Here is a 57214-nt window from a genome sequence, read left to right as displayed (position 1 = left end):
ACCGGCTATCGCACCGAGGCGGAGAAGCCCGGCGGCGGCGCCTTCGTGTTCGTGCCGCCCAAGACCGCGATCGAGGAACCCGATCCGCGCCGCTGGTGGCGCTTCGTGCCCGGCGCGAACTGGCGCCGGCCCGACGGGCCGGGCAGCAGCATCGCCGGCCATGAGGAAGAGCCGGTGGTAGCGGTGAGCTTCGCCGATGCCCAGGCCTATGCCCGCTGGACCGGTCGCGCGCTGCCGAGCGAGGAGCAGTTCGAAGCCGCAGCGCGGGTGGGCATCGCCGATCCCGATGCCGAGCCCAATCCCGATCGGGCCAACACCTGGCAGGGCAGCTTTCCCAACGTCAACGCCAAGCGCGACGGCTATGCCGGCCGCGCGCCCGCCGGCTGCTTCAAGCCCAATGGCGCCGGTGCCTATGACCTGATCGGCAATGTCTGGGAGTGGACCGAGAGCTGGTACCTGCCCAGCCACGCCCCCTTCGCGATCGGCGACGGATCGCCGGGCAACCCAAGCTTCGATCCCCGCCAGCCCGACGCCAGGGCGCGGGTGATCAAGGGCGGATCCTATCTCTGCGCCAGCAACTATTGCGCCCGCTACCGCCCTGCCGCCCGCCACGCCCAGGAGGAAACGCTCGCCGCTTCGCATCTCGGCTTTCGCACCGTCAGCCGATAACCCTCTGCGTGGAAAGGTTTTCGCAAGCCCGCGAAGGCCTGCTTTGCCGTGCCCAAGCAAAAGCTTATTTTCCCATTTCATTGATAGGAATTACGGACCTCCCCGACATAATTGGAGGATCGGATGGGGCGCATGTACGGATGGGTAGCGGCGGGTCTGCTGGCGGGCGTGGCACAACCCGCGCTCGCGCAGGAGGCTGACGCGCCGTCGAAGGATTCGGGCGACATCGTCGTCACCGCGCGCTTTCGTAACGAGAATTTGCAGGACGTGCCGATCGCCGTATCGGTGGTGAACGGCGACGTTGCCGCATCGCGCAACCTCAACACGCTGCAGGACCTGTCGACCGTTATTCCCACGGTCGATTTCCGCAACGGCCAGTCGAACAAGGATCGCACCGTGTTCATCCGCGGCGTCGGCACGATCACCACGTCGCCGGGCGTCGAAAGCTCGGTCTCGACGGTGATCGACGGCGTCGTGCTGGTGCGTCCGGGCCAGGCGACGCTGGACCTGCTCGATCTCGACCATCTCGAAGTGCTGCGCGGGCCCCAGGGCACGCTGTTCGGCAAGAACGCCTCGGCGGGCGTGATCAACCTCGTCACCAAGGCGCCGAGCAAGGTCCAGACCGAGACACTGGAGGCCGGCTATTACGAAGGCGGCGAGGGCCGCATCAAGGCCAGCGTCTCCGGCCCGATCACCAGCACTATCGGCTATGCGCTGAGCGGGCTCTACGCCTCGTACAAGGGCAATGTGTTCAACGCCGGCACCGGCCACAAGGTGAACGGCTATGACCGCTGGGGCCTACGCGGCAAGATCGTCGCCCGGCCCAATGACGATGTGACGATCACCTTCGCCGGCGACTATCTCTACAATCGCGACAACACGCCGCAGGGCGTCTATGTGAGTTCGTCGCGCATCGCATATCCCACCGGCGTGGTGACGCCGAACGCCACGCTGGCCGGGTTGCTCGCGCAGGAAGGCATCACGCCGTCGGCAAACAACAAGCGCGTGAACACCAACTTCGACAGCGAAGTGCGCGACCGCAACTATGGCGGATCGATCACGCTCGATTGGCGGCTGGGCGGCGGCTACACGCTGACCTCGATCACCGCCTATCGCGAATGGAAGAACCACCAGACGCCGGACTGGGACACGCGCGCGATCCTCGCCACCGGCTTCCCGCAGGGCCGCGACGACGGCACGGTCGACTTCGACCAGTTCTCGCAGGAAATCCGCCTCGCCTCGCCGCAGGGCGGGCTGGTCGACTATGTCGTCGGCGCCTATCTGCTCGCCGCCGATACCTATGAGCGCTACCAGCGCAGCGTCACCCAGTTGATCGGCGGCGCGCCGGTGACCAACAACGGCGTCGCCAATTACGGCATCAGCGCCCAGAACCACGCGCTGTTCGGCGAGGCGAACCTGCACGCCACCGACGCGCTGACCTTCATCGCCGGCGGCCGGCTGATCCACGATTCGCTCAGCTATTTCCACCAGCGCGTCTCGGACACCGCGACCGGCGTTTCGGGCATCCGCCCCAGCTTCGCCAGCAGCGGCAAGACCGATCGGGTGGATTACAGCGCGCGGGCCGGCGTGCAGTACAAGCTGGCGTCCAACGCCAATACCTATTTCACCTTCTCGCGCGGCTATAAGGGCCCGGCCTACAACGTCTTCTTCAACATGCAGGCGTTCGACACCCAGCCGCTCGCCCCCGAAACCTCGACCAGCTACGAAATCGGCCTGAAGGGCAGCCTGTTCGGCGGGCGGGTGAGCGGCGGGATCGCGGCATATGTCACCAACTATGACGGCTACCAGGCGAACTTCGCCGATACCTATCTTGGCGCGATCGTTACCCGGCTGATCAATGCCGGCAAGGTGCAGACCAAGGGCATCGAGGCCGATCTGAATGCGCGGCCCACGGACCGGCTGACACTCAACTTCGCGGTCGCGCGCACCGACGCCCGGATCAAGCATTTCAACTGCCCGGCCGCGACCACCTGCACCTCGATCGACAACCAGCCCCTGCCCTTCGCGCCCGACTGGAAGCTGAGCGGCGGTGCGGCATGGAAGCTGCCGATCACCGACGGCCTGGCGATCGAGCTGCAGACCGATGCCAGCTACAAGAGCAGGACCCAGTACGCGATCACCCAGACGCCGGACACCATCCAGCCCGCCTATGGCATCTGGAACGCCAGCATCGCGCTGATCGGCGACGAGCACTGGGAACTGCGCGCGCTGGTGAAGAACATCCTCGACCAGCACTATGCCAACACCCTGGCCTATGGCACCACGGCGGGCGTGGTCCGTTACGTGCCCCGGGACAATGATCGCTATGTCGGCCTGAATGCGCGCATCCGCTACTGACACCACCGCCGGGGCGCAGGGTCGCTGGGCGATCCTGGCCCTCGTGTTCGGCGCGGTGATGCTGAACTATGTCGACCGGCAGATCCTCGCGCTGCTGAAACCCATGCTGCAGGGCGAGTTCCACTGGTCCGACCGCGACTATGCGCACATGGCCTCGGCCTTTCAGTTCGCGGCGGCCCTGGCCTTTCTCGGCACCGGCTGGTTCCTCGATCGGGTGGGGCTACGGCGCGGCTTCGCGCTGGGCGTGGCGCTGTGGAGCCTCGCCGGCATGGCGCATGCCTTCGCCACCACGGTCGCCCAGTTCGTCGCAGCCCGCGCCGTGCTGGGCGCGGCGGAGTCGATCGGCACCCCGGCGGCGGTGAAGTCCGCCGCCACCTTCTTCCCGCCCGCCGAGCGCTCCCGCGCGCTCGGCATCGGCAACACCGCGCCCAATTTCGGTGCGATCCTGACGCCGCTGCTGATCCCGGCGCTTGCGCTGGTGGTCGGCTGGAAGGGCAGTTTCCTGATCGCGGGCGGGCTGGGCCTGGTCTGGGTCGCGGTGTGGCTGCGCTACGTGCCCGCCGCCGCCAGCGTGCGGGGGCCCCGTTCCGAGGTACCCTGGCTCCATCTGCTCCGCAGCCGGCGGACGCTCGCCATCGCCGTTGCCAAGGTGCTGAGCGACCAGGTGTGGTGGTTCCTGCTGTTCTGGACGCCCGACCTGTTCCACCGCCAGTTCGGACTGGAGCAAGGCGCGCTGGGGCTCCCCGTGGCGCTGGCCTACAGCCTCGCAGCGCTGGGCGCGATCAGCGGCGGCTGGGTGCCGGGCTGGCTGCTCGCGCGCGGTTGGCCGCCGGAGAAGGTCCGGCACGCGACGCTGCTCGGCTATGCGTTGCTCGTGCTGCCGATCCCGCTGGTGCTGGTGGCGAGCAACCCCTGGATTGCCGCCCTCCTCCTCGGCCTCGCGCTGTTCGCGCACCAGGGCTTTTCGACCAACGTGTTCGGGCTGGCGACCGATATCATCCCCGCCAATCGCGTCGGATCGGTGATCGGCATCGGCGCCTTTGCCGGCAACCTCGCCGGCATGGCCATTCTCGAGCTGGCCGGCTGGTCGCTCGACCATGGCCATGGCTATGCGCCGATGTTCTGGATCGCGGCCTTCTCGTACCTCGCAGGCGCGCTGCTCGTCCGCTGGATCCTGCCGCGCACCGCCTATGCGGACGCGGACTGACCCAGCAGCTCGGCCATGTCGACCACCCGATGCTCGCGAAGACTGATCTCCGCCGCCATGCCGATGGCGACGGCCTTCAGCCCGTCCTCGGCAGTTACCTCCACCGGCCCCTCGCCCCGCACCGCACGCGCGAAGGCCTGATGCTGGTAGAAGGTCGAGCCATGGTGCGAGCCCGCCGCCAGCGCCGCCGCGTCCACGTCGATGCGCCGCTTCTCGGGCGCCTTGGGATTGCCGAAGCCGGTACGCGGCGAACGGGTGAGCACGCTGCCGGGGATGCTCACGTCGAGCCGGGCGATGTCGCCGGTCGCGACGATCTCCTCCTGCTCCTCCGCCCCGTCGGCGAACATGCACAGGTCGAGCAGCGCGCGGGTGCCGTCGGCGAAATCCACGGTGGTGAAGCTGTTGTCGACGATGTCGGGGGTTTGCCCGTCATAACGCTCGTCGAGATGGTTCACGTCCTGCGCCCCGGAGCAATAGACCCGCACCGGCTCGCTGCGGACGATGAAGCGCATCAGGTCAAAGAAATGGCAGCATTTCTCGACCATCGTGCCGCCGGTATTGCGCGCGAAGCGGTTCCAGTCGCCCACCTTGACCAGGAAGGGAAAGCGGTGCTCGCGCATCGCCAGCATGCGCAACCGGCCGATCTCGCCGCCATGCACGCCCGCGATCAGCGCGGCGACGGGCGGCATGTAGCGATATTCCATCGCCGTCCAGAACACCGCGTCGTGGCGCGCCGCGCGCTCGGCGATCCAGCGGGCATCCTCGATCGTCGTCGCCAGCGGCTTCTCACACAGGATGTGGAGGCCGGCATCGAACAGCGGTTCCACGGTGTCGCGGTGGGTGAAGTTAGGGCTGGCGACGATCACTGCATCGAGCCCGTCATGCTGGGCCAGCGCCTCCGCATCGCGATAGGTCGCCACATCCTGCGCCTTGCCGCCCAGCGCCGCGCGCGCCCAGCCGAGCGAGGTTTCGACCGGATCGGCGATCGCCACCAGCTCCGCGCCGGGCGTGATCGCGAGATTGCGGATATGCTCCACGCCCATCATCCCGCACCCGACCAGACCGTACCGAATTCGCGACGCCATACTCTTCTCCAGAGGCTTTGAACGATGAGCACCCATCCCCACGCAGCCGCATCCGGCAAGCAAGAACAACTTCCCCGCTGCGAAGTGAGCTGGTTTTCCGCCCTGTGCGATGATGACTACGAGTTCCTGGGCCAGCCCGATCCGCGCCTGCTCTCCAGCTGGGAGCATTGCCGCGACATCGTGCTGGCGGCGGAGAGCGCCGGGTTCGACAATATCCTGCTGCCTTCGGGCTATGCGCTGGGGATCGACACCACCGCCTTCGCCGCCGCGATCGCCACGCTGGTCCGCCGCATCCGGCTGCTGATGGCGGTGCGGGTGGGCGAGAGCTGGCCGCCCCAGCTCGCCCGCCAGATCGCGACGATCGACCGCATCCTCGGCGGTCGCCTGGCGGTGAACATCATCTCCTCGGACCTGCCGGGCGAGACGCTGGCCTCCGCGCCCCGCTACCGCCGCACGATCGAGGCGATGCACATCCTGAAGACGCTGCTCAACGGCCAGCCGCTCGATCACCAGGGCGAGTTCTGGCAGCTCAAGGTCGAGCCGCCGCGCATCGCCACCGTCTCGGGCCGCGCGCCGCAGCTCTATTTCGGCGGGCTGTCCGAGGATGCGCGCGAGGCCGCGGCGGAGGGCGCCGACGTCTATCTGATGTGGCCGGACCGGCTGGAGGCGGTCGCCGCCACGCTGGACGACCTGCGCGCCCGCGCCGCCAAGCGCGGCCGGACGCTGCGCTTCGGCTACCGCGTCCATGTCGTGGTCCGCGAGACCGAGGCCGAGGCGCGTATCGCCGCCGACCGGCTGCTCTCGCATCTCGACGCGGCGCAGGGCGAAGCGATCCGCGCCCGCTCGCTCGACGCCCAGTCCGCCGGCGTCCGCCGCCAGGCCGAGCTGCGCGAGGCTTCGGCCGGCGACGGTTATGTCGAAGACAATCTCTGGACCGGCATCGGCCGCGCCCGCTCGGGCTGCGGCGCCGCGATCGTCGGCGATCCGGACCAGGTTCTCGCCAAGCTCAACGCCTATCGCGCGCTGGGGATCGAGGCGTTCATCCTTTCCGGCTACCCGCACGCCGCCGAGGCCGACCTGTTCGCACGGCACGTGCTGCCGAAGCTGGAGCATGGCCCGCTGGTCGAGCGCGATACGACCGCGCATCCCGCATAGCGCGGCATCCCCTTTCGGGGAGACGGCTCAGGATGCTTACGGCCCATGGCTCGCCCACGCTTATCGGTGGACCGAACTTTATGAGATTTTGACGGAAATACATTGACTTCGATCTCGACGTTTAACGCGCCACTTCGTAGCTTTCAGTCGCTGACTATCGGCTTGCCAGCGCCTGTAAGGTGTATGTTCGCGTGGTGTCTGACGTCATCGAGGAGCCCGATCAACGCACCACCATTCTATGGGTGGGTCAGGGCGCCGCGGGGCATTGGCCCGTTCAACAAAATCATGGTCTGATGGAGGGACGCTTCGTCTCGCGTGACGCCGCCATTGCCGATCGGGCAATCGCCGTGCAGTTCGATCTCGGCGCGATGGAGCCGACACTGCGGGAAGAGGCGGCGTTTCCGGCTGGCATCCTGCTCTATGCGGCGGACCTTGCAGACATGGCGCACCTCGCGCCGCTGGCTCGGCGTGCCGCACAGATCGCGCTGGTCGCGCCCGTTCGGGCGTCGGCCAGATGAAGCGGCGATATGATCGCTTGTGGCGGGGAGCCGGCGTGGTCCTGCTGATCGCGGGGGGTGTCTCCGGCGCACTTACCAACATGGTCGACCTGCAGGGGACCGAAATACTGCTTCTGGGCTTTCCGATTGCCATCCTTGGGCTGGTCCTGGCGGTGCAGGGCAAACGCGCGCCGCTTGCGATCCGCGTGGAGTGCAGCCGGCACCGCCATCTGCCCGAAAGGCTGCAGAGGCAGCGCAATGGACGCTCGCCCCAACGCTGATGCCTGCCCACGCACGAACAAGGACCACCAATGTCTTTCAAGATGCTCGATGGCGAGTTGCACGCCGATCGCGTTCCGCTAGCGACAATAGGAAAAGCGGCCGGCACGCACGCCTATGTCTATTCTGCGACGCAACTCCGAGCCAAGGCGCAACAGTTCAAAGCCGCCCTTGCGCCGATCGAGCAGAAGCAATTGATGTTCGCGGTGAAGGCCAATCCGCGTCCCGCTGTCTTGCGGACGCTGGCAGATCTCGGCTTCGGGGCCGACATCGTCTCGGGCGGGATGGCGATCGCTTTGACATCGTGTCGGCGCCCGTACCCGCGAACACAGTTCAGTCACACCGCCTGCCGCGATGGATGGTTGCAGCAGATTGAAATGCCCGACGACGTTCGCGCCCACAAGGCCCCAGGCAAACCCAAGCCTTCAGCTGGCCGAAGGAAAAGTTTCTTTAATCCCTACTGAAATAGAGGTCATTGGGCCGCCTCAGGGTGGCAAGAGTGACGATATTGAAGAGCAGACTGACCAGAGCGCTGCGGCTGCGCAGCCAGCGGCGCTGGGTTCTGGCGACCATTGCTGTGGCGAGTGCGACATTGACAAGCGCGGCGGAGAGTCGTGCTCAGGCGCAGGTCGATGATCGTCGCCATTGGATTAAGACGGCTACCACCGATGATCCAAGACGCATTCCGATCAAGTCCGACGGAACCAACCAACCCGTAACCGTGCTGACGGGCGGGCTCGTCTTCGACGCGAAACTGGCGCGGACGACGCCCGGAACCGTGATCATCGAAGGCAACAAGATCGCGGCGATCTGGCCAGCGGGAAAACGCGATTGGCCCGACCATGCCCGAGTCATCGATATTGCCGGCAAGACGATCCTCCCCGGGCTGATCGACCTGCACGTCCACCTGACCTATCCGGACGGCGACACGCCGATCGACCGTCAGGCCAGCGAAGGCGACGGCGTCCTGCGCGGCGCCAGGAACCTGCGCTGGATGCTGGAGGCCGGGATCACCTCCGTCCGGGACCTCAACGGCGTCGCCGATGCCCCGTACATCCTTGCCGACTGGAGCGCCGCGAACCGCATCCCGGCGCCGCGCGTCTTCACGGCCGGCCATATCATCACCGGCACCGGCGGCCATGCGACGGAGCGTCCGGTCTCCCCCAGCCATGGCCCCGATTATGCCTGGGAGCGCGATGGGGCAGATGCCTGGCGCGGCGCGGTGCGCGAGACGTTCAAGCGCGGCGCCAGCGTCATCAAGGTCGCAAGCCATTTCTCGCCCGACGAGATTGCCGCCGCCGTCGACGAGGCGCACCGCCTGGGGCTGAAGGTCACGTGCGACTGCGAGACGGTCTATACAGCGCTCGCCGTCGATGCCGGTGTCGACATCATCGAACATCCCCTGCCCCGGACCGATGCAACGATCCGCGCCATGGCAACGCACCATACCGCCGCGGTGCCGACCTTGCAGGTCTACCAGAATGTCCTGGACCGCGCCGGCGGCTTCTATGGATCGACATCGCGTCGCTTCACCCTGACGGCGCAGGCCGATTTCGTCGTCTTCCGCAAGATGAAGGCGGCGGGGATCGTGATGGGCGTCGGCACCGACACGATCGGCGACGCCAACCAGCTCGTCCCCAATGTCTATCTGGCCGAGCTGCAATGGTTCATCCGGGGCGGATATTCCGCGGCCGAAGCGCTACGGGCTGCGACGCTGACCAATGCCGAGATCCTCGACATGGACGACAAGCTCGGCAGCATCGCGCCGGGCAAGCTTGCCGACATCCTCATCGTTGATGGTCGCCCCGACCTCGACATCGAAGCATTGCGCAAGGTCGACAAGGTCTTCCGCGACGGCATCCTGCTGGTCGATGGCGGCCAGATCGTCGTTCCGCGCCACCAATCCCGCCCATTGGCCAAAGCGCCGCCCTTCGACGCCGTTCGCTGACAGCCCTGCCCGCTTCTCGCAATTTTTCCCATCACGCTTTCCGGCGGAGACCCCCAATGCATATCGTACCCAGCCTCCTGGCCCTGTCTGTCGCCTTGCTCACACCGGTGGTGGCCCAAGCGCAGCAGGCCGATGCGCCCCCTGCCGAACCAGATGCGAGCGAGGGCAATGCCATCGTCGTGACGGGCTCGCGCGGGCAGCCCCGCACCGTTGCGTCCAGCCCTACCCCGATCGACGTGATCAGCGGAGACGACATCGCACGGCTGGGCGGCGCCCTGCAATTGCGCGACGTGCTGACCCAACTCGTGCCGTCATTCCAGGCGCAGCAGGTCGGCAGTTCGTCATTCGACAGCGTCGCCCGGCCCGCCGGGCTTCGCGGCCTGTCGGGCGTCCATGTGCTGGTGCTGGTGAACGGCAAGCGACGGCACAATTCGGCGCTCATCAACCTCAATTCGGGCAACGTCTCCGCCGGCGGCAACCCGGTCGACCTCGACCAGATTCCGGCCAGCGCGATCGAGCGTATCGAGGTGCTGCGCGACGGTGCCGCCGCGCAATATGGCTCCGATGCCATTGCAGGTGTGATCAACATCATCCTGAAATCCAATGCGCGCGGCGGCACGGCGAACATCGAGGCGGGGCAGCGCTATCGCGACGGCGTCAACGGCAGCGATGGCGAGACGGTCAGTGCGCAGCTGTCGCAGGGCTTTGCGCTGGGCGATCGCGGTTCGCTGGCGCTGGCGATCGACGGGAAATACCAGAACGCGACAGTGCGCAATTCGGACGTCACCGGCAGCTTCTATTTTCCGGTCAGCGGCCAGCCCGATCCGCGCGAGGCGACCGTTAATCGCCGCACCTATCAGGGCGGCCTGCCCCAGCTTCGCCAAATCCAGGGCGCGCTGAATGGCACCTATGACCTCGGCAATGTCGCGGCCTATGCCACGGCGACATTGGGTTATCGGGAGGCCCGCGTCGGCCAGGCGGGGCGCAAGCCGAACTCGACCAGCAATATCCTCGCAATCTATCCGGACGGCTTCACGCCCTATTACACCCTCCAGGAGACCGATGGGCAGTTCACCGGCGGACTCCGCGGCGCGATCGGCGGCTGGAAGCTGGATCTCAGCAGCACCTATGGCCGGGATTATGCGCGCAGCGGGGCGGAAAACTCGCTCAATGCCTCGCTCGGTGCCAGCAGCCCGACCGCGTTCGGCACCTTCAGCGCGGCATTCGACCAGTGGACGAACAATCTCGATCTGACGCGCAGCTACGCTGTTTTCGGAGGCCGCAATCTCCAGGTGTCGGCGGGGGCGGAGTATCGGTACGAAAGCTATGTCACCAAGGCGCTCGATCCGGCAGCATATGTCAATGGCGGCTATGTGTACCCGGCAGGCACGCCGCTCGCACGGCAGCCCGGCGCGGTCGGCGCCCAGGGCGCGATCATCGTCACGCCCGCCGACGCAGCCGACATCGCGCGCAACATCTGGGCTGGCTATGCCGATCTCGCGCTGGACGTCACCGATCGCCTGCTGGTGACCGGCGCGGTGCGATACGAAAGCTATGACGACAGCGCCGGGGAAGTGTGGAGCGGCAAGGTATCGGCACGCTACAAGGTCGCGGACTGGCTCAACCTGCGGGGCGCCTTCTCCAACGGCTTCCGCGCGCCCAGCCTGGCGCAGCAGGCCTATGCCCAGACCTCGACCCAGTTCAACCTGGTGAACGGCGCCTATCAGCTGATCGAATCGAAGATCGTCCGCACCGGATCGCCGGTTGCTGCCGCGCTCGGCGCCACGCCGCTACGGCCCGAAAAGTCCCGCAACTACAGCCTCGGCTTCGCGCTGACGCCGCTTGCGGGCCTGTCGGTGACGGTCGATGCCTATCAGATCGACATCGACGATCGCATCACGCTGACCGGCCTGCTCTCCAGCACGGGCGTCCGTGCCATCCTGCGGGCCAACGGCTTTTCGGGCGATCAATATGTCCGCTTCTTCACCAACGCGATCGACACGCGGACCCGCGGCCTCGACATCGTCGGCGCGTACAATCTGGGGCTGGGAAGCCTGGGCCGTCTGCGCACCACGATCGGCTATAATCACAATGTGACGAACATCCGGAGTATCGCGCCCACGCCGACGCAATTGGCCGGATTGGGCCTGACGCTGTTCGACCGTCAGACGCAGGGCTATTTCACCGTCAGCACACCGAAAGACAAGCTGATCCTCGGCCTGGACTGGAACCTCGACCGCATCGGCATCAACGTGAAGCAGACCCGGTACGGAAAGTGGGCTTCGCTGAACAACACGCCCGGTTTGGACCAGTTTTACGGCGCGAAGTGGATAACCGACGTCGAGATCGGCTATGACATCACTCAAACCGCACGCCTAGCTGTAGGCGCCTATAACATCTTCGACACCTATCCCGACAGGAACACGGTGACGAATACGATCGGCAGTTCGATCTACGGCGCCAACTCTCCTTTCGGTGCCTATGGCGGTTATTACTATGCACGGCTTGCTCTACGCTACTGAGGCGAGCTCGCTTTCGTCGTTGAAGCACTGGGCGCAAGCGGCGTCCGAGCCGCGCTGACGCCGTATCGCGTCGCGTTCAGTGCCGTTCGGTGCTCCGACTGTTGGTGTCGGAGCACCGACATAACAATTACAATGGCGAAGGCGTTTGGCGTCAGAGCCTGTGCCAGACAGCCCGAATGCGCTGCATCAGCGTCTCTTCCGGGCCCATCCCGGACCGGCGCTGCTCGACGTGGTGACCAACACCCAGGAGCTGGCAATGCCGCCGACAATCCAGGCCGAACAGGCGAAGGGCTTCAGCCTTTGGGCGCTGAAGGCGGTGCTCAACGGCGACGTCAGCGAGGTTATCGACCTTGCCCGCACCAACCCGCTTCGGTGAGGCTGGCCGCCGCCCTAGCGCAACCCTGCGTGTCGGCCTCCGAACGAAGCGTTCGAATCGTTCAAAGCGACACGCAATCGCGCAAGAGGGCACGCCCCACGCGCGGCATACCCCCTTGGACGCTTTCCGGGGATCACGTTCATGGTAACCCTTCGCCGTGTCACGCAAAGCAGATTGCGGTGGGTGATGGCGCTGCTGCTGCTCGGACTGGCCGGTGCGCTGATCGCACTTGCCCTCAGCTGGCGCCCGGCGATCGCGCCGATCACGCCCCCTGCCCGGAGCAGCTTTGCGCCGGCGCTGGTCGCGCGCGGTGCGATGCTCGCCAAGCTCGGCGACTGCGCCGTCTGCCATACGCGCGACGGCGGCGCGCCGCTCGCCGGCGGTCGCGCCCTCGCGACGCCGTTCGGCACGCTGTATTCGGATAACCTCACGCCCGATCCGGAGACCGGCATCGGCACCTGGTCTGCCAGCGCGTTTCGCCGCGCCATGAAGGACGGCGTCAGCCGCACCGGCGCCCACCTCTACCCCGCCCTTCCCTACGAGCATTTCACCCACGTCCGCGATGCGGACCTCGACGCGATCTACGCCTTCCTGATGACGCGCCGCCCGGTCCACGCGGCGGCACCCGCCAACCGGCTGATCTTCCCCCTCGGCTTTCGCCCGCTGCTCGCCGGATGGAAGCTGTTGTTCCTCCACCGCGGCGAGACGCCGATCGACCCCGGCCGCTCCGCCGCGTGGAATCGCGGCGCCTATATCGTCGAGGGTCTTGGCCATTGCGGCGGCTGCCATACCCCGCGCAACCTCGCAGGCGGCGAGATCCGCTCCCAGGCCTATGCCGGCGGCATTGCCGAGGGTTGGCGGGCGCCGGCGCTCAACGCCGCCAATCCGGCCGCGCGGAAATGGACGCAGGACGCCCTCGTCACCTATCTGCGCACCGGCATCTCGCCCGATCACAGCGCGGCGGCCGGCCCGATGGGTCCGGTGGTGGAAAGCCTATCCCAGGTGCCGGAGAGCGAGGTCCGCGCAATCGCCGCCTATATCGGCGCGAAGATGGGCGGCGGCACCGCCCCGGCGCAGGCGCGGCTGCCCGACCATGCCGGGGCCGCCGCCCGCCGCTTCCCGGAAGGCGCGGTGCTGTTTGCCGGCGCCTGTGCCGGATGCCACGGCCCGGGCGCGCCGATGATGGGACAGGACCGTCCCTCGCTCGCGCTCGCCACCACGGTGCGCGACGGCAGCGCGACCAGCGCCGCGCAGGCGGTGCTGCAAGGAATCGAACCGCCCGTCGCCGGTCGCGGCCCGAAGATGCCCGGCTTCGCCGATGCCCTGACCAACGAACAGATCGCCGCGGTGCTCGGCTATCTTCGCGCCCGCTACACCGATCAGCCCGACTGGAAGAAGCTGCCCGCCACCGTCGCGAAGGCGCGCAAGGAAGGTGCCCAGCCATGAACCTCGCCATCACCGTGAACGGCGCTCGACATCAGGTCGATGCGCGCCCGGAAACACCGCTGCTCTATGTGCTGCGGGACGATCTCGGCCTCAACGGCCCGAAATATGGGTGCGGCCTGGGCCAGTGCGGGGCCTGCACCGTGCAGCTCGACGGCAAGGCGATCTTCTCCTGCGTGACGCCGGTCGGGGCCGTCGGCGATCGCCCGGTGCGCACCGTGGAAGGTCTGGGGACGTCCGACCGGATGAGCCCGCTGCAACAGGCATTCCTTGACGAGCAGGCCGCGCAATGCGGCTATTGTATCGCCGGCATGATCATGCGCGCCCAGGCCCTTCTCGACGCCGATCCGCATCCCACCGAGCAGAAGATCCGCGCGCACATGCAGACCAACCTCTGCCGGTGCGGCACCCATATGCGCATCCTTCGCGCCATTCGACGGGTGGCGGGCATCGCCAGTGACGGAGCGGCCGCATGAACGCGACCCGACGCCAGCTGCTGGCGGGCGGCGGGCTGCTCGTCGCCTTCAGCATGGCAGGCCATGGACTGGCCCAGCTCGCAGGCGGCGGCGAAGGGGGTGCGGCACCCCCGCCGCTCCGCCCGGACCTGCCCGGCAGCCTGAAGAACCACCCGGTGCTGGACAGCTGGGTCCACGTCCCGCCCGAGGGCAGGATCACCGTCTATTCCGGCAAGGCCGAACTCGGCCAGGGCATTCGTACCGCGCTGCTGCAGGTCGCGGCGGAAGAGCTGGACGTGCCGCCTGCCGCGATCGACCTCGTCACCGCCGATACGGCTCGCACGCCCGACGAGGGGCTCACGGCGGGCAGCCATTCGATGCAGGATGGCGGCACGGCAATCCTCAACGCCTGCGCCAATGTCCGCATGTTGCTCACCCGCGCCGCGGCCAGGCGTTGGGGTGTCGAACCCGAACGCCTCGCGACCAACGGCAAGGCGCAGGTGGTCGCGCCCGATGGCCGCAGCCTGGACTATGGCGCGCTGGCGGCGGAGCTTTCGCTGCATGTCGAGGCGATCCCGAATGCGCCGCGCCGCGATCCGCGCCACTATCGCACGCTGGGCCGCGACCTGCCGCGCGTCGACATTCCGGCGAAGCTGACCGGCGGTGCCGCCTATGTGCAGGACCTGCGCCTGCCCGGCATGCTGCATGCCCGCGTCGTGCGCGGCCCGAGCTACGGCACGCGTCTGGCCACGCCGCAGATCGAGCGCGCGCGCAGGATGCCCGGCGTCGTCGCGGTGATCCAGAACGGGCAATTTCTCGCCGTGGTGGCGGAACGGGAATGGCTGGCGATCCAGGCGATGCGCGTAGCCCAGGACAGCGACTATATCCGCGACAAGCCGCCACTGCCGGTCGACGACGGGCCGCACCGCCTGGAGAAGCTGCCCGCGCGCGAGATCAGCGTGCTGAATACACACGATGGCGCCAGAGAGGTGTGGAAGACGGTGCGCGGCAGCTTCAGCCGGCCCTGGTACAGCCATGGCTCGATCGGCCCGTCCTGCGCCGTGGCGCTTGCCGAGGGGGGCGGCCTTACCCTCTGGTCGCATAGCCAGGGCGTGTTCGACATGCACCGCGCCGTCGCGGAACTGGTCGGCCTGCCGCCCGAGAAGGTGCGCTGCATCCATACGCCCTCCGCCGGCTGCTACGGCCAGAACGGTGCCGACGACGTCACCGCCGAGGCCGGGCTGATCGCCATGGCGCTGCCCGGGCGCCCGATCCGGCTGCAATGGATGCGCGAGCAGGAATTCGGCTGGGAACCCTGCGGCTGCGGCATGGTGACACGGGTCGAGGCGGCGATCGGACCGGACAAACGGATCGCGCACTGGAACTATGAGGTGTGGAGCAATTCGCATAACAACCGCCCCGTCGGCGCCGGCGGCTATGCGGTGGCGCAGGAAATCCGCCCGGGCTTTCCCGCGCCGGAACCCAAGCCGATCCCGATGCCCGAAGGCGACGGCGACCGGAACGCGAACCCGCTTTACGTCTTCCCCAACATGAACGTGCGCTATCATTTCGTGCCCAAGATGCCCCTCCGCGTTTCGGCGCTGCGTTCGCTCGGCGCACATCTCAACATCTTTACGATCGAAAGCGTGCTCGACGAACTCGCGCTCGCGGGCGGCGTCGATCCGCTCGCCTTTCGTCTCGCGCACATGCAGGACGCGCGCGCACGCGCGGTGATGATCGAGGCGACGACGCGGTTCGGCTGGAAGACGCGCCCACGCGGTGACGGACGTCGCGGCTGCGGGATGGCCTTTGCCCGCTATAAGAATATCGGCGCCTATTGCGCGATCGCGATGGAGATAGAGGTCGAGCGCGAGACCGGGGCGATCATCGTGCACCGCGTACAGGCGGCGGTCGATGCCGGCCAGCCCGCTTCCCCCGACGGGATCCGCAACCAGGTGGAAGGCGGCATCCTCCAGTCGCTGAGCTGGGCAACGCGCGAAGCGGTGACCTACGACGCCACCCGCCGCACCAGCTTCGACTGGGGCAGCTACCCGATCCTGCGCTTCGAGGAGGTGCCGGGCTCGATCGCCGTGCACGTCATGGACCGGCCGGGCGACCCTTTCCTCGGCGCCGGCGAGACGGCGCAGGGCCCGACCTCCGCCGCGCTCGCCAATGCGATCGCCGACGCGACCGGCGCGCGGCTGCGCGACATGCCGCTCACTCCCGCCGTGGTGAAAGCGGCCATCGGCGTGTGAGAGCATGGCCATCGTGGCGAGGCGCACGCCGCTCGCTCATCGCGATCGACCGGCCGAAACCTATGTATGATACTTGCCTGGCTGCCCCCACCCTACCTTCAACATCGACTTCCAGAGAAGGAACGAGACATGGGCATCGAGGCGCACTCCCCAACCCTCACCGTCGTTTCCGATACGATCTGCCCCTGGTGCTTCGTCGGCAAGCGAAAGCTCGAAGCGGCGCTGCAAATCTTGGCCGACCGGGGCCTCGCCATCGACGTCGAGTGGCGCCCGTATCAACTCAACCCTGACATGCCGGACAAGGGCATGGATCGCAGGGAATATCGTGCCGCGAAGTTCGGCAGCATCGTCACCAGCGACGAGATGGACGCGCGCGTGAAAGCGGCGGGCGTCGAGTTGCTGTTTCGCGCCTATTTCATCGAAGGGCGGGACATCGGCCGCGAGGAGGTTCTGCGCGAGATCGCATTCGCGGCCGGGTTCGATCATGGTCCCTCGGTCAGCGCCGAACTTTGGGAGCTGGTCGAGCAGGAGGCGATGGACGCGAGGCGCTCCGGGGTGCGCGCAGTGCCGACTTTCCTGCTCGACGACCACCTCCTCTTCGCTGGCGCGCAGCCGGTGCAGGCGATCGCGCTGGCGCTCCTTCGCGCAGCGGAAAGCCGCGATCCTTCCCGGATAGCTGCAGCACGGTGATGGACGGTCCCCCATCGGCCGAAGCGCACCTACGCGTCGTCGTCTCCGGCGGCTCCATCGCAGGGCTCGGCACTGGCCTTGAACTGCATCGCGCGGGCATCGATGTGCATGTCTTCGAGCAAGACGGTGGCGCGATGCACTCGGCTGGCGCCGGCCTGGTGGTCCAGCCGGAGCTCGCAGCCTTGTTCCACCCTTCCGATGGCGCGCACCTGCCGACGACGCAGTGTCGCGGTCGTCGAACCCTCGGCTTCGGCGGCGAATTCGGACCGCTGCAGCGCATGCCACAGCAGTTCACGAGCTGGAACGCGGTCCATGCCACATTGATGCGGCTGTTTCCCGGAGAGCGCTATCACCGGGGCGCAACCGTACAGCGCTTCGCGTGCAACGAGCAGGGGCTCCAGATCGATATCGGCGGGGTTGGCGCCATTGCCGCCGACCTGCGCGTCGCCGCAGACGGCGCGCAGTCCCCGCTGCGCCGCGGACCGTTTTCGGCCGGACCGTGCTGATCGGGGACACGGCCCTCATCGTACGCCCACATACCGCAGGCGGTGCCGCCAAGGCTGCGCGAGACGCCCGAGCGCTCGCCGAGGCTCTGGTCGCGCCCAGCCCGACGATCGACCAGAAGCTGGCGCTTTTCCAGCGCGAGCAACTGCACTACGGCCAAACCCTGCTCGACTATGGCGTGCAGCTCGGGCGACGCTGGGCGAGGCTATGATCCGATCGCCCTAAGGGGACTGCTCACGCTACCGAGGCGTCGCCGCCGTGGCGCTTCTGCAGAATGGCCAGCCACGGGTTCGGCCGTGCAGGGCCGACACGGTGCAACATGTTGCGGTCCTGGTGCTTGAACGGAAGTTGCTGCCCCTCGACCAAGAGCTCCGTGTCCGTGACGTAGCTCCACGATCCGTACGCATGGAAGCGGATGGTGATGCGGTAGCTGTCGGTCCGGAACGCCTGGTCGAGAAACGTCGTCGAGCAGATGCCGTTCTCGGTTGCGCCGCGAACGGAAGATGCCACGATCTCGTCCGCATCCGCCGCGGCAGAGCCCGATGCGAGGGCCACCTGCCCGCGCGGAATCGCCAGCGTCTGCACCAGCCCCGTGGCGGGCTCCCAAAGCCAATATCCCACCTGATCGTGGAAGGTGATGTCCTCTTCCTCCGTGGTGATGTGGATATGGTAGCGGAGGCCGTAGAAGAGTTGCGGGCCATTGGCCTGGCGTCGCCGATGGGCTACAGACATCGCTGCCCTTGCCGGCCCTCCTGCGAACTGACGCAGTTGCCGCGCGCGCCCTGCATGAACGTCGTCAGCCCCGGCCACGCCCGAGCACGATGGTCCGCCGCCCGAAAATGACTGCGTCGGAGGAGTAGGCACCCGATCCCATCAACAGGATTGCCGCCATCTCCAATGAAGGTGCGACGGCCCCGATCGGAACTACGCCAGTGACCAGGCACGAGAGCAACAGTGCCAGGCACCCGATCGCCATCATTCTGGTCCAAAGCCCGAAAATGAGACCGACCGCGAGCAGCATGACGATCCAAGGGCGGGCAGCCGCAGGCGTCAGCATCGGCGTAGCGAGTATCGACATCGCAACCGAGAGGCGCAGCAGCAGGAGTCCGATGCCAATGCGGCCGTCCGGATAGTTTGGGAGAATGCCTGGCATGCGCCCAGCAATACTGGTCGCATGGGCTGCCCGGCAGCACGAAATAGGCTATCGTCTGCTTGGTCTTTAGGGGAATGGCTGTAGGGCGCAATCGAGTTAGCCTGCCCCTCGCAAGGCGAGATGAGGCGAGGCATTCGATGCGGCGTGGCAAGCGGCGATGTCGGGATACAGCATTTGAGGCGATGGTAGCTTTGCGTTTGTGCTTTCTGTTGGGCATCTTGCTGGCTGGCTTCGCGCATGCTCCGGCCTACGCCCTCGACCCGACCCGCGACCTGAACCAATACAAGCACACGCGCTGGACGATAACCGAAGGGGCGCCGCAGGGTATTTATGGGCTCGTCCAAGGCCCCGACGGCTATCTGTGGATCGGTGGCTCGGAAGGGGTGTACCGCTTCGATGGCGTCACCTTCGAACACATCCCGCTGGGCGTCCCGCGCGCCGAGAGCTGGCGCGTCACGGCGATGCTCGCGGCGCAAGACGGTACCATATGGGTCGGCTACGATAATGGGGCGCTGGCGACCTATCGCGACGGTGCGTTGCGATTGGATCGGTCGGTCCCCAAGACCGTGGCGTTCACCTTGCGCCTTGCGCAGACGCGCGACGGCGCGATCTGGCTTGCCGCCGGCTTGCAGCGGCGCGCGCTTCTGCGGCGAGCAGGCGGGCGCTGGCAGGAAATCGGCACCGACTGGGGATTGCCCGACGACTGGATAACCGACATCACCGCGACGCGGGACGGATCGCTCTGGGTGACCACCAGCAAGGCGATCCTGCTTCTCAGAAAAGGCGCGCGCCGCTTCGAAAAGGTCGGAGCGCCTGCCGGCCTGGCTGCGGTGAGCGACGATGCAGCGGGGCGCGTCTGGTTCTCGGACCGACGCGGAACCCGTAGGCTTTCGGCATCGCTCGCTCCCGGCGGCCCCGTCGTGGCGACGCCTGCAGCGCAAACCGCATTCGACACGCGCTTCGACCGCGACGGGAACCTGTGGGGAATCACCGGCGCCGGTCTGTTTCGCATGCGCGCTCCGGACGCCTGGCGCGGTCGGCCGGTTTCGGATCGGGTCGAAACCTTCACGGCAAAGGACGGGCTGACCTCGGACGTCGCCAATGCCTTTCTCGAAGACCGTGAAGGCAATATCTGGATCGGCACCAGTTTGGGGCTTGATCGATTTCGCGCCGCAAATGTTGTGACAACCCCGTCGATAGGATCCAGGGCCGTATGGGGCTACGTCCTGCTGGGTGCGCGAAATGGCACCGTCTATGTTGGCGCCAACGACGGCGTGTTCCAGATTCCGCCCGGAGGCAGGCCGACACGCATCCCGGGCGCTGGCGGAGAAACGCACGATCTGTGCGAAGCGCACGACGGAAGCATCTGGGCCCTCCAGACGGGAAAAGTGCTGCGCATCCGGGCAGGCCGCATTGCACGGCGCGACGTCCCTCTGGGCCGCGACAGACAATATTGCACCGTGGACAATGCCGATACCCTCCTGATCGGCAGCCCGGGTATCCCAGGCGAGCTGCACTCCCTTCGCTCGGGCCGATGGTACCGGCGGTCCTTCGCGACATTGGCCGAAACCCCGCAATACCTTATCATCAGGGCGCAGCAGCCATCGCTTGCCTTGCTTCAATCAGGCGCGCTCGTACGGCTGGACGACTTGGGAAGGAATGCGGCTCCAATCCTCGGCGATCGTCTGACCGACGTCAGCACGGTCTATGTCGGGACGGAGCAGGTCCTGTTCGGGCGGCAATCCGGAATCAGCAGGCTGCGCGGAGGGCCCCTGCAAACCATTGGCACCAATCGTTTCCCTTGGCTGGTAGGCCCGTCCGGGTTTGTCGAAACGCCCAACGGCCAGACCTGGCTGATCGCGAGGGCCGGGATCATCCGCGTGTCGTCCGGGGCACTGGACCAGGCGTTCGCCGATCCCGCGGCGCCGCTTGCAGCAATGATCCTCGACATGGAGGACGGTCTTCCCAATGTTCAGTTCCGCGATGGCGACCGGAACGCCGTGCGCGGCGGCGACGGTCGGCTGTGGTTCACGACGACGGGTGGCGTCGTGTCGGTCGATCCGGCCCGGCTGGTGCGCAACGCGTTGCCGCCGCCGGTTTCGATCCGCGCGATGACGGTGGCGGGCGTGCGCTATCGCAATCCTTCCAGCATGACCCTCGCGGCGGGAACGTCGCAGCTGGCCATTGAATATGCGGGCCTCAGTCTGTCGATACCAAGCCGGGTCCGTTTTCAATATCGCCTCGAAGGCATCGACGAGGATTGGATCGACGCCGCGACGCGACGCGACGCCTATTACACCAACCTCGGACCCGGCACGTATCGCTTCCGAGTTATCGCTGCCAACAATGACGGGGTTTGGAACCGCGAGGGCGCGACGCTCGAATTCACCATCCCGCCCACCTTCGTGCAGTCGGCCTGGTTCAAGCTGCTGGTCGGACTCTGGGTGATCGGCATGCTCGCCGCTTGTTATCTGTGGCGGCTCCAGCAACTTACTGCGCGGCTGCAACATCGCTTCGATATCCGCATTGCCGAGCGCGAACGTATCGCACGCGAGTTGCATGATACGTTGCTGCAAGGATTCCAGGGGCTGATGCTGCAGATCAAGGCGGGGGTGAACCGGTTGCCCGACGCGGCAACGCGGAAGCCGCTGGACGAGGCGCTGAAGCAGGCACAGGCCGTGCTCATTGAGGGTCGCGATCGCGTGCAGGAGCTTCGCACCCGCGATCGTGCCGGCGATCTTGCACAAGCGCTGATCGATAGCGCTTCGATGACCGCAAGCAGGACGGGACCTACCGTGCAGGTGACGACCGAAGGCGAACCCCGCGCGTTGCGCCCGCTGGTTCTGGAGGAAGTGCATCGGATCGGCGAGGAGGCCGTACGCAATGCCCAAAAGCACGCCAATGCAGCCTCGATTGCCGTCTTGCTGATTTGGGGTCGGCGGAGCTTGCGGCTGTCGGTTTGCGACGACGGCGTAGGCATGCCTGCAGACATCCTCGCGCATGGTGAGCGGCCAGGCCATTTCGGACTGCGCGGCATGCGTGAGCGCGCCGAGCGCATCGGCGGCCGGCTTGTGGTCATCAGCAGAGGAAGCGGCGGCCGATCGGGCGGCGGCACCGAAGTAGGGCTCGTCGTACCGGCACGCGCGGCGTACCGTGCCCAACCGGGTCGTCGCCTAAATCGCTGTCGCACGATGCTGCGCGGCATGTGGCCCGGGCGACGCCGCTGAGTGCGTCGCCACGCCGGACCGGGTGATCGATGATCCTGTCCTGCTGCGCCTCGACCGCCCTAGCCGGCCGCGCGCAGGCCGGCGGGCAGTTCCCGGATCGGGCAATAGCGATAGGCCGTGTTTCCTTGAGACCGTATCGTGAAGTTGAGTGCATCGGGAATGTCGATCGTCTGCCGCTCGACAACGCGCTTCGCGGGCCCGGCACCCGCATCGATGCAGGACTGGCGTACCCTGTAGAGACTGCCATATCCGCTGCGCCGCTTAGACAGGATCCGCGCGATGCACGCGCGGCTATGCGCCGAGCTGATGCCTTTGCCGTCATAGCGCCTGATCGCGGCGTTCGGCGGATTGCCGCACGACACGCCCTTCGCGACGAATATACCCGGCTTCAACTTGTACACGCCGCCCGGCGGGGGGGAGCGATCCGGATCGGCGGCCGCCGGGGTAGCAGCTAGCGCAGCAACCGTCAGGAGCGCGAAGGAAGCAAGGACATGGCGAACGGTTGTCTGGTACATGGCAGCCTCTTCAACGCGACAGGGATATTGTGGTTTTCCATCGGACTGGCCGGCTTCAATGCGGACAGGCAAGATCACCCTCTTCACAAGCCGTAATCCTCTCAAGCTGCCGGGTACGCTGCTGGCTGAGTTCCTTCAGACAGCGTGCCTGGATCACCGTGTGGGCGGAACCACCCTGCACGCCCGAGGTCTCGAACGTGCACTGGGCGTCGCGAAACGCGATCCAGTTTCGCTGGGCATTGCGAAGCAGCAGACGGGATGCGGGCGACAACCGCGCATTTGCGGCCCTGAATTGGGCATTCAAAGCCTGATCGGCAGCACGCGCCTCGCGCGCGGCCGAAGCGTTCGTCGTGGACTGCGTCTGGGCCGCCAGCGGGGCGGCAGCCAGCCCAAATGCCATCGCTACGAAGAGACCGCGAAAACCGTAGGTGCGCATGACTATCGATACTCCTCGTGAATCACCGCGGCGTCGAATTCGGCATCAACGCACCAGGTTCGTGAAACGATCAGCGCGCAAGCGCCCGCATATAGCCTCGGCCAAGCCGATGCGGGGTTGCCGTCACGCCGTCGCGGCCGCGTGGATGAGGCCGACACCCAACAGTACGAAGATGCCCCCGGTCACCCGGTCGATCGCCAGGGTGGTGCGCGGGTTGGACAGCAGCGGCCGGACGCCGCCTGCAAAGGCCGACAGGCCGAGAAACCAGAAGGTGGCGATCGCCACATGGACGAGTGCGAGCAGCCACGCGATTTCCACGTCGCCGTCCTGCGGGGCAAATTGCGGCAGCAAGGTCAAATAGAAAATGCCGACCTTGGGGTTGAGGATGTTGGTCGTGAAGCCGCGAAGCACGGACGTGCGCAGCCTGGGAGCCGGCCCGCCGGATCCGTCGACGATCATGCGGGAACGCCGCCGCAGCAGCAACGCGATGCCTGCATAGCCGAGATAGAGGGCGCCCGCCACGCGCAGGCAGCCGCCTGCTACCGGTGCATCCCGGAATAATTGCGCCAGTCCAAAGGCGGCGGCGCTGCCCCAGCAGAAGCAGCCGATGGCCACGCCCGCCGTCGTCGCCGCCCCATGGGCAGCACCTTCGACCATCGCCGAACGCAGCACGGTGGCCGTGTCGAGCCCAGGTGCCATCGTCAGCAGCGCCGCGGTGATGATATAGGTTATGAAGAGATCGGCGGTCACCGCTGGTTCGCATCCTTGAAGGGCTGCGCCGAAGCGCGTGCCCGCCATGTTGCCGATCTTCGTTTCTCCGCCGCTTCATGCGCGGCGAAACCGGTTTCGAACGTAGCGTTAGCGCTGCGCCATAGTTGGCAACCGAGGCCTGGCGGATCTCCTCGATCATCGCCCGCGACACGGATCGAGCGAGATACGCCGGTGAACTGCCATTTCGTTTCGGCCGTAGTTCGATTCACGGCGTTCCGGAACTACGCTCCGACCGGCTGCTTCGCCTCTGCGACGTGCGCCACGGCGGCGAGGGCAGCGTCGATCGCGGCACGCCGCGGTTCGTCGCCCATCGCGACGCCCTCCGCAACGATGATCTGCGGCCGATCGATTCCGATAAACCCCAGCATGGCGCGAAGATGCGTCTCCGCATGCTCCATTGGGGCTGCCGGCCCTTCCGAGTAGACACCCCCGCGCGACAGCACAACCACCGCCTTCTTCGCGGCGGCGAGGCCCTCGACGCCGCCGGCGCCGTAGCGGAACGTCTTGCCGGCAACCAGGATGTGGTCGAACCAGCTCTTCAACTGGCTGGGGATGCCGAAATTGTACATCGGGACGCCCAGCACCAGGACGTCGGCGGCCAGAAATTCGGCGAGAACGGCCTCCGCCGCGTCGGTGCCGAAACGGGGCAAGGTGATGTGCGGAAGCGGCGCTGCGGCGAGATCGCGATAGTCGACGGCGATCCCGTCGACGCGCTGCCGATACCGCTCGACCACGGCGGCGGAAAGCAACCGGGTGACCGACGTCTCGCCCTGAATCGACGAGTCGAGATGAAGAAGCTGCATCGCTGACTATCCTGCTGTTGGTGGAATGCAGGATCCGTACGGGCGGGTTGAACGTCGGCCAAGAACGCATATTTTCCTGACATGGTCAGATCCATATGACTTTGCTGGACCCAGGATCACACCGCTGCGTCGAGCTTTCGCATCATCTGCGATGGATCGGCGATCGCTGGACCTTGCCGATCGTCGTGACGCTGCAGTCAGGCGCATTACGCTTCAATGCGCTGCGACGCGCGGTGCCCGGCATTTCGCAACAGATGCTGACCCGCACCTTGCGCGCACTGGAGCGCGACGGCCTGGTGTGCCGCGATGTCTATCCCACCACGCCGCCCAAGGTGGAATATCGGCTGACCCCGATGGGCGCCTCGCTCGCCGCGCAGGGCCGCGAATTGGGCGGCTGGGTGGAAAACCATCTGGCCAGCCTGGCCGCGAGCCGCGCCGCGTTCGACGCCAAGATAGAGGAAGAAGGCTGAACGACGTGGCGATCCGCAGGCAGCGGGTCGCGTCAGTCGTCGATGGCGACGCGGATCTCCGCCCCCGCGCGCGCTAAGTGCGAATAGGGGCAGATCTGGTCCGCCTCCTCCACCAGCTTGGCGGCCAGGCCCGGTTCCAGCCCCGGCAGGCTGACCGACAATGCCACCTGCAGCCCGAACCCTGCCCCATCCTCGCGCATCCCGATCCCCACCGCGGCGACCACCGCGCTGTCGTCGGTGAGGGCGAGCCGGCGTCGATTTGCCACGAAGCGGAGGGCGCTGAGGAAGCAGGCCGCGAAGCTGGTTGCGAAGAGCTGCTCCGGATTGGTCCCGCTCTCCTCGCCGCCGCCCAGCGCCCGCGGCGTGGCGAGCGTCAGCGCCAGGGCACCGTCTTCCACCGTCGCATGGCCCGCCCGACCGCCGACCACCCGCGCGCGCGTTTCGTACAGGATGTTCATCACGGACTTCTCTCTTCATCTGCAGGCGGATGCCACCGCCCCCGCCTTTCCGGCACCGGGACGGCCACCATGTTTCGAGGAAGCAGCGGCACGTGCCAACCTGTCCTCACTTAGAGGGTTACCTATGCCTGGATAATCGGCCTATGGCGGGACGTGGCCTTCGGAAAAGCGGGACAGTGAGCAAGGACGGTCTCATCGAACTGGAAGCGGTGATGGCGATCGCGCGACGCGGCTCCTTCCGCCAGGCCGCGCTGGAACTCGGCATGTCGACCAGCGCACTGAGCAGCAGCATCGGCAAGATCGAGCGCCAGCTGGGCGTGCAACTGTTCAACCGCACGACCAGAAGCGTTTCGCTGACCGATGCCGGGCGCCGCTTCGTCGAGCAGGTGGGGCCCGCGCTCGAAGACATCCAGGAGGCGATGCGGACCGCGCGGTCGCAACAGGCGACCCCGTCGGGCACCATCCGGATCAATGCCTTCGCCACCGCCGCGCAGGAGGTCTTCGCCCCGCTGATCCTCGAATATCTGCGTCGCTATCCGCAAGTGCATATCGACCTCGTGACCGAGGGGAAGCTGATCGACGTGGTCGACAGCGGCTTCGATCTCGGCATCCGCACCGCCGAGCTGGTGCCGACCGATATGATCGCTCTCCCGCTCGGGCCGGCGCGCCGGTTTGCCGTCGTCGCCACGCCGGACTATCTGGCGACGCACGAAGCGCCCAAGACACCTTCCGACCTGCTGGGGCATCCCTGTATCCGCATCCGCCTTCCCAACGGCGCACGCTATCGCTGGCAGTTCACGCGAGATGGGGAAACCCTCCATGTCGACGTCGCCGGGCCGGTCACGCTCGACGAACCGCATCTGGCGCGCATGGCAGTGCTGGACGGCATCGGCATCGGCTTCTTCATGGAGTCCAACGTCCTCGAGGACATCGCAGCCGGCCGGCTGGTCCGCTTGCTGGAAGACTGGACGCCACCCGGCGCGCCGCTCGCCCTTTATTATCCCGGGCGTCGCAACCAGTCCGCAGCGCTGAAGGCCTTCATCGCGCTGGCACGCGCAATGTCCGCCAACGCCTGAACCGATCGGGGCCGCGGCAACGCTGCGCCGCGGCCCCGGCGCATCAGAAGAAGAAGCGGAAGCCCGCGGTCGCGACCACGTTGCTGTACCGCGCCGAAAGCACCGAATCGAGCGTGCCCGCGGTTGCGTTGAATCGCTCCACCTGGTGCCGGGCGATGCGCGAATAGCGCACGTCGGTGGTCAGTTCGAGTCCGCCGCCCAGTGCGACCGAGGCGCCGGCGATACCCTGAAGCGCGATCTTGCCCGAGACGCTGGTCGGGATGTTGATCTCCGGACCCGCCGCGGCGACCAGATAGCGCGTGTCATAGTCGATCGCGCCATGCCCGACGCCGGCACCCAGCGTGAAGCGCAGGCGTTCGGCGATGCGCGGCGTATCGTAGAGGATGTTGACCATCTCGGTGGTCACCGAGCGGCTGCCCTCCAGCAGCGTGCGCTGCTGGCCGTTGAGGTTCAGCCGCTTGAGCGTGTTGCGGCTGGCCGAGAACTCGGCCTCGACACGCGCCCGCCCCCAGTCACCCGTGGCGGCGACGGCACCGAGCACCAGGCCGCCCGTGAGACCGTCCTTGGCGTCGGTTTCGATCACCCGGGGCAGACCGGCCGGCGTCGCACCGCGCAGGGTTTGTTCGCGACCGAACCGGTCGCCCAGAAAGCCGGCTACATAGATCGATCCGGCGCGGGGCTCGTCGGCAGTTGCGCCATCCTGCGCAAGGGCGGGCATCGCGGTCAGCAGGGCGCCAGCAGCAGCGGCAACAGAAATCAAGATACGCACAAATCCTCCAGGAAACACTTATCGTCAAATGCATGCATTGACCTGACCAAATTAATCTCCGAAGGCGCTTTAGAGAAGAAATAACCAACTTCATTGGTAATAATCTGGTCACATAGGAAATATGCGGCCCGCAACGCGCGCCGACATCGACCCGTTCACCCTGTCAAGAAAATACAAAATGATACCACCATCCAAGCGATCGAAAGTCGAACGATAAAGAATATCGTCAGCGTTGTTACAACTGTATCCTTGGAGCGCTGTATTGTAGCCGCAACGACATCCAGCCAGGCGCAGGACGGCGTTGCGACCCGACGCCTTCTTCTGCGAAGGCACCGTCCTGGCCCGGCGGCCCCCTGCCGCCCGGCCCTTTTCGCGGAACGGCTGGGCGTTGCCGCCGCCACATGAGGAAGAACGACGATGCGACGGAATGTGCAGTTGCCCAGCCTGCTGTGGCCAGCCTGCCTCGCGGCGGGCATCTTCGCCGGCGTCCCCGCGATCGCCACGCCGGTTGCGCAGCAGACGGCGGTCCGCAGCGAAGCGACCGCCATCGATCCCCGCGGCGACTATGTCGAAAGCAAGGGCGCCCGCATCTGGTACGCCAGCATCGGGAAGGGCAAGCCGGTGGTATTGCTGCACGGCGGGCTGACCAGCAGCCGCAGCTGGGACGCGCAGGTCCCGGCGCTCCTCGCGTCGAGCCACCGGGTCATCCTGATCGACAGCCGCGGCCATGGCCGGAGCACGATGGGTCCGCTGCCGCTGCGCTACGACCTGCTCGCGGCGGACGTGCTGGCGGTGCTGGACCATCTCCATCTGGCCAAGCCGGCGCTCATCGGCTGGAGCGACGGGGCGATCGTCGCCTTGCTGGTCGCGATGCGTGCGCCGCAGCGGCTGGGCGCCATCTACGCCTTTGGCGCCAACATGGACAAGGCGAGCGTTCGCCCCAATGCGGGCGATGCACCGATCCTCGCAACGGTCGCGCCCCGCCTCGTGGCGGACTATGCCGCGCGCTCGCCGGAACCGAGCGGGTTAGGTCGGCTGCAACAGGCCGTGCGCGCGATGCAGGCGCGCCAGGAAGACATCCGCCCGGTGCAGCTCCGGCGGATCCGCACACGGGTGACGATCGCCGGCTCGGAGGAGGACGAGTTCATTCTGCCCGCGCATTTCCGCGCGCTGGCCAACGCGATCCCGTCGGCGCAGCTGGAGCTGTTTCCGGCCGCAGGGCACTTCCTTCCATGGCAGAATCCGGCGCTGTTCAACCGCGCGTTGCTGACCTTCCTGGACGGCGCCCGCCCCGCTCGCTCGAGGCGCGCGCCGCTACGTCGGTGACGACCGCAAGGCGAACCGTAGCGGGACGGTAGCGCAAGCGCCGGCATGCTGCGCCATGACCCAAGAGCAAACCACCGAGAACAGCTCCGCCGCCTCGAACGCGCAGCGCTTCGAACAGGATCTCCATCAGCTGCCGATCGCGGCGCTGGACGTTGCCCAGCCCGATCTGTTCAGCGCCGGGTTCGCACCGCGCTACCTCGCGCGGCTTCGGCACGAAGCGCCGGTGCATTATTGTGCCGAAGGCCGGTTCGCGCCCTATTGGTCGATCACCCGGCACAGCGACATCGAAGCCATCGAGCTCGATACCGAGACCTTCTCCTCGGCGCATGCCAATGGCGGCATCACCATCGGATCGAGCGCCGACGATCCCCAGTTCTTCCCGGCCTTCATCTCGATGGACCCGCCGCGGCACGCGACGCAGCGCCGGGTGATCGCGCCCGCCTTTTCCCCCGAGCGGCTGGCGCAGATGGAACCCCAAATCCGCGCCTGGTGCGCGGAAATCCTGGAGGCACTGCCCCGCGGCGAATGGTTCGACTGGGTGGACCGCGTCTCGATCGAGCTGACCGCGCGAACGCTGGCGCTGCTGCTCGGCTTTCCCCAGGAGCGATCGCGCGACCTGATCCGCTGGTCCGAAGCGATGGTCGCGCTTCCCGGGCATCCCGCCTATACCACGCCCGAGAACAAGATGCGGCTGATGCAGGAATGCTTCGGCACCTTCGACGCGATCTGGGCGGCGCGGCTCGAAACGCCCGGCGGCGACGACCTGATTTCGCTGCTCGCCCAGGGCGAAGAGACCCGGCACATGCCCAAACCGGAATTCTACGGCAACGTCCTGCTGCTCATCGTCGGCGGCAACGACACCACGCGCAACAGCATCAGCGGCAGCATCGTGGCGATGCATGCCTTTCCGGACGCCTTGCAGAAGCTGCGCGCGGACCCGGACCTGCTCGCGAACCTCACCCCCGAGCTGCTCCGCTGGCAGACCCCGATCGCGCATATGCGGCGCACGGCGACGCGGGATGTCACCATCCGCGGCCAGCACGTCCGGCGCGGGGACAAGGTGATCTTGTGGTACCTCTCCGCCAATCGCGACGAGGCGCTGTTCGAGCGTCCGGACGATTTCGTCCTGGAGCGCCCCAACGCGCGGCGCCACCTCGCCTTCGGGTTCGGCGTGCATCGCTGCATCGGCGCGCGACTGGCGGACCTGCAGGTGCGGACGCTGTGGGAGGAGATCCTGCGCCGCATCCCCGCCTTCGACGTCGCTGCGGACTCCGTGCGGGTTCCGTCGACCTTCATCAACGGGTACCAGCAGGTGATGGTCCGGCTGCCGCGCCCAGGCGCTGCATAATATTGCCGCGACTGGGTGGCCGCTCGTTTCTCAAGGAGCGACCACCCAGTCGCAGAACGGCGAGAGACACAAAAGCATCAGAAGCACGGGGTCGGCTTTCTGGTGCATCCTCTGCGATATCGTGCGCACCTGTTCTTCCGTCATGCCATACCTCTTGGCAGGACCATTGAGCACCGCATTCATGAATACGGATACCCTGCACCTATCTTCTGAAAAGCGCGGAGACGATGCTTAAGGTTACGTCCGCAGCCATTTAGCGCTGCCCAACGGCTCACCGCACTTTCGCCACCATCGATCGCTCTTTAAATTGCCGATTCTATCAATATATCGGTCTGGAACATCGCTCGAGCAGATTGTGGAAGCCGCTTGACGGTGGAGACGGATCCGGCGGTCAGGGAGTCGGAAGCGTGAAGAAGGACATTTTGACGACCGCCGATGCCGCGAAGCTGCTGGGCATCTCGGTACGTACCGCGCAGGTGCTGATCGAAGGCGGGACGATCCCTTCGTGGAAGACACCGGGTGGCCACCGCCGCGTCTATCATGCCGATGTCGTCGCGCTGATCGACAGCAGGCAGCCACCTGCCGAAGCCGCTCCGTCCGCGATCCTCATCGTCGTGGCCACCGGCGACCGGCTGCCGGCATATCGCGCCGCCGCCGAGAATGCCGCCGACTTCGCCATCGACTATTTCGACGACGTTCTTGCCGCACTGGTGGCGATCGGCTCCGCGCAGCCGTTCGGTATTCTGGTGGACTGCACCTCGGGGCTGAACAGTGAGGCCTTGTTGCACAGCCTCGCCGCCAACAAGGCGATCGCCACCACCCGGATCGTCGCCGTCGGCGAGGAAGGCGCGGTGCCTTCGGACCTTGAAGCCAGGATCAGCCGCGCCGCCACGCCGACCGCGGCCTTGGCGCAGCTGCGCGGTTCCGTGTTCGCCGCGGAGGACAATGATTTTGAGGAATGGGGCGTCGCCTTCCCGGTCTCGCAGGACGAGCGCCGCCGGCTGATGGCGGTCGAACGCTCCGGCTTGCTGCATTCCCAAAGCGAGGAAAGCTTCGACCGGCTTACCTGGCTGGCGGCCCAGAGCCTGGAGGCGCCGATCGCCCTGCTGACGTTGCTGACCCCGACCAAACAATGGTTCAAGTCGAAGATCGGCCTCGACATGGCCGATACGCCGCGCAGCTGGGCCTTTTGCAACCATACGATCCTGCAGCGCGACGTATTCACGGTGCCGGATCTGTCGGCCGATTCGCGCTTCGCCGCCAATCCCGCCGTGGCCGGGGCGCCCGGCTTCCGCTTCTACGCCGGCGCGCCGGTCCTGGACGACGAAGGCTTCATCGTCGGATCGCTCTGCGTGATCGATTGCAAGCCGCGCGTGATCGACGAGCGCGAAACCAAGACGATCCGGGCACTTGCCGCGGTGGCTTCCAACGAGGTGCGGCTGCGGTCGCTGGATCGCAAGCTGCGGTCGGTCGGTCGCACGAAACGATAAGCCTTCCCGCAGCCGCGCCGTCTTCCTGCCGGCGAGTGCGAAGTCCTCCCGCCGATGCAGCAACGACGCGCCGTGTTCATGGCCGCGCGCGTCCTTTCACGTCCCCACAATGATCGACGTGAGCAGCAAGCTAGCCGCGAGACTTCGACAGGTCGCCCCTTGTCGCGGCATTGTTACAGACTTGTAGCCAAATACCGCATTCGGCAGCATTGCCAAATTTGATAGAAATGATACCTGGGCTGCACCGAAGGCCCTCAGCGAGTTCACCCCCTTCGGAACGCCGGTTCGTCCGAGCCCCAGCGCTCGGCATACCGGTCGCGCAAACATGTCGAGAGCCACCTTCCTGCGGCGCGGTCCGCGGCGTGCATTGCGCCGCCTCCGCGCCGACGGAGGCGCGCGCCTTCCGCCTGCTTGCGCATCAACCATTCGAAGGAGTTGATGATGACCCATGCAAATCACGACGACGCGCAGGACTTCCAGCGCCGCGCTGCCGAAAACCAGGCCCGGCTGACCGCAGAACTCAAGCCCGCCTATGACTTCATCGTTTGCGGCGCCGGCGCCTCCGGCTCGGTCGTCGCGCGGCGGCTGGCCGAGAACGAGGCGGTGCAGGTCCTGCTGATCGAGGCCGGCGGCAGCGACGAGGCCGAGGCCGTGCTCGATCCCGCGCTGTGGCCGACCAATCTCGGCGGCGAGCGCGACTGGCGCTTCACCGCCGAGCCGAACCCCCATCTCAACGGTCGCGCGCTGCCGATGTCGATGGGCAAGGGACTGGGCGGCGGCTCCAGCATCAACGTCATGGTGTGGGCGCGCGGCCATCGCAGCGACTGGGACCATTTCGCCGAGGAAGCCGGGGACGAGCGCTGGAACTACCAGAACGTCCTCGATATCTATCGCCGTATCGAGAACTGGCAGGGCGCGCCCGATCCGCTTCGCCGTGGCTCGAACGGCCCGGTCTGGGTCCAGCCCGCGGCGGATCCGAGCCCGGTCGCCCATGCGCTTCTCGACGCTGCGAACGCGCTGGGGATTCCCAGCTATGACAGCCCGAACGGGCGGATGATGGAAGGCGAAGGCGGCGTCGCGATCAGCGACATGCTGGTCCGCGACGGCCGCCGCCACTCGCTGTTCCGCGCCTATGTGCACCCCTATCTCGATCGCCCGAACCTCACCGTGGTGACGGGGACGACGGTCGAGCGGATCGCCTTCGAGGGGAACCGCGCCGTCGGCGTCGACATCGTGCGGGGCGGCCAGCGCCAACGCATCGGCGCGGTGCACGAGGTCGTCCTGTCGATGGGCGCGATGCAGACGCCCAAGGTGCTGATGCACTCCGGCATCGGCGACGAAGCCGAGTTGCGCCGAGTCGGCATCCCGGTCCGCCAGCACCTGCCCGGGGTCGGCGCCAATCTGCAGGACCATGTCTCCTTCGGGTGCATCTGGGAATATGCGGCGCCGATCGCACCGCGCAACAGCGGCAGCGAAGCCACGCTGTACTGGAAGAGCCGCCCCGAACTGACCGCGCCCGACCTGCTGTTCTGCCAGGTCGAGTTCCCGGTGCCGAGCGAGCGGACCGCGGCGCGCGGCGTGCCCGAACATGGCTGGACGATGTTCGCCGGCCTGGCGCGGCCGCATAGCCGCGGGCGCCTGCGGCTTCGGAGCGCCGACGCTGCGGTACCGCTGCAGATCGACGCCAACATGATGTCGGACCCTGCCGACATGGAAGCCGCGTTGGCATGCGTCGAGCTCTGCCGCGACCTCGGCAACGCGCAGGCCTTCCGGACGCTGGTGCGCGGCGAGGCGATGCCCGGCAAGCTCTCCCGCGAGGCGTTGAAGGAATATGTGCGCGATGCGGCGGTGACCTATTGGCACCAGACCTGCACGGCGAAGATGGGCCGCGACAGCATGTCGGTGGTGGATGGGGCGCTGCGCGTCTACGGCATCGAAGGGCTCCGTATTGCCGACAGCTCGATCATGCCGCGTGTCGCCACCGGCAACACGCAGGCGCCCTGTGCGATCATCGGGGAGCAGGCCGCCGCCAGCCTCCGCGCGGCGCACCAGCTCTAACGCCCGCCACCAACCGTGCGCCCGCCCCGTGCGGGCGCATCCCCTGCTCCTGATACCGGCGCCGTCGCGCCCCACGGAGTTGACGCAATGTACCGCTTTCCGATGGGTGAATTTGCCGAACCGTCCAACCTCCCCCTCAGCCTCGGCCGCATTCTCGTCGTCGATGAAGACGAGCGCGCGCGCGATCGCATCACCGCCTATCTGCGTGACCATCGCTGGATCTCCGTCAGCGCAGGTGCGCGCGAGGTGGCACACCAGTTGCACAGCCGGCAGCTCAGCCTGATCGTGTTGAATGCGCGTCTGCAAAGCCGCGATGCGCTCGATGTGCTGCGGGAGATCCGTAGTCGCTCCGACGTTCCCGTGATCCTGTATGACGATCTCTGCCAGGACAGCGTTTCCGTCATCGTGGGGCTGGAACTGGGTGCCGACGATTTCATCGCAGGCACGCTGAACCCGGCAGAACTGGTGGCGCGCGCCCGTGCCGTGCTGCGGCGGCAGGACCTGGGACGCATTGCCGGTGCACCGCTGCGCGGCGGCTATCGCTTCTCGGGCTGGGAAATGCGGCATGCTGATCGCGCCCTCGTGGCACCCGACGGCAGCGCAATCGATCTCACCAAAGGGGAATATGGCCTGCTCGCCGCATTGCTGGAGGCACCCGGTCGCTCGCTTTCGCGGGTGCACCTGATGCGGGCCACGCGCGCGCATGACGACATTTACGACCGGAGTGTCGACGTGCAGGTCCTGCGGTTGCGCAAGAAGCTCGCCGCAGTGCCGGGCGGCGAGGCGCTCATCAAGACGGAGCGCGGTTTCGGCTACCGACTGGATGCCCAGGTCGAACGCCTGTTCTGACGCGCCCACAGCATCCAATTTACAATATTATCCAGACCAATATCTGACATGAATGTAACTTCTTATGGCAACTTTTGACCATAGCACGACAACACTGCCGCCCGCACGCCTGCACCATGCCGCCCATGTTTCCTCCGACCATGAACGCACGCGACATTTCTAAAGATATTCTCGGCATTCCGCTGACTGACTTTTGGATCGAGCGCGAGGTCCTGGGCGGGGTGGAGCATGTATTCGCCCTCGCCTCCTATGGCCTTGCCGATGGCAGTGCGCTGTCCTTCTTCCACTTCGCCGATCCCGAGCTCCAGGCGCGCTATGCCGCCAAGCCGCAGGGGCTTTTCGTCCATCTCGCACTGAAGATCGCACCCGAACAGCAGGTCGCCCTTCGGGATCGCCTCCAGGCGGCAGGAATCCCGGCCATGGAATTCGATCACGGCTATGCACGCTCGCTCTATGTCGAAGATCCCGATGGCCAGACGCTCGAGCTTTGCGTCGACCCGGAGCATCATGGCGAAGGCGCCAAGGAGAGCGCCCGCGATGCGCTGACCCGCTGGCTTGCGGGCGACCGGACCCCGAACAACCACCTGCCGCGCGCCGCCTGAGCGACCTGCCCCCGAGCGGCAGCGTCTGTCGCCCGGGTGGCACCTGCGGGTCCAGACGCGTTCCCGCACGGAACCACGTCAGGATCTCGCCCAGATCCGTTCGCCTTCGCCAGGAGGGCCGAGGCGCTGGCCATGCGAGCGCGGACCGCCGGCGCCTCGAACGGCTTGCATTCGAACGCGGTGGCGCCGTCCGCGCGGCGCACGATTATCCCACTTTCAGGCACAGCACATCCCGGATCATCCAGCTTATCCGAACGCAGGGTCGGGCTTATTTCCAGGCTTCAAGATGCGGTCGCCAATGCGCGCCGCCGCCCTGAAGAAGGAGGTGCGACATGCAATATTATCAGGTGTTCATCAGCGCCGAGCAGACGATACAGGCGCAACGCATTCTCGATGCGCTCATGGCCAAGCAACTTGTATCCGGCGGCCCCATCCTCGGCGGCCCCGCCAAGTTCCTCTGGAACTTCAAGGACAGTGACGTTCCCGAGCATCTTCGCGAGAAGAAGCTGCTTGTCGTCGAGCAGGATTACAAGTTCATCGTCACCTATACCCGCGAGGACCTGAAGGAAACGCTGGTCGACGTGGCCGAGGCGGCGTCGCTGGAAGAGGTCTGCATGATCTCCTTTCTGTCGATGGAGCCGAACCGCGCGCTCCGCCGCCTGCTCGACGCCACCTTCGAAGGACGCGAGACCGAAGTGTCTCCCGATGCGGTCGACGCCGTCGCCGCGCTGACCTTCGTGCCCAAGGCAATGATCCCGACGCGCACCAAGAGCTCCATTGGCCCGGAAGGCACCCGTCGCTGATCCGCGCCCTCGAACCCCACCTCAAAGAAAGGAACCTGCCATGACCCTCCAGCTTCCGCCCGCCATCGCGGCATATTTCAGTGTCGACAGAGCCGGCGACATCGATGCCATCCTCGCCTGCTTCACCGAAGACGCTTCTGTCCTGGACGAAGGCAAGATGCACCAGGGGCATGACGCGGTGCGCGCATGGAAGGCAAAGTCTTCCGCCGCCTACAATTATGTCAGCGCGCCCTTTGCCGCCACCAGCGACACCGACCAGACGATCGTCACCAGCCGCCTGACCGGCGACTTCCCAGGCAGCCCGCTGGATCTGCGTTATTTCTTCACCCTGCGCGCGGGCAAGATCGCCGCGCTGGAGATCAAACCATGAGCGCGTTCCTCAACCTGGAGGGCAAGAAGGCCCTGGTCACCTCCGGCACGCGCGGGGCTGGCGCGGCGACCGTCCGGCTCCTCCGCGAACTGGGAGCGGAAGTGCTGACCACCGCCCGCACGCGCCCGGCGAACATTGCCGAAGCGGACTTTGTCACGGCCGATCTCACCACCGCGCAAGGCTGTGCCGACCTCGCCGCGGCCGTGCAGCACCGTTTGGGCACGCCCGACATCCTCGTCCACATGCTCGGCGGCTCCTCGGCTCCTGCGGGGGGCTTCGCGGCGCTGGATGACGGCCAGTGGCAGCGCGAGCTCGACCTGAACCTGATGCCCGCGGTCCGCCTCGATCGCGCGCTGTTGCCGCAGATGGTTGCGCGGGGCAGCGGCGTGATCGTCCATGTGACGTCGATCCAGAACCGCCTGCCGCTGCCCGATGCGACCACCGCCTATGCGGCCGCCAAGGCAGCGCTGTCGACCTACAGCAAGAGCCTGTCGAAGGAGGTATCCCCGCGCGGTGTCCGCATCGTGCGCGTCTCCCCCGGATGGATCGCGACCGAGGCATCGGTGCATCTCGCCGAACGGCTCGGTGCCGAGCATGGCGGCGGCGTCGAGGCGGGCAAGCAGCTGATCATGCAGGCACTTGGCGGCATCCCGATCGGCCGCCCCGCACACCCCGAGGAAGTGGCGAGCCTGATCGCCTTTCTCGTCTCGGAACGTGCCGGCAGCATCACCGGCACCGAGCATGTGATCGACGGCGGCACCATCCCCACCGCCTGAGGTCCGACGCGGCGAGCACCCGTCGACCCCGCGCTATCGGCACCGGTCGGCGGGATGCTGCATCGGGTCTTTCTGTGCGGCGGCAGCTACCCTGCGACGTTATCGCCGCGCCGCTCCTGCTTGGGCGGGATGCGCGCGCGGCGCGGCCGCTGCGGACTCGCGGCGAGCAGATAGGATGGCGACCGCGAGCAAGCCGCCGATCATCCCAACATGCTCGCTCGAAACATGCAGTGCGATCGTCCGGAACGGCTCTTCCGATATCGCCCAGAAGCGGTGGACCAGCAGGATGGTCAGGCCGGTGAACAGGCCTAACGCCCCCGCGCCCAGCCACGCGGCGCGGTTCGCGATGATGAGGGCCGATCCCGCCAGTTGCAAGGCGATCGTCGCGATGTTGAAGGCCGCCGCCGGTTCGAGACCGGCACGTGCCATTTCGGCCACGCCCTTGTCGAACAGGAAGAGCTTGGACAGGCCGCTGGACCAGAAGGGCAAAGTCAACAGGCCCCGGGCGAGCCACGCCATCATCGGCGTGCGCAAGAGCATCGTGATGCGGTGCTGCACATTGGGTCTCCAGTGTCGGTTGCGCGGACGTGCGGACGGCGACTGCCTGTCCGTGCTCGCACCATGGGGGTTCGGTTGAAGTCGCCGATCCGTGGGATCCTGCAGGAATGCAGGCGTCAGCGCCGAAGGATAGTGCGCATGATGATACGCACCAAGACCTTCGAGGAGAACGTCCCAGACGAGACGCCACCCACCGGATGACGGACGATGATCACGATCGAGCATTTGATCCGGCTAGCCAATCGCTGCCACGGCAAGACTACTGCACCTCCACGCTTGGCTACACTTGCAATGCGGACTCGAGGCGCGTGGCCGGATCCCGAGCCTCCGCCGCTCGTGTTGCATTCGCGATGAAATCGCGACGGTCTGAAGCGGGAATGTAGCGAAGGCCCGCGCACGACGCGGTACGACCACAGGCAGAGTGCCCTCGCATGATTTCAACATCCCATGGGAAGGCAGTCGCCGCCCCTCCTGTTGCCCCCGTGTCCCGATCCGAGCGCGTGCCATCGCTGGACGTCTTGCGCGGCGCGGCGCTGCTCGGGATCCTGGTGATCAACATCCAGTCTTTCGCCGGCGCGCAGACTGTCGCCTTCAACGTGCCGCTGCGCGTCGTGGCGTTCGCCGGACAGCGTCCCGTTCTCAATGCAGCGGTGATGGTCCTGCAGTGGCTGTTCTTCGAGGGCAAGATGCGCGCCCTCTTCTCGATGCTGTTCGGCGCAGGCGCGCTGGTACTGCTGACCCGCATCGAACAGCGCGACGGTGCCGGCACCGCGGCGGACATTTTTCATCGGCGCAACCTGTGGCTGCTGCTGTTCGGCACGCTGCACGGCACGCTGATCTGGAACGGCGACGTTCTGTTCTTCTATGCGTCCGTCGCGCTGCTGGCACTCTACCCGTTACGCCATCTCGCCGGCAAATGGCTCGTCGGCATCGGCCTGGCGGTGGCACTCGTCGGCGGCACCTTCGGCGTCTGGACCGCGATGGACGTCGCCACCGCCTGGCCCGTCGCGCAGCTGGAGGAAACGGCGCACGACGCGATGGCGAAAGGCGAGCGCCCCGCCAAAGCCCAAGCCGAAGCCCTGGCCGGCGCGCAGGCGGAAAGGCGCGACCAGATCGCTGGCATGAAGGCTGCGCCCACCCCTGCGGCACGCGCCTACCTCGATAGCATCCCGGCGGCGGCCTATCGGGGCTTCGTGACGGCGATCTTCACCTCCGGCTGGATTCTGGAGACCTTGGGCTTCCTCATCGCGGGGATGGGCCTGTTCAAGACCGGTTTCCTGACCGGCCGCCTGTCTTCGGCACGCTATGTCGCGATCGCCGTGCTGGGATACGCCCTCGCCTTCCCGATCATTCTGGGCGGGTTGGCCCATGCCCATCGCTACGGCTTCAGCAGCGCCGTGACGACGGTGGCGATGATGGCACCCTATGAGCTCCAGACCATCGCAGCCTCACTCGCCGACGCAGCGGTTATCCTCCTGCTGGTACGGCATGGCACGATGCTGCCCGTCCAGCGCGCCTTGGCGGCAGTCGGCAGGATGGCGCTGACCAACTACATCGCCACCAGTGCCATCTGCACCGGCATCTTCACCTGGACGGCCACCCTGCCGACGGGGACGCTTGAACACTATCAGCTGATGCTGGTCGTCCTGTCGGTGTGGGCGTTCAACATTGCGTTCAGCCTGGTCTGGCTGCATTTCTTCCACTTCGGGCCGCTGGAATGGCTGTGGCGATCCCTGACCTATTGGAAGCTGCAACCGATGCTTCCCACGCGGAGAAGGTTCGCCTGATCGCAGGGCGTGGGCACAGGCTCATGCCACGCAGTTCACCCGCAGCGGCGATCGCTGAGGATCACGCGCCACTTGCGCCCGCGCCGCTCCTCGATGAAGCCGCCCGCGCGGCGCAGTTCGGTCTTGTCGAATTGCCCGTTCTTCACGTCGCACCGGTTCTGGAACACGGAAAGCACGCAGGCAGACTTGCTGGTGTAGCCGAGCGAGGTCCAGGCCCCGCGATAGCTGTAACAGGCGCCCACGCCGCTATTCTGCCGCTGGTGGCTCCTTTCGAGATCCCGCAGGTCGGCGATACCCTTGGGTGAATCCGCAGGGGGCACGGGCGCCGTACCGGCCATTGTCGCCGTCGGCTGCGGCTTGGTGCTCGCCGTTGGTTCGGGGCTTGGGCTCGGCGACGCCAGCGTGCTTGGCCCGCCGGGCGGCGGCGTCTCCACGGCAACCCATTCCGATCGGACGCGCCACCCCTGCGCCGCCGCAAGCGCACCGAGGCGCTCGGGCAAGCCTGCTTCCCGGCTGCCACCAAGGTCGAGAGGCCCGCGGCGGTCGACGAGCAGCACGCCAGCGGTACCGGTAGAGGCGAAGCAGGCGGCGACGTGGAAGCGGCCATTGCCGTTGGTATAATAGGCCTTCGCATTCTCTTGCGAGCGCGTGCGAAACGCGTCACGCCCCGCGACGAGCGAACGCACGCTGCCGGACGGATCGAGCGCAAGCAGTGCGAAATCGCGCGCGGGATCGCGTTCCTCGACCCAGATGTCGAGCTGCGCGCCGACCCCGCCGGGGCATGCAGGCCGAGCCTCGCCAAGCGAGACCCTGCTCGCTGAGATGCCCAGCCGATCGCCACCCGCACTCGGGGTATCGAACGGCTTCAGCGCGTCGATGAGCGCACAGCGTCCGGGCGGCAGCGGCATCACGTTGCTCGAGTCGAGCTGCCTGCCGGCGAGCCCGGCCTGGGTCGCGAACCCGCCGGCACGCTGGTCGAAGGAGGCGCGATCGCCCGCGGCACCGCTGAGGATCAACGGCGCGCCGCCGCCCCCTTCTCTTGCCGAGACCCAGGTGCAGGGCGCCTTTGCGAGCCCGGCAAGCAGCCGCTCGACCTGCACCTGCGGCCCGCCATCCGCGACGGGCTTTGGCACCGGCGCAGCACGAACCGGCGCGGGTGCGGGCGGCGGCGGCGAAGGCGGTACGACGTGCCACAATGCGAACCCGGCAACCGGCAGTGCCGCCACCCCCCATTTCACCTTGCTCCGCCGCTTTCGGGGTGTCGTCGCGGGGCGCTTGGCCGGGCCGGAGGCGCGCGGCGTCGGCGACGGGCTTGGCGTGCGGAGGGGGGCGGGATCGGGCGCGGGCACGAACATCGTTTCCGGCCCCGCCGCCTGGAGCGCATCGACAGGCGGCGGCGGGGGAGCAATTGGAGGGTCCGGATCGATCGCAGGGGGCGCCTCCGGCAGCTCCAGCGCGTCCAGGAAGGCCAGCACCTCGGCCATCGAGCGAATCCGCTCCGCAGGATCAGGCGCAAGCATCTGGCGGAACAGGGGTTCGAGCAGCGGCGGAAGCCCATCGAAATCCGGCCGCTGGCGGCGACGTTCGACAGCGTCGGCCAGGCTGGTGCCCATGGGGGGGGGCTTGCCCCGCGCATAGGCGAGCAGCACCAACGCGGTGCTGTAGACATCGGTCCACGGGCCCACCTGCCGGTCATAGTCGCCGAACTGCTCCGGCGCGACATAGCCGATCTTGCCTGCGAAGCCGTCCCCCAGCACCGTTTCGGCCGTGACATCGAGGCTTTTGGCGATACCGAAGTCGATGATCTTGGCGCGCTTGATCCGCCCGTCCGGAAGCAGCACGTTGTCCGGCGACATGTCGCGATGGATCGCACCATGGTCGTGCGCCGCCTGCAGCCCCGCCGCGAGCCGCCGCGCGAGCGTCACGATGGCGCCGACGGAGGGATGCGTGCCGTTGAGGTGGGCGGTCAGCGGCTCGCCGTCGATGAAGTCGGTGACGATGTAGTAGAGCTCGAGCACCGGATCGCGCGCCAGCACGCGATATTGTACGATCGCGGGGTGGGCGATCTGCGTGAGCACCCGCGCTTCCTTGCGGAACATCGCGATCACCTTGATGTCCTGCGCAAGGTGGCTGCGGATCGCCTTGATCGCGACGCGCTCGTCGCTCTCGACGTTGATGCCTTCGAACACCTCGCCCATGCCGCCGCGCGCGACGAAGCGCTTGACGCGATAGATGCCGTTCAGCACGTCCCCGGGCGCGAGGCTGGCCGATACCCGGCCAGCCCAGCCCCTACCCGGCATCGACACGCCGGCCCCGCCCTCGATGGCGACGACCGTACGGTCGCCGCCGGATTGCTCGCGATCGGTCACAGCCCCTGCCCGCTCATTCGGCCGCGAGCGCGGGCGCTTCGGCGCCCTCGACATCGAACCGATAGGTGAAGCCGGCCTCGTCGACACCGACATGGATGGCGATCACGGTATCGCCGGCGATCTGACGCTCGATCAGCCCGAGCGACAGCTCCGGGAGCAGCGTGTTGGTGAGGATCGCGTCGATCATGCGCCCACCCGAGGCGACTTCCTCGCAGCGCGACACGATCAGATCGATCGTCGCCGGCGCGCAGATCAGGGCGGCGTTGTGGTTCTCCGCAACCCTGCGGACGATGCGGGCGAGCTGCAGTTCGACGATTCGCCGGAGCATCGTCTGCGAGAGCGGCACATAGGGCAGCACATTCAGCCGTCCGAGCAGCGCGGGCGGAAACACCCCGAGCAGTTCGGGGCGTAGCGCGCTGGCCAGCGCCTCGGGTGCCGGCGCGGTTTCCTCGTCCTCGCACAACGTCGCGATGAGGTCGGTGCCGACATTCGAGGTGAGCAGGATCAGCGTGTTGCGAAAGTCGATATAGCGCCCTTCGGCGTCCTCCATATATCCCTTGTCGAACACCTGGAAGAACATCTCATGGACGTCCGGGTGCGCCTTCTCGACTTCGTCGAGCAGCACCACCGAATAGGGGCGGCGGCGCACCGCTTCGGTCAGCACCCCGCCCTGCCCATAGCCGACATAGCCCGCGGGCGCGCCCTTGAGCGTCGAGACGGTGTGCGCTTCCTGGAATTCGCTCATGTTGATCGTGATCAGGCTGTCGTCGCCCGCGTACAGCAGTTCGGCGAGCGCATGCGCGGTCTCGGTCTTGCCGACACCCGAAGGACCGCAGAGCAGGAACACCCCCACCGGCTTGTCCGGATTGTCCAGCCGGGCGCGGTTGGTGCGCAGCCGTCGGGCGATCGCCGCCATCGCATGGTCCTGCCCGATCACGCGGCGCTTGAGCCGATCCTCCATCTCCAGCACGGCGGACAGCTCGTCCTTGACCATCCGCCCGACCGGAATGCCGGTCCAGTCCCCGACGACCGTCGCGACCATCTCGGCGGTCACCTCGCCATGGACCATCTCGCGCTCCCCACGCGCCGCCTCCGCCGCCGCGAGCGCATCCGCACCGTCGGCCGAATCGCGCAGGGCCAGCCGCGCCTGCGCCACGGCGGCAACCGCCGCGCGCTCCTCCGCCCATCGCAACTCGAGCTCCGCCAGGGCCGCGCGCGCTTCCGCAAGCGCCTCTATGGTGGGCGCGATCCCGACGAACAGCCGGTAACCGCTACCGAACCTTTGCCACGCTAGGGGCGCTACCAATGTCCTGTGCCGCGCTGTCGATCACCCGGGCGATGGCCTTGGGCTGCGTCATGAAGACGGCGTGGCTGCCCGGCACTTCGGTGATCTTCGCGCCGATGCGCTTTGCCATGTGCATCAGCATCCCCGCGCCGAAGGCCTTGTCCTGCTTGGCGATGACGGCCCAGCTGGGCCGGGTGCGCCAGGCGGCCTGGGTGAGCCGCGTGCCGAAGACGGACATGTTGATCGGCACCTGGGAATCGCGCAGGAACGCGGCATCGGCGTCATTCGTATCGGCAGCAAAGCCGGCCTTGAATCGCTGCAGGTCGATGAACCCGTAGCCGTCGCTCTGCTTGTCGATCACGAATTCGGAAGCCGGCGGAAAACCTTCATATTGCTGCGCGGTCGTCTCGCCGGCATCGGGCGCGAGCGCGGATATGTAGACGAGCGCCTTGACCTTGGGGTGGACGCCCGCAGCCGTGATGACCGTGCCTCCCCAGCTGTGACCAACGAGGATCACCGGCCCGTCCTGTCGTTCGATCACCCGCGTCGTCGCATCCACATCCTCCTTCAACGACGTCAGTGGATTCTGGACGATGGACACCCGATAGCCTCGCGCCGTGAGCACATCATACAGCCCCCGCCAACCCGATCCGTCCGCAAACGCCCCATGCACCAGAACGATGCGGGCGGTTGTCGACGGTGCCGTGGCGGTCTGGGCCTCGGCGGCTGGGATCATCCACAGCAGGGCAGCGGCGGCAATCGCCGTGCGTGCAAGGGTTTTTCGCATCATAATGTCTCCTAGGAAAAAGGCGCACGTGCGCCGCTGTGAAGTTGGCTGACCGGCACTGCCTGCGTCCGCCGGTGATCTCGCGACGGCTTCCGCGGCATCGGCTGCTCGCGATGATGTCGCATTGCGCTCGTCCATTGCGGCGGCGTCAGAATAGGGGCTCGACCCGGGCGTCCAGCGCATAGCCGACGCCCCGCTCGGTTCGTATCAGGCCCCTGCCGGAGGGATGGCTTTCCAGCCTGCGCCGCAGCCTGAGAATCTGCACGTCGATGCTTCGGTCATACACATCCTCTTGCGTCCTGGTGGCGCGCATCAGGTGCACCCTCGAAAGGGTGCGGCCCGGCGCCACCAGCAGCGCCACCAGCAGCGCATATTCCCGCTTCGTCAGGCTGACGTCCGCTCCGCCCGGGGCCTTGAGCTCTCGTGTCGCATTGCGGAGTTCCCACCCGCGAAAGGCATATCCGCCGCGGGAAGATGCGATGACGGAGCGCCCCAGTTCCTGCCGCCGAAGGATCGCGCGGGCGCGCGCCAGCAACAGGTCGAGGTTGAGGGGGCCGCTCAGGACGTCGTCCGCCCCCAGTTCGAGCCAGATGATCCGATCGACGTCCGCTTGGGGGCCATCGGCGTACAAGATCACGGGAACGTCCGAGCGGGCTCGGATCTGCCGCAGGATCTCCACCCCGTCCACCGAGCCCAGACGCACGTTGAGGGTGATCAGGCCGAACGACGGGCCGCGGATGTGGCGCAGCACCTCGGACGCCCCGCAGCCCATCGGGGAGCATTGGCGATCGACGAGGTAGGACAGGATCGCACCGCGCCGGCCGAGATCTTCCTCGACGACAAGAACGCGTCCGATCCCCGCGGGTCCGGCGGAGGAAATCGGATGTTCCATGTCCTCGTCGAAGGGCGATACGGAGTGGTACATGCCGGCAACGTCTCAGCTTCGCGGCGAGAGGCGTCGCGGCCGGCGGGCGGTACGGATCCGGTTTGCGACATGCGCGCCGATGGATGCCGACACGTACGGCGTGCCTGATATGCCTGCGCGCGACGTTAAAGCTCGGCTTCGTACAGGTTGCGGAGGACGCGTCATTTCTGAAGTCCTTTCAACGCCAAGGGCCTCTGAGGTCGCCAGAAGGTGGCAAATGAAAGGGCGCGCGCCAATCGTGCGAAGTGGTTGGTCGCTTTGGAGAATTTATGGGTTTGCCGGCAGCCGCCCAATACGAAAACGCGCCGCACCCCATCCCCGAGGACAGGTAGACAGGCGACACCGTAGGGCCCGCGCTATAGCGTGATGATTCCCCGCCGGAGGGCGGTGGTGACAGCCTGCGTCCGGTCGTTGACCCCGAGCTTCTGGAAGATCGTGCGCAGATGCGCCTTCACGGTCTGTTCGGAGACGGACAGTTCATGCGCCACCACCTTGTTGGCCTTGCCCGCCGCGACCAGCGCCAGGATGTCGACCTCCCGGGCGCTCAGCGGCTCTTCGGCGGCGTGCAAGGCGATTTCCTGGGCCACGTCCGCGGGGATATAGCGTCGCCCGCCGTGTACGGCGCGAATGGCGCGCAGCAACTCGTCGATCAGCGAGCTCTTGAGCAGATATCCGGAGGCACCTGCCTTGAGCGCTTTCACCGCCTGCACGTCGCCGGGATAGGTTGTCAGAACGATGATTCGGGCATGGGGGGCGCCGCTGCGGATGCGCTGGATCGCCTCGATACCCGCGAGGACGGGCATCTGAAGGTCCATCAGCGTCACGTCGGGCCGCATGCGCACGAAGGTCTCGACCGCTTCGGCACCGTTCGTCGCCTCGGCAACCAGCTCGATGTCGGGTTCGGGCGCAAGGATCCCGGCAATGCCCTGTCGCAACAGGACATGGTCATCGACCACCAGGACGCGGATCGGCGGCGACGTCATCGCCGGACCAGCCTGCGGATGCGATGCAGCAGGGCATGAACGCCGACGCCCCGGGCGAGCAACTCCTCCGGGAGGCCGATGCCGTCGTCGCGCAGCAACAGGCTCGGCCTTCCATGTTCCCACATCAACAGGATCTCGATTTCACGCCCATATGCGTGTTGCCGAATGTTGTGCATCAGCATTGTCGAACCAGCCCCCTTTCCCCAAACCATGCTCCCTCGCCCGGAAGCAGGGAAATAGCCTACCTCCCCCATACTGCATCGGCACCTCCAAAAGACCAACTCGGCGGTACCTCGTCTCGGGATGCCGGGATGTAGGAGGCTCTGCTAGCCGGCACGATGTGAACCATTGCTTCCCCCCGCTTTCCTGCAGGGCATAGCGGCGCGGGCCCGTGCGGAGCGTCCCCGAGAAAGCCTCCACCCAAATGGCGGATGTAACGCTAACCCGACTTGGGGTGTCCCCGCCCGTTGCCGCGTGGGAAACTGCCGGCAGATCGAAGCGGATGCGATGAAGGGTCAAGAGATGCATACGATCGACCGCACTGGGCTGGAGATGCAATCCGCATTCTGGCCGAAGGTTGGTAAAGGCGACAAAAGTAGACAGGCGCCGTTCGTCGGTGCGCAGGCGCCTTTGGAATCTTCGAATAATGTCGATGACCAATGCACCGCCCCCTTAGTCGTCGTCGTCGATGACGATCCGATGGTTCGCGACGTAATCATATCCCTTCTGGAAACCGTCGACATCGAAGTCCTCGCCTTTGGCTCCGGCAGGGAGATGCTGCAGGCCGATTTGCCGGACCGTGCCGGCTGCTTCGTTCTCGACGTCCGCATGCCAGGTCTTAGCGGCCTCGACGTGCAACAGATCCTCCTCTCGCAGGGAAACAGCCGGCCGATCGTGTTCCTGACTGGCTATGGCGACATTGCGATGAGCGTGCAGGCGATGAAGCTGGGCGCAGTGGACTTCCTCACGAAGCCGTTTCGCCACCAGGCGCTCCTCGATGCAGTCGCTCGCGCAACGGAGCAGGATCGCAACCGCCGCATGGCCGACGAAATCGCCAAGCGCCGTGCCGCCAGGCTGGCAATGCTGACGCCCCGCGAACGTCAGGTCCTGCGCGCGGTGGTGACCGGACGCCTCAACAAGCAGATCGCACACGAACTCGGGATCAGCGAGATTACGGTCAAGCTTCACCGAGGAAGCATGATGCGGAAGCTAGGAGCATCCTGCGTGGGCGATCTGGTCCGCTTTTGGGAGTGGCTCCCGCCGGTCTGCGACCACCGGCTCGCGGGAAGCTGACGCGCCGACGGTGCACGCAGCTCGAGGGTGCCGTCGCAAGAATATTATCGCGATAACTATTTTTGCTAGACAGAATCGATGCGAGTTGTCTAAAATACAGATATCGCGATAATTATTATCGCACTAAGGAATATAGCCATGAACATTCGTCACGCCATTCTCGCCGCCACCGCAACCGTCGGCTTCTCGGGTGCGGCCCATGCACAAGCCGTTAAGAACATCGTGCTCGTCCACGGGGCTTTCGCGGACGGATCGGGATGGAAGGGTGTATATGAAGAGCTCACGTCGCGCGGCTACCACGTCAGCATCGTTCAGAATCCACTGACCTCGTTCGACGACGACGTCGCCGCCACGAACCGCGTCCTGGCCCGGCAGGACGGCCCCACGATCCTGGTGGGCCACAGCTATGGTGGCAGCGTCATCACCCAGGCGGGCGGCAGCAACAAGGTTGTTGGCCTGGTTTACGTCGCGGCCTTCGCGCCGGAAGTTGGCACGTCCACCCTCGACCAATATGCCGAGGTTGCGCCGCCACCGAACTTCGTTCCCGAAGAGACCGCGGATGGCTTCGCGTTCCTCAACAAGCAGAAGTTCAAGGCGGGTTTTGCCGCCGACACCAGCGAGGAGGTAGGCGCCTTCCTGCGGGACAGCCAGGTCCCGGTCGCCATGGCCGCGCTGAAGGCGAAAATAGCCTTTGCCGCATTCAAGTCGAAGCCCAGCTGGGCAGTGGTCGCCACCGAAGACGGCGCGATCGACCCCAAGCTGCTGCGCAGCACGGCACACCGGATCGGCGCGATCACCACGGAAGTGAAGGGTAGCCACGTCGTGTTTCTGACCCAGCCCAAGGCGGTTGCGGACGTCATCGATCAGGCCGCCAAGGGCGCGCTGACCACCAAGCCGCACGCCGCCGCGGCGAAGTGACCGAAAGAAGCGCCGCGCCTCGCAGGAGGCGCGGCGCCTTCGCACAGGAGAGACATGCAATGCTGCTCAGAACCTGCCCGGCGGTCCTGCCGGTCATTCTGGCCTTCGCCGGGCCTGCCCAGGCGCAAGCGATCGAGCGGTTCGAGCGCCACGCCACGCTGCCGATAGCGAGGACCGTGCAGGTGCCGCAGACGGCGGAGACGCTCTACTTGAGCGGCGAGGTGGCGTCTCCGATCGCGGCAGCCGGCGCGCATGGCGAAGCTCCGGAATTTGGCGACACCGAAACGCAAACATTGAGCGTGTTCCGGAAGATCGAGCGGACGCTGCGCGATCGCGGCTATGCTCTGGGCGACGTGGTGAAGCTGACGGTGTTTCTCGTCGGCGTTCCCGAGAAGTCGGGTCGCTTGGACATGGATGGGTTCACGCGCGCCTATGTCCGATATTTCGGTACTGCCGCGCAGCCTCACCTTCCCGCCCGCTCGACGGTGCAGGTTGCCGGGTTGTCGCAGCCTGGCTATCTGGTCGAAATCGAAGCGACCGCCGCCAGAAGCGGGAGAGCGATGCTTGGTGATCTTGCAAGGCCGGCCCCTAGCCACGACTGACCGCGCATTCTTTGCCCCGCTTCGCTTACAGGACTCATATCTAACGCTGAAACCCGCAGAAAATCGTCAGTTCTTCCAGGGCCTGAGATCCGTGGCCCCTTGCGCCTGATTTTCGGTGACCGCCGCGCCGTTCAGTGAAGAGCACCGCGTCGGTGGAGTGGCTTCTATGCGGGAGGTTCCGACCGGTCAACGCCTTTTTGCATTTTTATGTCGTTTTTTCCGGAATCGCCCTTCAACCTTTTGAAATAAAATGATTTTATCGGGTCGAGAAATCCGGCGGCGATGACGGATCGATGACGCTCGCCGCCGAATCATCCGCGAATCCGGCTCGAATCAGCCCTGCATCCCCGGAATCGCGGCAAACGCACGCACCGCTTCGGCCTCGTCGTCGCCCCAGATCGCACCGCTGACCGCGAGGAAGTCCGCACCCGCTGCCACCAAGGGAGCCGCGTTGGCCGGGGTGATTCCCCCGATCGCCACGCAGGGGATCTCGAACAGCGCCGACCACCAGGACAGAATCACCGGCTCAGGGCGATGGTTCGTTTCCTTGGTGCTGGTCGGATAGAAGGCACCGAACGCCACATAGTCGGCGCCTGCCTCCCCGGCCTCCATCGCGAGATGGCGGCTGTCGTGGCAGGTCACGCCGATCTGGACGTTCGGCCCGAGAATCGCGCGCGCCTCGCGCGCGTCGCCATCCTCCTGGCCGAGATGGACGCCATCCGCGCCAATGCGCTTCGCCAAGCTGACACTATCGTTCACGATGAAGGCGACATCGGCGTCGGCGCAGATCCGCTGCAGCGGTTCGGCAAGCTTGGCCGCCTGATGCTGGTCGACATGCTTCACGCGGAACTGAAAGGCCGCGACCGGCCCGGCATCGAGCGCGCGACGCAACCGATCGGCAAAGCCGCCGGTCACGTCCAGCGGCGAGATCAGATAAAGCTGGCAGGGCGGCCGACGATCGTCGCGGACGAATTTCTCGGCAAAACCTTCGAGGTTCGCTTCGTCTTCGAGATCGTCGAAGGGGTCGGACATGGGATACTCCGCTGCTGAAATCGGGCGGAACTCTACCGCCTTTGGCGGCTGGCCTTCCACCCCCTGTCCGTCGGGGTCAAGCAGCGGGTACGGCGCACGGCGCCGCGGCAGTTATACGGCGGCGCCGTCCGGGGAGAACCCCGTCGGCGCCGCCGGGGCAGGTTTCAGGCCTCCTCGCCCTTGTAGATCGCGACCAGCTTGTCGAGCATCGCCAGCGCTTCGGCGCGCGGACGCTGGAAGGTGTTGCGGCCGATGATCGAGCCGTTGCCGCCGCCGGCGAGAATGTCGCGGGCGTCCTGGTACACCGCATCGGCCCCCTTGGCGGCGCCGCCCGAGAAGACGACGATGCGGCGGCCGGCGAAGCAGCTCTGCACGACATGGCGCACGCGGTCACCCTGGGCCGACCAGTCGGTGCCCTCGTACAGCTTCTTGGCCTCGGCCTGCTCGACATGGTTGCTCGGCAGCTTCACCTTGATGATGTGTGCGCCCAGCAGCGCCGCCATGTGCGCGGCATAGGCGCCGACGTCGAGCGCGAGTTCGCCGTCCTTGCTGAGCTTGCCGCCGCGCGGATAGGACCAGATCACCGTGGCGATGCCGACCGAAGCGGCCTCGGCGCGCATTTCCTTGATCTCTTCCATCATCTCGAACACGCCGTCGGCGCCCGGATAGATGGTGAAGCCGATCGCCGAGCAGCCGAGCCGCAGCGCATCATCGACACCGCCGGTCACCGCCTGGTCGATGCCGGTCGCCCAGCTGTTGGAGCTGTTGACCTTGAGGATGGTCGGAATCTGGCCGGCAAAGGTGTCTGCACCCGCCTCGATCATGCCCAGCGGCGCGGCATAGGCGGAAAGCCCCGCATCGATCGCCAGCTGGAAGTGGTAATGGGGATCATAGGCGTCGGGATTGACCGAGAAGCTGCGCGCCGGACCGTGTTCGAAGCCCTGGTCGACCGGCAGGATGATCAGCTTCCCCGTGCCGCCGAGCCGGCCCTGCATCAGGATGCGCGCAAGGTTCGCCTTCACCCCAGGATTGTCGGAGCCGTACTTGTCGAGGATCGCTTTGACGGCCGGCGTGATGCCCATGATGTTCCCCTCAATGGTGATGTCGAGCGGGTCCCTATCGCGGGCGATTGGTTACGAAAAGGCTGACAACGCTGGTCACATGCTGCGGAGCAAAACTTATTCCGCAGCAGCGTAACAGCTCGATAACCTGGCAAGAAATTGGTACGGTATTGGTTCGCACAAGCGTCTGGATTGACGCGGTACCATTTGCGCGGTCACCCAAGACTGCACCCGCGCAGCGCGAATCATGACCAGGCAGCGGCATCGTGGAAAAGAAAAGGGCGGGAGCGCAACCGCATCCCGCCCCTCCCTGCTATCGGCTGCCGGGCCGTTCGGCCGTCAGCGTGCCAGCGCCGCGACGCCGGGCAGTTCCTTGCCTTCCATCCACTCCAGGAAGGCGCCGCCTGCTGTGGAGACGAAGCTGAACTCGCCGCCCACGCCGGCCTGGTTGAGCGCCGCCACCGTATCGCCGCCGCCGGCGACCGAGACGAGCTGGCCTTCCTTGGTGAGCGCGGCCGCGGTGCGGGCGAGCGAGACGGTCGCCGCGTCAAAGGGCGGGATCTCGAACGCGCCGAGCGGGCCGTTCCACACCAGCGTCTTGCAGGTCTTGAGCACGTCGGCGAGTGCCTCGGTGGCCGCCGGGCCGACATCGAGGATCATCTCATCGGCGGCGACTTCGTGGACGTTGACGGTGCGAACCGGCGGATTGGCGCGGAATTCCTTCGCCACCACCACGTCGTAGGGCAGGTGGACGGTGCAGCCCGCGGCATCGGCGGCGTCGAGGATTTCCTCGGCGGTGCCGGTCAGGTCGTGCTCGCACAGGCTCTTGCCGACATCGACGCCGCGGGCGGCGAGGAAGGTGTTGGCCATGCCGCCGCCGATGATCAGGTGATCGACGCGTGCCACGAGATGCTTGAGCACGTCGAGCTTGGTCGAGACCTTGGCGCCGCCGACCACCGCCGCCACCGGATGCTCGGGATTGCCGAGCGCCTTGTCGAGCGCGTCGAGCTCGGCTTCCATCTGGCGGCCGGCAAAGGCGGGCAGCTTGTGGGCAAGGCCCTCGGTCGAGGCGTGCGCACGGTGCGCGGCCGAGAAGGCGTCGTTGACATAGAGGTCGCCGAGCGATGCGAAGCGATCGACCACGGCGGGATCGTTCTTTTCCTCGCCGCCGAAGAAGCGGGTGTTTTCGAGCAGCGCGATGTCGCCGTCGTTCAGCGTCGCGACCGCGGCGGCATCGCCTTCCCAGTCGATATAGCGGACCGGGCGGCCGAGCACCTGCGACAGGGGCTCAACCACCTGCGACAGCGAAAACTCCGCGCTGGGATTGCCCTTGGGACGGCCGAAATGGGCGAGGATCAGCACCTTGGCGCCCTTGTCGGCCAGTTCGGCGACGGTCTGGATCGCGGCGCGCAGCCGCGTGTCGTCGGTCACCTTGCCGTCGGCCATCGGCACGTTGAGGTCCTCGCGGACCAGCACCCGCTTGCCGGTGATATCGCCCATGTCGTCGAGCGTCTTGAAACTGCGCGCCATGCTGAACCCCTCGCGTTTGAATATCTGCGCGAGCGGCATCCTGATGGCGGAGCGCTCGCACCCTGCGCTTGTGCCGTTGGCCGCCGTGCCGCCCCCGCCCCACCAGCGTCATCCCGGCGGAAGCCGGGATCCATTGGCCTGGACGTTGTGGCTCCTGCCTCGCCCGGGGGGCGAATGGATCCCGGCTTTCGCCGGGATGACAGAAGAGGAGCTACCCAGCGACGCTACGGCCGCTTTGAAGATGGGAGGCGCTGCAGGCCATGCATCCGTCCTCCCCTCCCCCGCCTCTCCCGCTAGCGGGAGAGGCATGTAGAAGTGTCCTCCCCGCCTGCGAGGAGGACGTTGGTATCAGAGCCCGGCCATCACGGTCGCAGTGTCGACCATGCGGTTCGAGAAGCCCCATTCGTTGTCGTACCAGCTGACCACGCGGACCAGCTTGCCGTCGATCACCGCGGTTTCCAGGCTGTCGACGGTCGACGATGCGGGCGTGTGCACGATGTCGGCCGAGACGATCGGATCGGCGGTGTAGACCAGCACGCCCTTGAGCGGGCCGCTCTCCGACGCCGCCTTCAGCACCGCGTTGACTTCCTCGACGGTGGTGTCGCGCTTCGGCTGGAAGGTCAGGTCGACCAGGCTGCCGTCCGGCACCGGCACGCGGACGGCCGAACCGTCGAGCTTGCCCTTGAGCTCGGGCAGCACCTCGCCCACCGCGCGGGCGGCGCCCGTCGTGGTCGGGATGATCGACATCGCAGCGGCGCGCGCACGGCGCAGGTCCGGGTGGATCTGGTCGAGGATCTTCTGGTCGTTGGTATAGGCGTGGACCGTGGTCATCAGGCCGCGCTCGATGCCGATCGCGTCGTTGAGGACCTTGGCGACCGGCGCCAGGCAGTTGGTGGTGCACGACGCGTTCGAGACGATGGTGTGCTCGGCGGCCAGCTTGTCATGGTTCACGCCGTAGACGACGGTGAGGTCGACATTCTTGCCCGGGGCCGAGATCAGCACCTTCTTGGCGCCGGCGTCGATGTGCTTCTGGGCCGATGCGCGATCGGTGAAGAAACCGGTGCATTCGAGCACGATGTCGACGCCGTTCTCGGCGTGCGGCAGGTTGGCGGGATCACGCTCGGCGGTGACCTTGATGCGCTTGCCGTCGATCACGATGTCGTTGCCGTCGGCTTCGACCGTGCCCGGATATTTGCCGTGGACGCTATCGCGCGCGAACAGCCAGGCGTTGGACTTCGCGTCCGACAGGTCGTTGATCGTCACGAGCTCAAGGCCGCTTTCCGGGCGCTCGAGGATCGCCCGCGCAACCAGACGGCCGATCCGTCCGAAACCGTTGATCGCAACCTTCGTCATGCCTGTTCTCCGTTCAGCTTAGCGAGGATCTGGGGCACGATGGCGCCCGCAGTGAGACCGAAATGTTCGTAGAGCCGTAGATAGGGGCCCGATGCGCCAAAGCTATCCACGCCGAAACGCAGCCCATCGGTGCCGGTGTAGCGCTCCCACCCGAAGGTGGTGCCGGCTTCGATCGACACCTTGAGCGCGTCCGCCGGCAGGATGTCCCGCTTGTAGGCGGCATCCTGCGCATCGAAACGCTCGAAGCAGGGGACCGAGACGACATCGGCGCCGATGCCCTGGGCTTCGAGTGCGTCGCGGACGGCGACGGCGACTTCGACTTCGGAGCCGGTTGCGAGCAGCACCACCTTGCGCGGCGCTTCCGCTTCCAGCAACGCATAGGCGCCGCGGGCCGAGCGGTTCTCGGCAGCTTCGCTGCGCAGCTGCGGCAAGTTCTGGCGGCTGAGCGCAATCAGCGAGGGACCGTCGTTCTTCGAAAGCGCGGCTTCCCAGGCCTCGGCGGTCTCGACGACGTCGCACGGACGCCAAACGTCGAGATTGGGGATGACGCGCAGGCTCATCAGATGTTCGATCGGCTGGTGGGTCGGGCCGTCCTCGCCAAGGCCGATCGAATCATGCGTCATCACATAGACGACGCGGGCGTGCTGGAGCGCGGAAAGGCGGATTGCCGCGCGGGCATAGTCGGCGAAAACGAGGAAGGTGCCGCCATAGGGGATCACGCCCCCGTGCAGCGCCATGCCGTTCATCGCCGCGGCCATGCCGAATTCGCGGATGCCGTAGTTGATGTAGCGGCCGCCATAATTGTCGGCGTCGAGCCGCTGCAGCCCCTTGGTCAGCGTGTTGTTCGAACCCGTAAGGTCGGCCGAGCCGCCGATGGTCTCGTCGAGGATCGCGTTGACCGCCTCCAGCGCCAGCTCGGACGCCTTGCGGGTCGCGACCTTCTGCGGGTTGGCAAGCAGCTGCTGGACATGCGCCTGGAGCAGGTTCGGCTGCACATCGCCGCGGCGTTCCCAGCCGAGGCGATCCGGATGCGCGGCCAGGCGTTCCTTCCAGGCAGCGTGCGGCGCGGCGCCGCGGCTGCCGGCTTCGAGCCAGGCGTCGCGGATCTCGCCCGGGATTTCGAACGGCGCGTGGTTCCAGCCGAGCGCGGCGCGGGTGGCGTTGATTTCGTCCTTGCCCAGCGGCGAACCATGGACCTTGGACGTGCCCTCCTTGTTCGGCGCGCCCTTGCCGATCAGCGTGCGGCACTTGACCAGCACCGGCTTGTCGCTCGCTACCGCTTCGTCGAGCGCGCGAACGATGTCTGCCTCGTCATGCCCGTCACATTCGACGACGTGCCAGCCGGTCGCGCGATAGCGGGCGGGAATATCCTCGACCGACGAGAGCGAAACCGGCCCGTCGATCGTGATGTTGTTGTCGTCCCACAGCACGATCAGGCGGTTGAGCTTGAGGTGGCCGGCGATACCGATCGCTTCGTGGTTGATGCCTTCCATCAGGCAGCCGTCGCCGGCGATCACCCAGGTGCGGTGGTCGACGAGATCGTCGCCGAAGGTCGCGTTCAGGTGCCGCTCGGCGATCGCCATGCCGACCGCCATCGCCAGTCCCTGGCCCAGCGGGCCGGTGGTGCATTCGACACCGGCAAGCTCGAAATTCTCCGGATGGCCCGCGCATGGGCTGCCGATCTGGCGGAAGTTCTTGATGTCTTCCAGCGTCGGGCGGACATAGCCGGTGAGATGCAGCAACGAATAGAGCAGCATCGAACCATGGCCGGCCGAAAGCACGAAGCGATCGCGATCGGGCCAGGCGGGATCGGCGGGATCGAATTTCAGATAACGCTGGAAGAGGACCGTCGCGACATCCGCCATGCCCATCGGCATACCGGGATGGCCCGAATTCGCGGCCTCGACCGCGTCCATGGAAAGTGCGCGGATGGCATTGGCGCAATCGGCGAAGGATGCTGTCACTTGATATTCCCCGTCTCGTCGCGGATGCCTTTGGAAGCGGGAAACGCGCGCGTCAACTGTCCGCCCGCCGCACAGCTGCGATAGGTTGCAGCTACCAAGGCTTGTGGACTCGGCGATCCATGCTATCCGACTTGGCGATGCCCGACCTTGTAGCAGACCGGATCGAGCGAGCGCTGGCGCGTATCGAAGCCGCCGCCGCCAAACGCGCCTATGCCGCCGCCCAGCTGGAGCGCCGGCATGCGCAGCTGCGTGGACGCATCGAAACCGCGATCGCCGATCTCGACGATCTTATCGCGCGCGAGATCGATGGCGAGTCCGGGGCGGATGCCGACGGGGTGGAGGCGGGCTGATGGCCGAAATCACCCTTCAGATCGCCGGCCGCAGCTATTCCGTCTCCGCACGCGAGGAAGACGAACCGCATCTCCGGCACATCGAGAACCGCATCGCCCGCCACGCCGAAACCGCCCACCGCGCCGCCGGCGGGCTCGGCAGCGAGCGGACCCTGCTATATTTGGTGCTGATCCTGGCGGACGCGCTGGACGAGGCGGAAGCGAGACCAAAGGACGATCTGTCGCCCATGCTGCTCGAACGAATCGCCGATCGGCTGGAAGCGGTTGCCTTGGCCCTTGAGGAAAGCGCCGCGACGTCCTAGATTGGCACCGTGGCGGGAACTGCCCGGTGCGAGCCTTAGCAATTATCCCTGAGGCTATAATCTTCATCCATGGGAGCTGTCCCTGTGCAGATCCTGGTCTGCAACACATGGTTCCCACCTGACGTTCTGTGCGTCGGTGGATATTCAGGCCAACGGCCCATGGTGGTTCCCGTCACACCCTGCAGGACCTCGCGATGCTGAGCGACAAGCCCGCCCTCCGCGCCCGACTGCGCGCCACGCGCGACCTGTTCGCCGCGCAATCGAGCACCGCGATCCGCGCGCCCGAGGCCTTTGTCGAGCGACTCACGCCGGGGATGATCGTCGCCACCTACTGCCCGGTGGGCAGCGAGGCCGATCCCACCCAGCTTGCCGCCGCCGCCGCCGAGCGCGGCTGCGCGCTTGCGCTGCCGCACGTGATCGACCGCGCCGCGCCGATCCGCTTCCTTGCCTGGGAGATGGGCGCCCCGCTGGTCGCCGGCCCCTTCGGCCTGCGCCAGCCGGACGAATCCGCGCCCGAGATTGCCCCGGACGTGATCCTGACGCCGCTGGTCGGCTTCGATCCCCGTCTTAACCGCCTGGGCCAGGGCGCCGGCCACTACGACCGCGCCTTCGCCCGCTACGAGGCGGCGTGGCGGGTGGGCGTCGCGTGGTCGGCGCAGGAAGTTCCCGCCCTGCCCGCCGATATCTGGGACGTCCCCCTGCACGCCGTGGTGACCGAGCAGGGCATGCGCTGCCATTCCGAGCCATGAACCCCAGCTGGCGCAAACCCGCCGGCGCGCTGGCGATCATCGGGCTGATCCTGGTGTGGGTGGTGCTGGTCGCCAGCTTCTCCGGCCAGATCGGCGGCCTGCCGATCCTGGTGCAGACGCTGATCTACCTGGCGCTGGGAATCGTCTGGATTCTACCGCTCAAGCCGTTGCTGCGCTGGATGGAAACCGGGCGCTGGCGGTTGCCCCCTCCACCACGCCGCTAGCGCGGCGGCGATGGAAGGGGCCCCGCCTCAGCGCCGCTCCCGCACCGCCTTGAACTCCGACCCCGCCTTCCACGTCGGCCAGGCCGATCCGTTCGCCAGCTCCGCGCCGATCGTCCCCAGCAAATCGATGTCCTGCACCGCGCCGTCCAAGTTCCAGTCCGGCCCCCAGGCGTCGCAGGCCTGGTGGTAACACTGCCCCGTATAGGCATCGATCCACGCCTGCCCGGCCGCCACCCCGCCCTGCTTGAGGTCCGAGGCGCCGGCGATGCCCATCAGCAGCAGCGTCGGCACGCCCTGCTTGGCGAAGGAGAAATGGTCCGCGCGGTAGAACAGCCCGCGTTCGGGCAGCCCCTCCGGTGTCACCCGGCGCCCTTGCGTCGCCGCGACGCGGGCCATGTC

At 66.6% G+C, this 57214-nt stretch carries 58 protein-coding genes and 1 other RNA gene (2 of these 59 only partly in view); 37 read left to right on the top strand and 22 right to left on the bottom strand.

The window, feature by feature from the left end; translation table 11 throughout:
* From DD559_RS15680 to DD559_RS15670, 3 genes are all read left to right on the top strand, one after another.
* Positions 1-669, top strand: the 3' portion of a protein-coding gene (locus tag DD559_RS15680; protein ID WP_116470010.1) for a formylglycine-generating enzyme family protein. The gene continues 276 nt to the left of window position 1, outside the view; only the last 669 of its 945 coding nucleotides appear in the window; the start codon falls outside the window, past its left edge; it ends in the stop codon at positions 667-669.
* 132 nt (positions 670-801) lie between these two features.
* Entirely contained in the window at positions 802-3027 is a 2226-nt protein-coding gene (locus tag DD559_RS15675) for a TonB-dependent receptor (protein WP_240610296.1), read from the top strand.
* Positions 3008-4234: an MFS transporter gene (locus DD559_RS15670; RefSeq protein ID WP_116470009.1), complete on the top strand. Its 1227-nt coding sequence runs from the start codon at positions 3008-3010 to the stop codon at positions 4232-4234. Before DD559_RS15675 ends, DD559_RS15670 begins: the two co-directional genes overlap by 20 nt.
* Here the strand turns inward: DD559_RS15670 and DD559_RS15665 are convergent.
* Positions 4216-5319: a Gfo/Idh/MocA family protein gene (locus DD559_RS15665; protein ID WP_206364519.1), complete on the bottom strand. Its 1104-nt coding sequence runs from the start codon at positions 5317-5319 to the stop codon at positions 4216-4218. The two genes, DD559_RS15670 and DD559_RS15665, sit on opposite strands and share 19 nt — an antisense overlap.
* Positions 5320-5343: 24 nt before the next feature.
* On the opposite strand from DD559_RS15665, the gene DD559_RS15660 reads away from it, so the two are divergent.
* The 13 genes from DD559_RS15660 to DD559_RS19870 all read left to right on the top strand — a co-directional run bounded on the left by DD559_RS15660 (position 5344) and on the right by DD559_RS19870 (position 17654).
* Entirely contained in the window at positions 5344-6474 is a 1131-nt protein-coding gene (locus DD559_RS15660; protein WP_116470008.1) for an LLM class flavin-dependent oxidoreductase, read from the top strand.
* Between the two features lie 194 nt (positions 6475-6668).
* Positions 6669-6992 carry a hypothetical protein gene (locus tag DD559_RS15655; RefSeq protein ID WP_165831120.1) on the top strand — a complete coding sequence of 108 codons (324 nt, stop codon included), beginning with the start codon at positions 6669-6671 and terminating at the stop codon, positions 6990-6992.
* A gap of 35 nt (positions 6993-7027) precedes the next feature.
* The gene (locus DD559_RS15650; protein WP_133243839.1) at positions 7028-7252 is read left to right on the top strand and encodes a hypothetical protein; all 225 of its coding nucleotides are present in this window, start codon (positions 7028-7030) and stop codon (positions 7250-7252) included.
* A gap of 30 nt (positions 7253-7282) precedes the next feature.
* Complete coding sequence (locus tag DD559_RS15645) at positions 7283-7714, top strand: hypothetical protein (protein ID WP_116470005.1); 432 nt, start codon at positions 7283-7285, stop codon at positions 7712-7714.
* A gap of 35 nt (positions 7715-7749) precedes the next feature.
* A complete protein-coding gene (locus DD559_RS15640; protein ID WP_240610295.1) occupies positions 7750-9198 on the top strand; it encodes an amidohydrolase family protein in 1449 nt (482 codons plus the stop codon).
* A 56-nt stretch (positions 9199-9254) separates the two neighbouring features.
* On the top strand, positions 9255-11720 hold the full coding sequence (locus DD559_RS15635; protein WP_116470004.1) for a TonB-dependent receptor plug domain-containing protein: 2466 nt from the start codon (positions 9255-9257) through the stop codon (positions 11718-11720).
* A 160-nt stretch (positions 11721-11880) separates the two neighbouring features.
* Positions 11881-12096 (top strand): hypothetical protein, encoded by a 216-nt coding sequence (locus DD559_RS15630; protein WP_206364518.1) that lies wholly within the window; start codon positions 11881-11883, stop codon positions 12094-12096.
* A gap of 186 nt (positions 12097-12282) precedes the next feature.
* A complete protein-coding gene (locus DD559_RS15625; RefSeq protein ID WP_206364517.1) occupies positions 12283-13542 on the top strand; it encodes a cytochrome c in 1260 nt (419 codons plus the stop codon).
* Entirely contained in the window at positions 13539-14015 is a 477-nt protein-coding gene (locus DD559_RS15620; protein WP_116470002.1) for a (2Fe-2S)-binding protein, read from the top strand. The genes DD559_RS15625 and DD559_RS15620 overlap by 4 nt, the downstream gene beginning before the upstream one ends.
* Positions 14012-16249, top strand: coding sequence for a xanthine dehydrogenase family protein molybdopterin-binding subunit (locus tag DD559_RS15615; RefSeq protein ID WP_116470001.1), 2238 nt, complete (start codon positions 14012-14014; stop codon positions 16247-16249). The genes DD559_RS15620 and DD559_RS15615 overlap by 4 nt, the downstream gene beginning before the upstream one ends.
* 129 nt (positions 16250-16378) lie before the next feature.
* A complete protein-coding gene (locus DD559_RS15610) occupies positions 16379-16939 on the top strand; it encodes a DsbA family oxidoreductase (RefSeq protein ID WP_116470000.1) in 561 nt (186 codons plus the stop codon).
* Positions 16939-17445, top strand: a complete 507-nt coding sequence (locus DD559_RS15605; RefSeq protein ID WP_116469999.1) for a Rossmann-fold NAD(P)-binding domain-containing protein — start codon at positions 16939-16941, stop codon at positions 17443-17445. Before DD559_RS15610 ends, DD559_RS15605 begins: the two co-directional genes overlap by 1 nt.
* The gene (locus tag DD559_RS19870) at positions 17439-17654 is read left to right on the top strand and encodes a hypothetical protein (RefSeq protein ID WP_116469998.1); all 216 of its coding nucleotides are present in this window, start codon (positions 17439-17441) and stop codon (positions 17652-17654) included. The genes DD559_RS15605 and DD559_RS19870 overlap by 7 nt, the downstream gene beginning before the upstream one ends.
* A gap of 23 nt (positions 17655-17677) precedes the next feature.
* On the opposite strand, the gene DD559_RS15595 is transcribed toward DD559_RS19870, so the two are convergent.
* Both DD559_RS15595 and DD559_RS15590 read right to left on the bottom strand, forming a co-directional pair.
* Entirely contained in the window at positions 17678-18175 is a 498-nt protein-coding gene (locus tag DD559_RS15595; RefSeq protein ID WP_116469997.1) for a heme-binding beta-barrel domain-containing protein, read from the bottom strand.
* 64 nt (positions 18176-18239) lie between these two features.
* Positions 18240-18596 (bottom strand): hypothetical protein, encoded by a 357-nt coding sequence (locus DD559_RS15590; protein WP_116469996.1) that lies wholly within the window; start codon positions 18594-18596, stop codon positions 18240-18242.
* Positions 18597-18805: 209 nt separating this feature from the next.
* Between DD559_RS15590 and DD559_RS15585 the strand changes: the two genes are divergently transcribed.
* Complete coding sequence (locus DD559_RS15585) at positions 18806-21823, top strand: sensor histidine kinase (protein WP_165831119.1); 3018 nt, start codon at positions 18806-18808, stop codon at positions 21821-21823.
* 59 nt (positions 21824-21882) lie between these two features.
* Here DD559_RS15585 and DD559_RS15580 read toward each other — a convergent pair whose 3' ends face one another.
* The 4 genes from DD559_RS15580 to DD559_RS15565 all read right to left on the bottom strand — a co-directional run bounded on the left by DD559_RS15580 (position 21883) and on the right by DD559_RS15565 (position 24348).
* Complete coding sequence (locus DD559_RS15580; protein WP_133243838.1) at positions 21883-22338, bottom strand: hypothetical protein; 456 nt, start codon at positions 22336-22338, stop codon at positions 21883-21885.
* 55 nt (positions 22339-22393) lie between these two features.
* Positions 22394-22774: a lysozyme inhibitor LprI family protein gene (locus tag DD559_RS15575; RefSeq protein WP_116469993.1), complete on the bottom strand. Its 381-nt coding sequence runs from the start codon at positions 22772-22774 to the stop codon at positions 22394-22396.
* A 123-nt stretch (positions 22775-22897) separates the two neighbouring features.
* Positions 22898-23524 carry a LysE family translocator gene (locus tag DD559_RS15570; protein WP_165831118.1) on the bottom strand — a complete coding sequence of 209 codons (627 nt, stop codon included), beginning with the start codon at positions 23522-23524 and terminating at the stop codon, positions 22898-22900.
* Positions 23525-23766: 242 nt separating this feature from the next.
* Entirely contained in the window at positions 23767-24348 is a 582-nt protein-coding gene (locus DD559_RS15565) for an FMN-dependent NADH-azoreductase (protein WP_116469991.1), read from the bottom strand.
* A 95-nt stretch (positions 24349-24443) separates the two neighbouring features.
* Between DD559_RS15565 and DD559_RS15560 the strand changes: the two genes are divergently transcribed.
* Positions 24444-24818: a winged helix-turn-helix transcriptional regulator gene (locus DD559_RS15560; protein WP_116469990.1), complete on the top strand. Its 375-nt coding sequence runs from the start codon at positions 24444-24446 to the stop codon at positions 24816-24818.
* 32 nt (positions 24819-24850) lie between these two features.
* Here the strand turns inward: DD559_RS15560 and DD559_RS15555 are convergent, their stop codons facing one another.
* Positions 24851-25276 (bottom strand): Ohr family peroxiredoxin, encoded by a 426-nt coding sequence (locus DD559_RS15555; RefSeq protein WP_116469989.1) that lies wholly within the window; start codon positions 25274-25276, stop codon positions 24851-24853.
* A 176-nt stretch (positions 25277-25452) separates the two neighbouring features.
* Here DD559_RS15555 and DD559_RS15550 point away from each other — a divergent pair, with 176 nt between their 5' ends.
* A complete protein-coding gene (locus tag DD559_RS15550) occupies positions 25453-26352 on the top strand; it encodes a LysR family transcriptional regulator (RefSeq protein ID WP_116469988.1) in 900 nt (299 codons plus the stop codon).
* 43 nt (positions 26353-26395) lie between these two features.
* Here the strand turns inward: DD559_RS15550 and DD559_RS15545 are convergent, their stop codons facing one another.
* Positions 26396-27112 carry a hypothetical protein gene (locus tag DD559_RS15545; protein ID WP_133243837.1) on the bottom strand — a complete coding sequence of 239 codons (717 nt, stop codon included), beginning with the start codon at positions 27110-27112 and terminating at the stop codon, positions 26396-26398.
* Positions 27113-27538: 426 nt separating this feature from the next.
* Here DD559_RS15545 and DD559_RS15540 point away from each other — a divergent pair, with 426 nt between their 5' ends.
* The 9 genes from DD559_RS15540 (at position 27539) to DD559_RS15500 (ending at position 36743) form a co-directional block, all read left to right on the top strand.
* Entirely contained in the window at positions 27539-28447 is a 909-nt protein-coding gene (locus DD559_RS15540; RefSeq protein WP_116469986.1) for an alpha/beta fold hydrolase, read from the top strand.
* A 55-nt stretch (positions 28448-28502) separates the two neighbouring features.
* A complete protein-coding gene (locus DD559_RS15535) occupies positions 28503-29795 on the top strand; it encodes a cytochrome P450 (protein ID WP_116469985.1) in 1293 nt (430 codons plus the stop codon).
* 407 nt (positions 29796-30202) lie between these two features.
* Entirely contained in the window at positions 30203-31285 is a 1083-nt protein-coding gene (locus DD559_RS15530) for a GAF domain-containing protein (protein WP_116469984.1), read from the top strand.
* Between the two features lie 438 nt (positions 31286-31723).
* Entirely contained in the window at positions 31724-33343 is a 1620-nt protein-coding gene (locus DD559_RS15525) for a GMC family oxidoreductase (RefSeq protein WP_206364516.1), read from the top strand.
* An 87-nt stretch (positions 33344-33430) separates the two neighbouring features.
* A complete protein-coding gene (locus tag DD559_RS15520) occupies positions 33431-34192 on the top strand; it encodes a response regulator transcription factor (protein ID WP_206364515.1) in 762 nt (253 codons plus the stop codon).
* Between the two features lie 140 nt (positions 34193-34332).
* Positions 34333-34794, top strand: coding sequence for a VOC family protein (locus DD559_RS15515; protein ID WP_116469982.1), 462 nt, complete (start codon positions 34333-34335; stop codon positions 34792-34794).
* 332 nt (positions 34795-35126) lie between these two features.
* Positions 35127-35597, top strand: coding sequence for a hypothetical protein (locus tag DD559_RS15510; RefSeq protein ID WP_116469981.1), 471 nt, complete (start codon positions 35127-35129; stop codon positions 35595-35597).
* Positions 35598-35637: 40 nt separating this feature from the next.
* The gene (locus DD559_RS15505; RefSeq protein ID WP_116469980.1) at positions 35638-35967 is read left to right on the top strand and encodes a nuclear transport factor 2 family protein; all 330 of its coding nucleotides are present in this window, start codon (positions 35638-35640) and stop codon (positions 35965-35967) included.
* Positions 35964-36743 (top strand): SDR family oxidoreductase, encoded by a 780-nt coding sequence (locus tag DD559_RS15500; protein WP_116469979.1) that lies wholly within the window; start codon positions 35964-35966, stop codon positions 36741-36743. Before DD559_RS15505 ends, DD559_RS15500 begins: the two co-directional genes overlap by 4 nt.
* Before the next feature lie 99 nt (positions 36744-36842).
* Here DD559_RS15500 and DD559_RS20180 read toward each other — a convergent pair whose 3' ends face one another.
* Entirely contained in the window at positions 36843-37526 is a 684-nt protein-coding gene (locus tag DD559_RS20180) for a DoxX family protein (RefSeq protein ID WP_240610294.1), read from the bottom strand.
* Positions 37527-37783: 257 nt separating this feature from the next.
* Here DD559_RS20180 and DD559_RS15490 point away from each other — a divergent pair, with 257 nt between their 5' ends.
* Positions 37784-39088: a DUF418 domain-containing protein gene (locus DD559_RS15490; protein ID WP_165831117.1), complete on the top strand. Its 1305-nt coding sequence runs from the start codon at positions 37784-37786 to the stop codon at positions 39086-39088.
* 35 nt (positions 39089-39123) lie between these two features.
* On the opposite strand, the gene DD559_RS15485 is transcribed toward DD559_RS15490, so the two are convergent.
* The 6 genes from DD559_RS15485 to DD559_RS15460 all read right to left on the bottom strand — a co-directional run bounded on the left by DD559_RS15485 (position 39124) and on the right by DD559_RS15460 (position 45619).
* Positions 39124-41457 carry a serine/threonine-protein kinase gene (locus DD559_RS15485; protein WP_165831116.1) on the bottom strand — a complete coding sequence of 778 codons (2334 nt, stop codon included), beginning with the start codon at positions 41455-41457 and terminating at the stop codon, positions 39124-39126.
* A gap of 13 nt (positions 41458-41470) precedes the next feature.
* Complete coding sequence (locus DD559_RS15480) at positions 41471-42763, bottom strand: AAA family ATPase (RefSeq protein WP_206364514.1); 1293 nt, start codon at positions 42761-42763, stop codon at positions 41471-41473.
* The gene (locus DD559_RS15475) at positions 42729-43667 is read right to left on the bottom strand and encodes an alpha/beta fold hydrolase (protein ID WP_240610293.1); all 939 of its coding nucleotides are present in this window, start codon (positions 43665-43667) and stop codon (positions 42729-42731) included. The genes DD559_RS15480 and DD559_RS15475 overlap by 35 nt, the downstream gene beginning before the upstream one ends.
* Positions 43668-43677: 10 nt before the next feature.
* Positions 43678-44421, bottom strand: a complete 744-nt coding sequence (locus DD559_RS15470; RefSeq protein WP_116470948.1) for a winged helix-turn-helix domain-containing protein — start codon at positions 44419-44421, stop codon at positions 43678-43680.
* Between the two features lie 389 nt (positions 44422-44810).
* Complete coding sequence (locus DD559_RS15465; protein WP_116469974.1) at positions 44811-45437, bottom strand: response regulator; 627 nt, start codon at positions 45435-45437, stop codon at positions 44811-44813.
* Complete coding sequence (locus DD559_RS15460; RefSeq protein WP_116469973.1) at positions 45434-45619, bottom strand: hypothetical protein; 186 nt, start codon at positions 45617-45619, stop codon at positions 45434-45436. The genes DD559_RS15465 and DD559_RS15460 overlap by 4 nt, the downstream gene beginning before the upstream one ends.
* A 340-nt stretch (positions 45620-45959) precedes the next feature.
* Here DD559_RS15460 and DD559_RS15455 point away from each other — a divergent pair, with 340 nt between their 5' ends.
* The 3 genes from DD559_RS15455 to DD559_RS15445 all read left to right on the top strand — a co-directional run bounded on the left by DD559_RS15455 (position 45960) and on the right by DD559_RS15445 (position 48250).
* Positions 45960-46730 carry a response regulator transcription factor gene (locus DD559_RS15455; RefSeq protein ID WP_240610292.1) on the top strand — a complete coding sequence of 257 codons (771 nt, stop codon included), beginning with the start codon at positions 45960-45962 and terminating at the stop codon, positions 46728-46730.
* Positions 46731-46868: 138 nt separating this feature from the next.
* Positions 46869-47648, top strand: a complete 780-nt coding sequence (locus DD559_RS15450; protein ID WP_116469972.1) for an alpha/beta fold hydrolase — start codon at positions 46869-46871, stop codon at positions 47646-47648.
* A 59-nt stretch (positions 47649-47707) separates the two neighbouring features.
* Complete coding sequence (locus tag DD559_RS15445) at positions 47708-48250, top strand: RidA family protein (RefSeq protein WP_116469971.1); 543 nt, start codon at positions 47708-47710, stop codon at positions 48248-48250.
* 333 nt (positions 48251-48583) lie between these two features.
* Here the strand turns inward: DD559_RS15445 and thiE are convergent, their stop codons facing one another.
* The 5 genes from thiE to tkt form a co-directional block, all read right to left on the bottom strand.
* Complete coding sequence (thiE, locus tag DD559_RS15440) at positions 48584-49282, bottom strand: thiamine phosphate synthase (protein ID WP_116469970.1); 699 nt, start codon at positions 49280-49282, stop codon at positions 48584-48586.
* 164 nt (positions 49283-49446) lie between these two features.
* Positions 49447-50364, bottom strand: a complete 918-nt coding sequence (locus DD559_RS15435) for a class I fructose-bisphosphate aldolase (protein WP_116469969.1) — start codon at positions 50362-50364, stop codon at positions 49447-49449.
* A 318-nt stretch (positions 50365-50682) separates the two neighbouring features.
* Positions 50683-51873 (bottom strand): phosphoglycerate kinase, encoded by a 1191-nt coding sequence (locus tag DD559_RS15430; protein WP_116470946.1) that lies wholly within the window; start codon positions 51871-51873, stop codon positions 50683-50685.
* 348 nt (positions 51874-52221) lie between these two features.
* Positions 52222-53226 (bottom strand): type I glyceraldehyde-3-phosphate dehydrogenase, encoded by a 1005-nt coding sequence (gene gap, locus DD559_RS15425; RefSeq protein WP_116469968.1) that lies wholly within the window; start codon positions 53224-53226, stop codon positions 52222-52224.
* Positions 53223-55190, bottom strand: a complete 1968-nt coding sequence (tkt, locus tag DD559_RS15420; protein WP_116469967.1) for a transketolase — start codon at positions 55188-55190, stop codon at positions 53223-53225. Before tkt ends, gap begins: the two co-directional genes overlap by 4 nt.
* Before the next feature lie 137 nt (positions 55191-55327).
* On the opposite strand from tkt, the gene DD559_RS15415 reads away from it, so the two are divergent.
* The 5 genes from DD559_RS15415 to DD559_RS15395 all read left to right on the top strand — a co-directional run bounded on the left by DD559_RS15415 (position 55328) and on the right by DD559_RS15395 (position 56815).
* A complete protein-coding gene (locus tag DD559_RS15415; protein ID WP_240610291.1) occupies positions 55328-55540 on the top strand; it encodes a hypothetical protein in 213 nt (70 codons plus the stop codon).
* Positions 55540-55842, top strand: a complete 303-nt coding sequence (locus DD559_RS15410) for a cell division protein ZapA (RefSeq protein WP_116469965.1) — start codon at positions 55540-55542, stop codon at positions 55840-55842. The genes DD559_RS15415 and DD559_RS15410 overlap by 1 nt, the downstream gene beginning before the upstream one ends.
* A gap of 13 nt (positions 55843-55855) precedes the next feature.
* Positions 55856-56015, top strand: a non-coding RNA gene (gene ssrS, locus DD559_RS15405) — 6S RNA.
* 21 nt (positions 56016-56036) lie between these two features.
* On the top strand, positions 56037-56591 hold the full coding sequence (locus DD559_RS15400; protein ID WP_206364513.1) for a 5-formyltetrahydrofolate cyclo-ligase: 555 nt from the start codon (positions 56037-56039) through the stop codon (positions 56589-56591).
* Positions 56588-56815: a DUF2842 domain-containing protein gene (locus DD559_RS15395; protein WP_116469964.1), complete on the top strand. Its 228-nt coding sequence runs from the start codon at positions 56588-56590 to the stop codon at positions 56813-56815. Before DD559_RS15400 ends, DD559_RS15395 begins: the two co-directional genes overlap by 4 nt.
* 27 nt (positions 56816-56842) lie before the next feature.
* On the opposite strand, the gene DD559_RS15390 is transcribed toward DD559_RS15395, so the two are convergent.
* On the bottom strand, positions 56843-57214 hold the final stretch of the coding sequence (locus DD559_RS15390) for a M28 family metallopeptidase (protein ID WP_116469963.1). The gene runs 1275 nt beyond the window's last position; 372 of the gene's 1647 nt are visible here — the last part of the coding sequence; its start codon lies off the right edge, out of view — the gene reads right to left on this strand; its stop codon occupies positions 56843-56845.

The sequence above is a fragment of the Sphingomonas pokkalii genome, assembly GCF_003096275.1.
In the GTDB taxonomy this organism is placed as follows: Bacteria; Pseudomonadota; Alphaproteobacteria; order Sphingomonadales; family Sphingomonadaceae; genus Sphingomonas; species Sphingomonas pokkalii.
The sequence above is the reverse complement of the archived record's forward strand: the minus strand, read 5'-3'. Positions and strand labels throughout refer to the sequence as shown.

Coding starts and splice junctions, on each gene's coding strand:
- DD559_RS15675 (WP_240610296.1), top strand. CDS start 802: ATGTACGGATGGGTAGCGGCGGGTCTGCTGGCGGGCGTGGCACAACCC.
- DD559_RS15670 (WP_116470009.1), top strand. CDS start 3,008: ATGCGCGCATCCGCTACTGACACCACCGCCGGGGCGCAGGGTCGCTGG.
- DD559_RS15665 (WP_206364519.1), bottom strand. CDS start 5,319: ATGGCGTCGCGAATTCGGTACGGTCTGGTCGGGTGCGGGATGATGGGC.
- DD559_RS15660 (WP_116470008.1), top strand. CDS start 5,344: ATGAGCACCCATCCCCACGCAGCCGCATCCGGCAAGCAAGAACAACTT.
- DD559_RS15645 (WP_116470005.1), top strand. CDS start 7,283: ATGTCTTTCAAGATGCTCGATGGCGAGTTGCACGCCGATCGCGTTCCG.
- DD559_RS15635 (WP_116470004.1), top strand. CDS start 9,255: ATGCATATCGTACCCAGCCTCCTGGCCCTGTCTGTCGCCTTGCTCACA.
- DD559_RS15625 (WP_206364517.1), top strand. CDS start 12,283: ATGGCGCTGCTGCTGCTCGGACTGGCCGGTGCGCTGATCGCACTTGCC.
- DD559_RS15620 (WP_116470002.1), top strand. CDS start 13,539: ATGAACCTCGCCATCACCGTGAACGGCGCTCGACATCAGGTCGATGCG.
- DD559_RS15615 (WP_116470001.1), top strand. CDS start 14,012: ATGAACGCGACCCGACGCCAGCTGCTGGCGGGCGGCGGGCTGCTCGTC.
- DD559_RS15610 (WP_116470000.1), top strand. CDS start 16,379: ATGGGCATCGAGGCGCACTCCCCAACCCTCACCGTCGTTTCCGATACG.
- DD559_RS15605 (WP_116469999.1), top strand. CDS start 16,939: ATGGACGGTCCCCCATCGGCCGAAGCGCACCTACGCGTCGTCGTCTCC.
- DD559_RS15595 (WP_116469997.1), bottom strand. CDS start 18,175: ATGTCTGTAGCCCATCGGCGACGCCAGGCCAATGGCCCGCAACTCTTC.
- DD559_RS15590 (WP_116469996.1), bottom strand. CDS start 18,596: ATGCCAGGCATTCTCCCAAACTATCCGGACGGCCGCATTGGCATCGGA.
- DD559_RS15580 (WP_133243838.1), bottom strand. CDS start 22,338: ATGTACCAGACAACCGTTCGCCATGTCCTTGCTTCCTTCGCGCTCCTG.
- DD559_RS15575 (WP_116469993.1), bottom strand. CDS start 22,774: ATGCGCACCTACGGTTTTCGCGGTCTCTTCGTAGCGATGGCATTTGGG.
- DD559_RS15565 (WP_116469991.1), bottom strand. CDS start 24,348: ATGCAGCTTCTTCATCTCGACTCGTCGATTCAGGGCGAGACGTCGGTC.
- DD559_RS15560 (WP_116469990.1), top strand. CDS start 24,444: ATGACTTTGCTGGACCCAGGATCACACCGCTGCGTCGAGCTTTCGCAT.
- DD559_RS15555 (WP_116469989.1), bottom strand. CDS start 25,276: ATGAACATCCTGTACGAAACGCGCGCGCGGGTGGTCGGCGGTCGGGCG.
- DD559_RS15540 (WP_116469986.1), top strand. CDS start 27,539: ATGCGACGGAATGTGCAGTTGCCCAGCCTGCTGTGGCCAGCCTGCCTC.
- DD559_RS15535 (WP_116469985.1), top strand. CDS start 28,503: ATGACCCAAGAGCAAACCACCGAGAACAGCTCCGCCGCCTCGAACGCG.
- DD559_RS15525 (WP_206364516.1), top strand. CDS start 31,724: ATGATGACCCATGCAAATCACGACGACGCGCAGGACTTCCAGCGCCGC.
- DD559_RS15520 (WP_206364515.1), top strand. CDS start 33,431: ATGTACCGCTTTCCGATGGGTGAATTTGCCGAACCGTCCAACCTCCCC.
- DD559_RS15515 (WP_116469982.1), top strand. CDS start 34,333: ATGAACGCACGCGACATTTCTAAAGATATTCTCGGCATTCCGCTGACT.
- DD559_RS15510 (WP_116469981.1), top strand. CDS start 35,127: ATGCAATATTATCAGGTGTTCATCAGCGCCGAGCAGACGATACAGGCG.
- DD559_RS15505 (WP_116469980.1), top strand. CDS start 35,638: ATGACCCTCCAGCTTCCGCCCGCCATCGCGGCATATTTCAGTGTCGAC.
- DD559_RS15500 (WP_116469979.1), top strand. CDS start 35,964: ATGAGCGCGTTCCTCAACCTGGAGGGCAAGAAGGCCCTGGTCACCTCC.
- DD559_RS20180 (WP_240610294.1), bottom strand. CDS start 37,526: ATGCTCGATCGTGATCATCGTCCGTCATCCGGTGGGTGGCGTCTCGTC.
- DD559_RS15475 (WP_240610293.1), bottom strand. CDS start 43,667: ATGGACGAGCGCAATGCGACATCATCGCGAGCAGCCGATGCCGCGGAA.
- DD559_RS15470 (WP_116470948.1), bottom strand. CDS start 44,421: ATGGAACATCCGATTTCCTCCGCCGGACCCGCGGGGATCGGACGCGTT.
- DD559_RS15465 (WP_116469974.1), bottom strand. CDS start 45,437: ATGACGTCGCCGCCGATCCGCGTCCTGGTGGTCGATGACCATGTCCTG.
- DD559_RS15460 (WP_116469973.1), bottom strand. CDS start 45,619: ATGCTGATGCACAACATTCGGCAACACGCATATGGGCGTGAAATCGAG.
- DD559_RS15455 (WP_240610292.1), top strand. CDS start 45,960: ATGCATACGATCGACCGCACTGGGCTGGAGATGCAATCCGCATTCTGG.
- DD559_RS15450 (WP_116469972.1), top strand. CDS start 46,869: ATGAACATTCGTCACGCCATTCTCGCCGCCACCGCAACCGTCGGCTTC.
- DD559_RS15445 (WP_116469971.1), top strand. CDS start 47,708: ATGCTGCTCAGAACCTGCCCGGCGGTCCTGCCGGTCATTCTGGCCTTC.
- thiE (WP_116469970.1), bottom strand. CDS start 49,282: ATGTCCGACCCCTTCGACGATCTCGAAGACGAAGCGAACCTCGAAGGT.
- DD559_RS15435 (WP_116469969.1), bottom strand. CDS start 50,364: ATGGGCATCACGCCGGCCGTCAAAGCGATCCTCGACAAGTACGGCTCC.
- DD559_RS15430 (WP_116470946.1), bottom strand. CDS start 51,873: ATGGCGCGCAGTTTCAAGACGCTCGACGACATGGGCGATATCACCGGC.
- gap (WP_116469968.1), bottom strand. CDS start 53,226: ATGACGAAGGTTGCGATCAACGGTTTCGGACGGATCGGCCGTCTGGTT.
- DD559_RS15415 (WP_240610291.1), top strand. CDS start 55,328: ATGCCCGACCTTGTAGCAGACCGGATCGAGCGAGCGCTGGCGCGTATC.
- DD559_RS15410 (WP_116469965.1), top strand. CDS start 55,540: ATGGCCGAAATCACCCTTCAGATCGCCGGCCGCAGCTATTCCGTCTCC.
- DD559_RS15400 (WP_206364513.1), top strand. CDS start 56,037: ATGCTGAGCGACAAGCCCGCCCTCCGCGCCCGACTGCGCGCCACGCGC.
- DD559_RS15395 (WP_116469964.1), top strand. CDS start 56,588: ATGAACCCCAGCTGGCGCAAACCCGCCGGCGCGCTGGCGATCATCGGG.